This is a genomic window from Streptomyces sp. NPDC093221, from assembly GCF_044753885.1.
Lineage (GTDB): Bacteria > Actinomycetota > Actinomycetes > Streptomycetales > Streptomycetaceae > Actinacidiphila.
Map to the genome: position 1 here is coordinate 454,865 of NZ_JBIVOA010000001.1, position 57,671 is coordinate 512,535.

At 67.6% G+C, this 57,671-nt stretch carries 38 protein-coding genes, 4 pseudogenes and 1 CRISPR repeat array (2 of these 43 running past the window's edge); of the genes and pseudogenes, 19 read left to right on the top strand and 23 right to left on the bottom strand.

All coding sequences use genetic code 11. The features are described 5' to 3' along the window. On the top strand, window positions 1-1,580 hold the 3' portion of the coding sequence (locus ACIQCJ_RS02050; protein ID WP_402710411.1) for a protein kinase. The gene continues 118 nt to the left of window position 1, outside the view; only the last 1,580 of its 1,698 coding nucleotides appear in the window; the start codon falls outside the window, past its left edge; its stop codon occupies window positions 1,578-1,580. 45 nt (window positions 1,581-1,625) lie between these two features. Here ACIQCJ_RS02050 and ACIQCJ_RS02055 read toward each other — a convergent pair whose 3' ends face one another. Both ACIQCJ_RS02055 and ACIQCJ_RS02060 read right to left on the bottom strand, forming a co-directional pair. Next, complete coding sequence (locus tag ACIQCJ_RS02055; protein ID WP_402710412.1) at window positions 1,626-4,226, bottom strand: hypothetical protein; 2,601 nt, start codon at window positions 4,224-4,226, stop codon at window positions 1,626-1,628. A gap of 530 nt (window positions 4,227-4,756) precedes the next feature. After that, on the bottom strand, window positions 4,757-5,059 hold the full coding sequence (locus tag ACIQCJ_RS02060; RefSeq protein WP_355335899.1) for a trypco2 family protein: 303 nt from the start codon (window positions 5,057-5,059) through the stop codon (window positions 4,757-4,759). Between the two features lie 447 nt (window positions 5,060-5,506). On the opposite strand from ACIQCJ_RS02060, the gene ACIQCJ_RS02065 reads away from it, so the two are divergent. Both ACIQCJ_RS02065 and ACIQCJ_RS02070 read left to right on the top strand, forming a co-directional pair. Beyond that, on the top strand, window positions 5,507-6,154 hold the full coding sequence (locus ACIQCJ_RS02065; protein ID WP_355335901.1) for a response regulator transcription factor: 648 nt from the start codon (window positions 5,507-5,509) through the stop codon (window positions 6,152-6,154). A 149-nt stretch (window positions 6,155-6,303) separates the two neighbouring features. After that, window positions 6,304-6,510 (top strand): hypothetical protein, encoded by a 207-nt coding sequence (locus ACIQCJ_RS02070; protein ID WP_402710413.1) that lies wholly within the window; start codon window positions 6,304-6,306, stop codon window positions 6,508-6,510. Window positions 6,511-6,756: 246 nt separating this feature from the next. Here ACIQCJ_RS02070 and ACIQCJ_RS02075 read toward each other — a convergent pair whose 3' ends face one another. Continuing rightward, the gene (locus tag ACIQCJ_RS02075) at window positions 6,757-7,338 is read right to left on the bottom strand and encodes a hypothetical protein (RefSeq protein ID WP_402710414.1); all 582 of its coding nucleotides are present in this window, start codon (window positions 7,336-7,338) and stop codon (window positions 6,757-6,759) included. Between the two features lie 919 nt (window positions 7,339-8,257). Continuing rightward, window positions 8,258-8,767 (bottom strand): HAD domain-containing protein, encoded by a 510-nt coding sequence (locus ACIQCJ_RS02080; RefSeq protein WP_402710415.1) that lies wholly within the window; start codon window positions 8,765-8,767, stop codon window positions 8,258-8,260. 224 nt (window positions 8,768-8,991) lie between these two features. Beyond that, window positions 8,992-9,144: direct repeats of the CRISPR family, unit length 28 nt; unit sequence CTGCTCCCCGCGCCCGCGGGGATGGACC. Between the two features lie 40 nt (window positions 9,145-9,184). Here ACIQCJ_RS02080 and ACIQCJ_RS02085 point away from each other — a divergent pair. Continuing rightward, window positions 9,185-9,401, top strand: a pseudogene (locus ACIQCJ_RS02085) (site-specific integrase); the annotation flags it as partial. Window positions 9,402-9,692: 291 nt separating this feature from the next. On the opposite strand, the gene ACIQCJ_RS02090 reads toward ACIQCJ_RS02085, so the two are convergent. Further along, the gene (locus tag ACIQCJ_RS02090; protein ID WP_402710416.1) at window positions 9,693-10,532 is read right to left on the bottom strand and encodes a DUF6907 domain-containing protein; all 840 of its coding nucleotides are present in this window, start codon (window positions 10,530-10,532) and stop codon (window positions 9,693-9,695) included. 552 nt (window positions 10,533-11,084) lie between these two features. Between ACIQCJ_RS02090 and ACIQCJ_RS02095 the strand changes: the two genes are divergently transcribed. The 5 genes from ACIQCJ_RS02095 (at window position 11,085) to ACIQCJ_RS02115 (ending at window position 21,303) form a co-directional block, all read left to right on the top strand. Next, the gene (locus ACIQCJ_RS02095) at window positions 11,085-12,353 is read left to right on the top strand and encodes a helix-turn-helix domain-containing protein (RefSeq protein ID WP_402710417.1); all 1,269 of its coding nucleotides are present in this window, start codon (window positions 11,085-11,087) and stop codon (window positions 12,351-12,353) included. Between the two features lie 60 nt (window positions 12,354-12,413). After that, window positions 12,414-13,658 (top strand): hypothetical protein, encoded by a 1,245-nt coding sequence (locus ACIQCJ_RS02100; protein WP_402710418.1) that lies wholly within the window; start codon window positions 12,414-12,416, stop codon window positions 13,656-13,658. Further along, a complete protein-coding gene (locus tag ACIQCJ_RS02105; protein WP_402710419.1) occupies window positions 13,655-16,984 on the top strand; it encodes a hypothetical protein in 3,330 nt (1,109 codons plus the stop codon). The genes ACIQCJ_RS02100 and ACIQCJ_RS02105 overlap by 4 nt, the downstream gene beginning before the upstream one ends. A 23-nt stretch (window positions 16,985-17,007) precedes the next feature. Beyond that, window positions 17,008-19,860 carry an RNaseH domain-containing protein gene (locus ACIQCJ_RS02110; protein WP_402710420.1) on the top strand — a complete coding sequence of 951 codons (2,853 nt, stop codon included), beginning with the start codon at window positions 17,008-17,010 and terminating at the stop codon, window positions 19,858-19,860. 216 nt (window positions 19,861-20,076) lie between these two features. Next, window positions 20,077-21,303 carry a hypothetical protein gene (locus ACIQCJ_RS02115; RefSeq protein ID WP_402710421.1) on the top strand — a complete coding sequence of 409 codons (1,227 nt, stop codon included), beginning with the start codon at window positions 20,077-20,079 and terminating at the stop codon, window positions 21,301-21,303. Here the strand turns inward: ACIQCJ_RS02115 and ACIQCJ_RS02120 are convergent. The 7 genes from ACIQCJ_RS02120 to ACIQCJ_RS02150 all read right to left on the bottom strand — a co-directional run bounded on the left by ACIQCJ_RS02120 (window position 21,296) and on the right by ACIQCJ_RS02150 (window position 30,393). Then, window positions 21,296-22,408, bottom strand: coding sequence for a hypothetical protein (locus ACIQCJ_RS02120; protein ID WP_402710422.1), 1,113 nt, complete (start codon window positions 22,406-22,408; stop codon window positions 21,296-21,298). The two genes, ACIQCJ_RS02115 and ACIQCJ_RS02120, sit on opposite strands and share 8 nt — an antisense overlap. An 88-nt stretch (window positions 22,409-22,496) precedes the next feature. Continuing rightward, window positions 22,497-24,575 carry a methyltransferase, FxLD system gene (fxlM, locus tag ACIQCJ_RS02125; protein WP_402710423.1) on the bottom strand — a complete coding sequence of 693 codons (2,079 nt, stop codon included), beginning with the start codon at window positions 24,573-24,575 and terminating at the stop codon, window positions 22,497-22,499. A gap of 26 nt (window positions 24,576-24,601) precedes the next feature. Next, window positions 24,602-25,876, bottom strand: a complete 1,275-nt coding sequence (locus tag ACIQCJ_RS02130) for a lanthionine synthetase C family protein (protein ID WP_402710424.1) — start codon at window positions 25,874-25,876, stop codon at window positions 24,602-24,604. After that, window positions 25,873-28,833 carry a lantibiotic dehydratase gene (locus ACIQCJ_RS02135; RefSeq protein ID WP_402710425.1) on the bottom strand — a complete coding sequence of 987 codons (2,961 nt, stop codon included), beginning with the start codon at window positions 28,831-28,833 and terminating at the stop codon, window positions 25,873-25,875. Before ACIQCJ_RS02135 ends, ACIQCJ_RS02130 begins: the two co-directional genes overlap by 4 nt. Window positions 28,834-29,022: 189 nt before the next feature. Then, window positions 29,023-29,202 (bottom strand): FxLD family lanthipeptide, encoded by a 180-nt coding sequence (locus tag ACIQCJ_RS02140; protein ID WP_391159250.1) that lies wholly within the window; start codon window positions 29,200-29,202, stop codon window positions 29,023-29,025. A 180-nt stretch (window positions 29,203-29,382) separates the two neighbouring features. Beyond that, window positions 29,383-29,784, bottom strand: a complete 402-nt coding sequence (locus ACIQCJ_RS02145) for a hypothetical protein (RefSeq protein ID WP_391159252.1) — start codon at window positions 29,782-29,784, stop codon at window positions 29,383-29,385. 108 nt (window positions 29,785-29,892) lie between these two features. Further along, complete coding sequence (locus ACIQCJ_RS02150) at window positions 29,893-30,393, bottom strand: ATP-binding protein (protein WP_401305319.1); 501 nt, start codon at window positions 30,391-30,393, stop codon at window positions 29,893-29,895. Between the two features lie 194 nt (window positions 30,394-30,587). Here ACIQCJ_RS02150 and ACIQCJ_RS02155 point away from each other — a divergent pair, with 194 nt between their 5' ends. Continuing rightward, on the top strand, window positions 30,588-31,760 hold the full coding sequence (locus ACIQCJ_RS02155) for a helix-turn-helix domain-containing protein (protein ID WP_391159257.1): 1,173 nt from the start codon (window positions 30,588-30,590) through the stop codon (window positions 31,758-31,760). A gap of 94 nt (window positions 31,761-31,854) precedes the next feature. Here ACIQCJ_RS02155 and ACIQCJ_RS02160 read toward each other — a convergent pair. The 4 genes and pseudogenes from ACIQCJ_RS02160 to ACIQCJ_RS02175 form a co-directional block, all read right to left on the bottom strand. Then, window positions 31,855-33,586: pseudogene (locus tag ACIQCJ_RS02160) on the bottom strand (relaxase/mobilization nuclease domain-containing protein). Beyond that, window positions 33,583-34,119 carry a MobC family plasmid mobilization relaxosome protein gene (locus tag ACIQCJ_RS02165; protein ID WP_402710426.1) on the bottom strand — a complete coding sequence of 179 codons (537 nt, stop codon included), beginning with the start codon at window positions 34,117-34,119 and terminating at the stop codon, window positions 33,583-33,585. Before ACIQCJ_RS02165 ends, ACIQCJ_RS02160 begins: the two are co-directional and overlap by 4 nt. 359 nt (window positions 34,120-34,478) lie before the next feature. After that, a complete protein-coding gene (locus ACIQCJ_RS02170; RefSeq protein WP_402710427.1) occupies window positions 34,479-35,186 on the bottom strand; it encodes a DUF2637 domain-containing protein in 708 nt (235 codons plus the stop codon). 253 nt (window positions 35,187-35,439) lie between these two features. Continuing rightward, window positions 35,440-36,959: pseudogene (locus ACIQCJ_RS02175) on the bottom strand (DnaB-like helicase N-terminal domain-containing protein). Between the two features lie 289 nt (window positions 36,960-37,248). On the opposite strand from ACIQCJ_RS02175, the gene ACIQCJ_RS02180 reads away from it, so the two are divergent. From ACIQCJ_RS02180 to ACIQCJ_RS02190, 3 genes are all read left to right on the top strand, one after another. Then, window positions 37,249-37,788: a helix-turn-helix transcriptional regulator gene (locus ACIQCJ_RS02180; protein ID WP_402710428.1), complete on the top strand. Its 540-nt coding sequence runs from the start codon at window positions 37,249-37,251 to the stop codon at window positions 37,786-37,788. A 156-nt stretch (window positions 37,789-37,944) separates the two neighbouring features. Further along, complete coding sequence (locus ACIQCJ_RS02185) at window positions 37,945-38,247, top strand: helix-turn-helix domain-containing protein (RefSeq protein WP_402710429.1); 303 nt, start codon at window positions 37,945-37,947, stop codon at window positions 38,245-38,247. An 11-nt stretch (window positions 38,248-38,258) separates the two neighbouring features. Continuing rightward, window positions 38,259-39,482, top strand: coding sequence for a tyrosine-type recombinase/integrase (locus ACIQCJ_RS02190; protein WP_402710430.1), 1,224 nt, complete (start codon window positions 38,259-38,261; stop codon window positions 39,480-39,482). A gap of 457 nt (window positions 39,483-39,939) precedes the next feature. Here the strand turns inward: ACIQCJ_RS02190 and ACIQCJ_RS02195 are convergent, their stop codons facing one another. Then, complete coding sequence (locus tag ACIQCJ_RS02195) at window positions 39,940-40,818, bottom strand: hypothetical protein (RefSeq protein WP_402710431.1); 879 nt, start codon at window positions 40,816-40,818, stop codon at window positions 39,940-39,942. Between the two features lie 360 nt (window positions 40,819-41,178). Then, the gene (locus tag ACIQCJ_RS02200) at window positions 41,179-41,604 is read right to left on the bottom strand and encodes a hypothetical protein (RefSeq protein WP_402710432.1); all 426 of its coding nucleotides are present in this window, start codon (window positions 41,602-41,604) and stop codon (window positions 41,179-41,181) included. Between the two features lie 361 nt (window positions 41,605-41,965). Between ACIQCJ_RS02200 and ACIQCJ_RS02205 the strand changes: the two genes are divergently transcribed. Together ACIQCJ_RS02205 and ACIQCJ_RS02210 are read left to right on the top strand one after the other, a co-directional pair. Continuing rightward, window positions 41,966-42,853: a hypothetical protein gene (locus ACIQCJ_RS02205; RefSeq protein WP_402710433.1), complete on the top strand. Its 888-nt coding sequence runs from the start codon at window positions 41,966-41,968 to the stop codon at window positions 42,851-42,853. Beyond that, window positions 42,850-43,068 carry a dTMP kinase gene (locus ACIQCJ_RS02210; protein WP_402710434.1) on the top strand — a complete coding sequence of 73 codons (219 nt, stop codon included), beginning with the start codon at window positions 42,850-42,852 and terminating at the stop codon, window positions 43,066-43,068. Before ACIQCJ_RS02205 ends, ACIQCJ_RS02210 begins: the two co-directional genes overlap by 4 nt. Before the next feature lie 978 nt (window positions 43,069-44,046). Here ACIQCJ_RS02210 and ACIQCJ_RS02215 read toward each other — a convergent pair. Next, entirely contained in the window at window positions 44,047-45,057 is a 1,011-nt protein-coding gene (locus tag ACIQCJ_RS02215) for a hypothetical protein (RefSeq protein WP_366414672.1), read from the bottom strand. Window positions 45,058-46,649: 1,592 nt separating this feature from the next. On the opposite strand from ACIQCJ_RS02215, the gene ACIQCJ_RS02220 reads away from it, so the two are divergent. Continuing rightward, window positions 46,650-47,492 carry a hypothetical protein gene (locus ACIQCJ_RS02220; RefSeq protein WP_402710435.1) on the top strand — a complete coding sequence of 281 codons (843 nt, stop codon included), beginning with the start codon at window positions 46,650-46,652 and terminating at the stop codon, window positions 47,490-47,492. Between the two features lie 289 nt (window positions 47,493-47,781). Here ACIQCJ_RS02220 and ACIQCJ_RS02225 read toward each other — a convergent pair. Beyond that, window positions 47,782-48,311: pseudogene (locus tag ACIQCJ_RS02225) on the bottom strand (hypothetical protein). Between the two features lie 374 nt (window positions 48,312-48,685). Between ACIQCJ_RS02225 and ACIQCJ_RS02230 the strand changes: the two are divergent. The 3 genes from ACIQCJ_RS02230 (at window position 48,686) to ACIQCJ_RS02240 (ending at window position 53,535) form a co-directional block, all read left to right on the top strand. Then, window positions 48,686-49,711, top strand: a complete 1,026-nt coding sequence (locus ACIQCJ_RS02230; protein ID WP_402710436.1) for a DNA adenine methylase — start codon at window positions 48,686-48,688, stop codon at window positions 49,709-49,711. A gap of 118 nt (window positions 49,712-49,829) precedes the next feature. Next, window positions 49,830-52,094, top strand: a complete 2,265-nt coding sequence (locus ACIQCJ_RS02235; RefSeq protein ID WP_402710437.1) for an ATP-binding protein — start codon at window positions 49,830-49,832, stop codon at window positions 52,092-52,094. Between the two features lies 1 nt (window position 52,095). Then, window positions 52,096-53,535, top strand: a complete 1,440-nt coding sequence (locus tag ACIQCJ_RS02240) for a hypothetical protein (protein WP_402710438.1) — start codon at window positions 52,096-52,098, stop codon at window positions 53,533-53,535. Window positions 53,536-53,803: 268 nt separating this feature from the next. On the opposite strand, the gene ACIQCJ_RS02245 is transcribed toward ACIQCJ_RS02240, so the two are convergent. The 3 genes in view from ACIQCJ_RS02245 to ACIQCJ_RS02255 are tightly spaced (each overlapping or abutting the next) and all read right to left on the bottom strand, a layout consistent with a single transcriptional unit that may run on beyond the window. Next, entirely contained in the window at window positions 53,804-54,757 is a 954-nt protein-coding gene (locus ACIQCJ_RS02245; protein WP_402710439.1) for a thiopeptide-type bacteriocin biosynthesis protein, read from the bottom strand. Then, window positions 54,739-55,971 carry a lanthionine synthetase C family protein gene (locus ACIQCJ_RS02250; protein ID WP_402710440.1) on the bottom strand — a complete coding sequence of 411 codons (1,233 nt, stop codon included), beginning with the start codon at window positions 55,969-55,971 and terminating at the stop codon, window positions 54,739-54,741. The genes ACIQCJ_RS02245 and ACIQCJ_RS02250 overlap by 19 nt, the downstream gene beginning before the upstream one ends. Further along, on the bottom strand, window positions 55,968-57,671 hold the 3' portion of the coding sequence (locus ACIQCJ_RS02255) for a lantibiotic dehydratase (protein WP_402710441.1). It continues 1,335 nt past the right edge of the window; 1,704 of the gene's 3,039 nt are visible here — the last part of the coding sequence; its start codon lies off the right edge, out of view — the gene reads right to left on this strand; it ends in the stop codon at window positions 55,968-55,970. Before ACIQCJ_RS02255 ends, ACIQCJ_RS02250 begins: the two co-directional genes overlap by 4 nt.

A 57,671-nucleotide genomic window follows, 5' to 3' on the forward strand; every position in this document is an offset into this window, starting at 1 on the left:
TCAAACTTCTTCACTCAGGCCTAATGAACAGTCCCCGGTTCTCCGAGCGTTTCCGGGACGAGGCGCGCATTCTGGCGAGCCTGAAGCATCACGGCGTCGTGACCGTCCACGACTTCGGCGAGAGCGACGACCCGCGTGCCGCCTTCCTCGTGATGGACCTGCTCGACGGGCGTCCCCTGAGCGAACTCACGGACTTGGCCGAGCCGCTGGGCGTCGTCCGCACGCTGACGATCGTCGTGCAGGTCCTCGACGCCCTTCGGGCAGTGCACGAGCGCGGGATCACGCACCGGGACCTGAAGCCGGCGAACCTGATGCTCGGTGACGGTGACAAGGTGATTGTCACCGACTTCGGCGTGGCCCGGGCGGTGGGAGCGGCCCGGCTGACCTCCCACGGCATGGTCATGGGCACCCCTCAGTACAGCGCCCCGGAACAGGCCGGGCCGGGCGAGGTCACGGCGTCAGCCGACTTGTACGCGGTCGGGGTCATCGCGTACGAGTGTCTGTGCGGTCAGCCGCCCTTCTACGCGGAGGACCCGGAGTCCTACGTCGCCCTGCACGCCTCGGCCCCGGTACCGGACATGCCCGAGGGGATCCCGGACGCCGTGCGGAAGCTGGTGCTGCGCGCGCTGTCCAAGGCTCCGGAGGACCGGTTCGCCGACGCGGCGGAGATGGCGGACGCCGTTCAGGCCGCTCTGGTCGGCCTCGGCGCCGATGGCGTATCGCGGTGGCGAAAGGGGGATGGCACTGCGGACCGGGCCTCCCGCACCGCGCCCGGTCGCCTCGCCGCCGTACTGCGGAACAGGGCCCAGGCCGGCCGGGGCGGCACGTCGGTGCCCAAACAGCGCCCCTGGCCCACCCCGTCGGTGTCCTTGGGCGCGGAGCCGGGTCGCCGCCGCGTGCGCGCGATTGTGCTCACGGCGGCCGCGGTGGTGCTCTGCGTCGGCGTGGCGGCAGTCCTGACGACGCCCCAGCACCACCGAGCGCGTCCGAGTGCGTCCGGCCCGCCCTCGCTCCCCGCTTCTGCGAACTCGGCCCCCACGGCCGGGGGCCCGCTGTCCACCGCGCCCCATCCGTCCCGTTCGCCGCGCCCGACGCACCACGGCGCGGCGGGCGGCCCCGCCGTCGGACCCGGTACGGAGGCCACGGGCGGCCCTCCCACGGGGGGCCCTGCCACGACCGACCCTGCCACGACCGACCCCACCACGCCGTCGACGGTGCCCACCCGGGCCCCGACCACTCCGGCGGGCGGCCCGTATTCCATCACCGCTTCTGTCACCTGCGACTCGGGAAAGCCGGTGGACGACGGCCTCTACGTGCAGGCGGACACGGGGAGGGGGGAGGCCACCAAGGTCGTCTCGGGCGGTGTGACGACGTGGCGGCGCACGCTTCCCAAGAGCGAGTACTACACGATGCACATCGGCTGCGGCACCGACGCGAACCGTGAATGGGAACCCCTGATGTCGGACGGGACGCGAGGTCTGCACACCGAATGGGTGACCGGCACCTACCACGCCTTCGCCTGTCACGACGTCCAAGGGGCCGCGGGATACGGCAAGTGCGAGGAGCGTCCCGGGGCGTAGCCCGGCATGGGGGCATCTCCAGCGAGGCCGGGACGCCGACGGGCGTCACGGCGCCGGTGCGGACCGACGGGCCGGGGCTGCGGTGCGAGGCGGACGGCGTGCGGAGCAGGTCCAGCGGCAGGTGACGCGCGGACGCTCGCACACGGGGCTCGTCCACCGACGCAGGGCGCTCCCGAACCGGTGCTCCGTCTCTCGGTCGTCGGGGGTGAGCGCCGAGAGGTGCTCGCCGATCCGGTCGGCCCCCTTCGGCCATCGCCCCCTGACGTTCTTTTGGAGCCGGAGGAGGGACTGGAGGATCTCGATCCGGTCATCGGTGTTGCGGAAGGCGAGCATCCCGTGGATTCCCGCCGCGCGGTCGAGGTCCCGCAGAGCGGGGCCGTACCGGTCAAGGTGGGTCAGCGTCCCGCATCGGGCCACCAGGATGTCGGCGAAGCTGGTGCGGTAGGTGTCGGGGAACCGTGCGGCGAGGTCCTCGCGGAGCCGGACGGCTCTGTCGAACGCCTCCAGAGCCTCCTCGGATCTCGACAGTGCGGTCAGGCACCGCCCCTGAATACTGAGCATCTTCGCCAGGCTGGCCCGGGTGTCGGGGAGGACGTCGCGGAACTGCTCCTGGATGCCGATTGCGCTGCCGATCGAGGCAAGGGCCTCCGGGTGCCGTTTGAGCCCGTGGAGGTACGCTGCCCGGTTGCGGAGGGCGGACGCCAACTCTGCCTGCCCGTCAGGGCTAGAGTCGGCCAGCTTCCTGTGGATCGCGATAGCGTGATCGATGACACGGAGTGCTTTCCCCCGTCGGCGCACGCAGTTCAACAGCGTCGCGCGGGTCCTGAGCACCGAGGCGTACAGGGACCTCTCCTCATCTGTGGCCCTGGCCCGCGTCAGTCGTTCGAGCCTTTTCTCGGCCCGGTCGGCGTACGCGAGACCGTCACAATACCGACCCGCGTCGAACAGCCTGAACGCGACCTCGCTCTCAGCCCGTGCCAGGTCCGCGAGACGTGTGCGGCGCTGAAGCGAACGGATCGAGCCGTGGCGACTGTACGACCGGCGGCGGTCGGACACCTGGCGGAGCGCCGCGGACAGGGCCAGTTCGGCGAGCATTTGCGTGCTCTGGGGAATTGCCTCAAGAAGAGCCGTCACGGCCCGGGCGTCGGTGAAGGATTCCATCCGCACCTCCCGGAGGGCCTCGGACAGGACGCGGCTCGTCCGGGAACGGAGCGCCACCTGGACAGCCGGTCGGGCGAGCCACTCCGCGTGCTCGGCGATCAGCTCCCGGACAGGGCCTTCGAGGAGCGGAGTCTCGTCGGCCAGCGGGCCGAGGATTCCCAGGGCGCGCCTTGCCTGCCGGTCGCTGACGGCGGGAAGGACTTGGGACAGCAGGGCGCGCCCGTCGAGCTCCTCGGTGAGCGCCTTTTTCAACCAGTGTTCCGCGAGGCTGTCCGGTTGCAGGCTGCCCCAGTACTCCTGCCCTCCGGAGGACGGGTACAGGTCGCTGATCGTGGCGGCGAGGCGGCGGCGATCGGCTGTGGCGGCGGGGCTCGGTCCGGTGTCCTCCAAGGCGGCAAGGGTGCGTTCGGCCTCGTCCCTGTCTGCGGCCCCCACCAGGAGGGCGGCGGTCAGCGCGGTCACGGGCGGCTCGTGACCGAGACCCCGGGACTCGGCCATAGACGCCCAGTAACGAGTCTCGTGGGCCAGGATGACGTCCATGGGCGCTTTCCCGCCAGTGGTTCTCCCGTCGACCGACGCTGCTTCAAGCACGGCGGCCAGCGCGGCGTTGTGGAGCGTCAGCGGATGCCCGTCACGCAGCACATCCGGGGAGGGGGCGTCGAGCGGCAGGGGATCGAGGTCGGTGTGTGCGTAGCCCTCGACGCTCCGCAGTGCCGCCGCGAAGCACTTCACGGCCTCGGCGTAGGTCTCGGCACGGTCTGCTTCCGCGAGCGGGCCCAGTTCGAGGGGCGGGTGCGAGAGGACCTGGTATTTGTCCTCTTGCTGAAGTTTCTGCCACCATTCCCCGTCGCTGCGAGCCAGCATGAGGACACGGACCTGGCTCAGCGGTGTGTCGAGGGCGAGGGTGTTGATCAGCGCCCGCATCGCGGTGACGTTCTTCTCGGCGTAGTCCACGACCAGCAATACCTTGGAGGTGGTGCGGGCGACTGCCTCCGCGACGTCACGCGACCCTGCCTCACCGGGTGCGGCGCAGGCGGCCGCGTGCTCCGGGGTGCGGAGACGGCCGACGGTCCAGCCCTCGCTCAGAAGTTCCGCCGCCAGCTCGCGGGCCAGCCGGGTTTTCCCCTGGCCGCCTTTCCCGATCACCAGGCGTCCCGAGAGGGCTTCGTCGGCCGCGCACCACTCCCTCAGCTCGACGAGTTCCGCGCGCGACCGGAAAGGCACCGTCTCGTATTCCGGTCGGAGCAGGCAGGCCGGGGTCCTCGGGCGGATGTCGAGGTGCCAGGGGGCGAGGTATCCCTGGAGCTCGGCGGATTCCAGCATGAGGGGGCGCCCGGTCGCCTCCTCCACGAGCGCGCGGAATTCCGCACTGCGGGCCATGACGTACACCGGCAGCACACTCAGCCGTCTGCTTCCGAAGTTCTTCCGATCCTCGATGACGATGCCGCACACCAGGCGGCCGCAGGTCACCGCGGCCCCTGACATGCCGGCCCATCCCGAGCCGCCGGACGGGTCCCGGTCCGGGGCGATGACCAAACCCAACTGATATCGTTCCGCGCGTTGCCCGGCGAGGGGGCCGATGGACCCCTCGACCTGATCGGAATCACCGCCGCTGTCGGGATGACGGCGCACACTCGCAGGCAGCCCAACCGCGCTGACACGTACGGGTGAACTCCCGCTCAGCACACCCCACCTCAGCTCGGCGGTGACATCGGGCGGCCGCCAAGCGCTGTCGGCGGATTCCACGACCCGCAGCACAGCGGCGTCAAGGTCGCCGTCCCCCAGCCAGGCGACGGCGGCGCGGACGAGGCCGGGGCGGTTCAGGAAACGCACCGCGACGGTTTCCAGATGCCGCTCCTCGTCCAGCAGTACGTGCCGGGCAGTGAGGATCAGGTTTCCCCCGATCCACGTCCCGGTCCCGATCCGCACCTCGCCGCGCGGCAGGGGCTCCGCGAAGACCTCCACCACGCGACTTGTTCCACTGCTTTTCATGGCGTCCCTTCCGTCGGCTCGGCCTAGAACTCCGGGATCGCGGGGAGGGTGCCGTTCACCAGGATGTCGTGGCCGCGATCGTCCAGCGGGGAGAGCGTCAGCTTCAGGCGGTGCGTCACGGTCGAGGTCCGGTCCACCTTCCCGCTGAGCACGTAGACCTTGGCCCCGGCCCCGCCCGACCGGACCACGGACACGTCGAATTCGAGTTCCACCGGCCCGACCCTGAACCGCAGGTCCTGCCCCGCGCCCTCAGCCATCGCCGCCTGGAGTTCGGCGCGCACCCCGAGCACCGCCGCCGCGAGGCCCACGCTCGCGTCAGTGTCCACGAATGTGCTCCCAGGCAGGGAAGCCATGTCCATGGAGCGGTGCGGCCACACCGCGGGGGAGGGCCGGAGCCGCATCGAACTTCGAGATGTTCGAGTCGTTGCAGGCGCACAGTGACGCGACTCCCAGCAGGAAGATCGCGCAGCCCAGAGCGCCCCTGCGCCTGGTGTTCCCCGGTCCGCGGCTTTTCTTCTTGTTCATGTCCTCGGCAGCTCTCTCTTCGGCGAGGGGGCCCGATCAGTGCGTGTCCCCCCGTGGTTTCCTGCGGTGCCGGCCGCGCCGGAACCGGCCACTTCGAGCAGCCCCCGACGTGGCAGTGTTGCGTTCCCAGCTCACCACGACATGACCGCGGGGCACCTCCCGCGTTGAGCTGACGATGAGCTTCGGCGTGGTGTTGACTGACCGTCATGAAGGTGTTGCTCACAGGTCCCGTCCGTCGGCACAGGGAGATGGTGATCCTCCTGCAGCCAATGGGGTTCGCCCTTCTCACGGTGCCGCGGATCGACCAGCTGGCGCTGGCGGGCCACTGGCCGGACGTCGTTCTGCTGGAGTGCGACACGATCAACAATCCGGTTCTGGGAAAGTGCGGACGGCTGCGTGCCGCCTGCGGCGCCCCGATCGTCGCCATCACCCGGCACGCCGACACGGATGCCTGGAAAGCCGGGCGCGAGGCGGGGATCGACGAATTCCTCGTGGAGCCGTTCAGCCTGGATGAACTGGTCGCACGGCTGCGCATCGCGGGACACCCGGCCCCGGCCGTCACGACGGGAAACAGCAGCTCCCACATCGCCTACGGACCGCTCCGGATCTCCCAGGAGTCCAGGAGGGTGACCGTGCGCGGGACCGAAGTGGAACTGCGGCCGACAGAATACGAGTTGCTCGTGACGTTGGCCCGTCGGGCCGGCCAGGCGCTGAGCCGGGACCATCTCGTCAACTGCCTGTCACGCAACGGTGCGAAGGACCCGGAACGGGCGCTCGAAGTGCATATCCACGAACTGCGGTCGAAACTGGCCGTCCCCGGCCTCATCGCGACGGTGCGCAACGTCGGATACCGCCTCATCACTCAGGAGAGTTACCGGCGCCTGGAGGGGAACTGAACACGGTCGGTGTCCCACAGGGAGTGGCCGCAGAGCCACGGCCGCCGAGATCGCCGGACTGGTGGCGATCATCCAGCACCACCCGGTGACCAGCGCGACCCGCTCGGCCACTCGCGTCCGCCGGGGACCACCAAGGCGCGCTTCGTTCTGTGGCCGACGCCCGCCTGATCGCGGAGCGCATCGACGGGAGTCAGGCCGCCGACACGTGGTTCGGCCACCCGCTCCAGAAACACCACGTCCACTTCTCGCAGGCGTTCACCCTCATGGGGCGTAGGCGCGAGGCCTACGCCGAACTGGAGGCGGCGCTGGATCTCACCGCATCGCCGCCCGTGATGACACGGGCGATGCTGGGATAGGGACGCCGCCACTTCTCTGAAGTTGGTTCTGTGCGGCTCGCGTCCACGCAATCACTGCAGGTCAGTCAGACTGCTCCCCGCGCGAGCGGGGATGAACCAAAGCCCGCGCCGCGCAGGAAGCTGCGACCGCCCTGCTCCCCGCGCGAGCGGGGATGGACCCCGCGCGAAGTCGAAGAGCCAGCCCATGGTCGGCTGCTCCCCGCGCTCACGGGGATGACCGGTCAGTAGCTGTGTCTGCCCTCCAGTTCACTCGCCCCGGAGCCGGATGGCCATGACGGTTCCATCGGCGCGGACGGACACCGCGTTCCACTGCTTCGATGTGCTGTGGTCCGGCCACTGCCCGCGCAAGTCGTGTACCTCGCGTTGGTATTCGTTGACGCGCCCATGGTGGAGGTGCAGGTACAGGCTCCTCCGGAGGCCGGAGAACGCCTCTACTCGGGTGCCGTTGAGGCGATAGATGTGATCGGTGCCGACGAAGTCGATGCCGTGGATGGTGTGCTCTGCGTCGCGCAGCCTGGCCGTGTTGGCGTAGGCGTCGTGCTGGAAGTGGCGTTTGCCTTGTTCCTTGGTCAGATACTGGACAGTGGGCTTGCCGCCTCCAGTGAAGGCCATGAGGACGGCTGCTTCCGTCCGTGCCAGCACGGAGCTGAACCAGGCGAAGGAGTCGGGCATTATCTGGAATCCGGGGACGGTCGTCTCTCCATGACCCGCGGGCCGCACGGTGTCGGCCGCGCGGTTCTCCTGTTCCAGGTAGAGGTCGAGATCGGGCGCCGATGGCTTCCCGGGCGGGCGGAGAGCGGTGGCGCCCGGCGCCTCCAAAACGTGCATGGCGAGGCTTTCCTTTGTGGGGATCTCGGTGCCGATGAGCAGGTACGGGACTGTGCCGTACGGTCCGATGTGCACGGACTCCACGTGGGGCGCTGGCCGTGCTGAGCTGCTTGTGCACCTGACGAACGCTGCTGTGTGTGCCCTTGGAGGCGAGCAGGAGGACGTGGGACGGCTGCCCCGGTTGCCAGGCTTCGACGAAGAAGTGGGGCCGTCGCTGTAGCGCCTCCGGGCGGCCGTCGGTACCGGAACTGCGCAGAGTCCAGCCGGCCTTGAGGGCGACATCCGCCGGGATCACAGAGACCGAGTGGTCGGGGTACCGGGACCTGACGACGTTCTCGGCCAGCAGCGAAGCGAAGCCGGTGCCGATTTCCCCGGATTGCGTGGCCTTGTAGAAGCGCAGGAGATCGCGTCCCTCGGACGATAGCTGCAGGTAACGGCCCCGGTTGGCTTCCATGGCCTGGCTGTAGCGGAGGCTGCCCCAGTGCTCGGCGAGACCTCGCCCCGCGCCCTGGCGGCCCGCGGCGGCACCGAGGCTGATGGCGTGGATGACCTGCCACGGCGTGAGTGCCAACGATTGCGGAGCTGTCCGAACGGCTAGGTAGTCGGTGCGGCGGCGCAGCGGACCCCGCCCGTCCTCCAACCGTTTCTTGTCCTCCTCCGCTGCTGCCTTGCTGACCTGGTCGGCGAGTTCGGCGGATGAGCGGACCTGGACATGGGAGGTGGTGCTCAGCTCTTCGAGGATCTCGGCGATGGCTTTGGACTCGTCCCCGTTCACCGACAGCCCTTCCGTTGATGTCATATGACGTGAGCCGGAGGACGGTAGGACGAGGCGGGGGAGCGCAAGCAAGTGAGCATAGGTCGGCGCAGGTTGGTATTTGGCCAGACCGTGGCTCTGTCAGTGACCGCCGGGCGGGGACCGCTAACTGCCGTGCAACCACATCGCAACAGCGGCGAGGTCCGGGTCGGTGAGGCCGTGGCGGTGGTCGACACGGTGGAGAAGGGTTCGTGCGGGGTGGTGCGCCTGCGCCCACGTGCGGTCGGCGTCGGAGATCTCGTCGTCGAGCCAGGCGAAGGGGCGCTCGGCAGCCCAGTCGAGAAGAGTGCGCGTTTTCCAGTGCAGCCCGGACGGATTGCGTTCCTCTGAGGGTTCCGGCCAGGTGACCACGGGGAGTTGCGCCAGCCCCAGGAGCGGCGCGAGGCACTCGTTGGCCTCGGCTTCCCACGTGGTCGCCCACACCAGATTGCAGGGCAGCGCCAGCAACTTGCGCCCGAGAGCCGGATCGACCCTGGCAAGCAGCGGATTCGCACCGGCTTCCTGCGGCACGTACGTCGGATATCCGTCCGGGTACTCCTCCCGTGTCGCCCCGAAGGGAATGAGAGGTCCGTCGACATCGAGAAAGAGGAGGGGCCGGGGCGGGGGAGCGATCACACCCGCACCGTACGGGCAGACAGGTTGTCCCGGAAGCGGATCGCCGACTGTGCCACGTGGTGTGCGCGCCGTTGGCGTGATGCGCCCGCCAGGTGCCTCGCTTGCCGTCCGTATTCTGTTTGCTGGACGACGAGGTGTCGGCCCATGGAATGTTCTTTTTGCGGCTTTCTTTGAAGTTGGTTCTGCACGGCCGACATCCACGGAACGACCGCAGGTCAAGCAGACTGCTCCCCGCGCCCGCGGGGATGGACCCAGGCCGCGCATTCCCGGCAGGATCCGGCGGCGCTGCTCCCCGCGCCCGCGGGGATGGACCCTACACCGCGCTCGTTGCCGAACCCGCGGGATCCTGCTCCCCGCGCCCGCGGGGATGGACCATATCAACGGGGGCCGACACTCTGACCCTGGCCAGGGTGAGGGTCAACTTACGTGTTCATCAAACCGCTGGGCGGTCCGCTGAGTCCGAACACGGATTACCACGACGGGAAACGGCCCTTGGTGGGAGCCGGGCACGTCGGCGAGCATGCGGGCGCGGTACCTGCATGTGCCGGACGCCATGCTCAAGGACGTGGCGCGCAAGATCGCCGGTGCCATCTGGGGCCACCCGGGAACGCCCGCTGTGGGCAAAAACCAGGACACCGATGGCCCCCACCGCGAACGGTGGGGGCCATCGGCATATTGCCCGGTGAGAGCAATGGCGGAGGATACGAGATTCGAACTCGTGAGGGGTTGCCCCCAACACGCTTTCCAACTGTTCACCCCGGTGTATGGGGTGGGTCGCGGGCATCCTGACCTGCGGCGTAGCAGTCGAGGAGCGAGTGCCTGAACGAGCCCGGACACGGGTGAATGAGACCAGAACTGAGACCAGACGACAGAGTCCGGGCAGAAGTGCTCACCGCACGGTGCCGGTAAAAGGCCAGGCATCACTTCATGCGGCGAGCTGCTTGGTCAGGGTTGACGGCACTGACTCGCCAGTGCCCGGCTCAAAGGTCTCCCCTGTACAGGACTGGTGGCTGCCGCCGTCGCCGTACGGCATGGTGCAGGGCAGCTTCCCGTTGTACCTGGGGTCTCCTTCACCGCATGCATAGAGGTAGGGCTCGGCGCCCTCCTCACAGATCGCTGCATGAGCCGCGGCCGAGACGGCGCGGGCCATGGCCGGCACGTCCTGCGTGTGCTGGAGGGCCACCCGCACCGATATCTTTACCATCTCGCTGCACGTTTCGACGGAGAGAATGGGAGCAGGAGGCGGGGCGGACTCCGTCTTGGTGACCTCGGCCTCGCGCCGTGCAGCAAGACGGTCTTCCAGTTCTGCGTCTGCCTTGGCCCTGGCCACTGGGTCACAGGGGCGGTCGCCTCTGCATGCCTCAGCGAGCAGGGCACGGGCAGAGCGAAGCTGCGGCAGGAACGCCTCGACGTTCGCGATGAGCCGGTCGGTTTGCTCCTCGTCCAGCTCGTACGAGTCGCCGCCGGTCCAGATCCACAGCTCGGTGTGGATGCCGTAGACATCGGGCATGGCGTTGGAGGTGGTCACGTGGGCGGCGAGGAACGGCTCCGTGTCGCCGTCGTGGCGGGCGTCTTCTAAGGGAGGGATGATCGCCGGCGCAGCCTGGTGCCACTCGGCGGTGGCGCCGGGCTCGCTGTGGTCCGTGGCGCACCACGGCGTGCAGCCGTAGGTCGTCATCCACTCCGGGCCGCGCTCAGCGGCCGTAAGGACGGTGGTGTGCTGGTCGGCGGCCGGTATAGAGGACGCTTGCGCATAGATGCTCATAGCCATACCTGATTCAGTTCTTACGGTGGACGTTTTGTCGTGGTGGTGGACAGATGCCACCTGTCGCACTTGGGGGAGACCGCGGTCTCCTCGGGAGCGGCCCCACGCACCGAACCAACGAGGCATCCATCAATTAGTCACATGATCGACAGGCCGAGGGTGAAGCGCTGGCGGAGCTGGGCGCGACCCACGATGCACTCGTTGCCCAGCTTCAGAAGACCAGGGGGAGGGACCCGAAATCTTGGCGGGGCGGTCGCTGAGGTCATCTTGCAGCTCAGAGGTGGCACGGTGCTATGGGCGGTCACGGTAGGCCGGGCCGGTTGCTGTACTTCGCTGCTCGACTCTGGGTCGGCTGCCACAGTCGCGGCTGGCCCGAGGCGCAGAGCGATGAACTGCGGGCGGCGCCTGCGGTTGCTTGGGAAGGCGGCCGACGCCGGTAGCTGTCGTCTGCCGATTGCGCAGGTAGCGCGATACACATTTTCGGAGCAGCTCGTGGACGTCATCCTTGTGGTTGGAGCGGCACTATTGCAATGAAGTCTTCATGCGACTTCCATGGAAGGCATGCCCTCGCCGTTGCGTACGATCGATCCGGCACGTCTGGTGGCTCGACGCGTCGAGCTGGGACTCTCCCGCGCCGCTCTAGCCGCCCTAGCTGGCGTTTCGGCTCGGATGATCTTCTTTTACGAGGAGGGTCGCCACGCCCCCACCGCACCGCGCTTGGAGCAGTTGGCGACCGCGCTCGGATGCAAAGTGGAGGTGCTCACAGGTGCCCGGCGCGGGGAGGAGACGCTGGTCGATCTCAGGTACGCCGCAGGGCTCACCTTGGAACGCGTCGCCGAACTACTCAAGACCACGCCAGCGGGGAGGGAGCTGAGCGTGTCCGCGCCGAAGGTCTCCGCGCTGGAGAGCGGGGGAAAGGTCACTGGGCGGCACTGGCAGGACCCCGAGGTGACGGGGCGCCTACTCGGCCCTCTGGCCAAGGCGTACGGCGTTCCGGTGCGCATGGTCCTTGACGCATGGTTGCGTACCAGGCCGAGCGAGCCCGCTCCCGTGCTGTCGATCAAGCGGAAGCCGGAACCTTCGAAGACGGCCATGGTGACGTGGGAGTCATTGAACGAGCGTCAGCAAATTTACCTGGGGGAGGTGATGCGAGATGACCGGATGACCGCTACCGAGATGTGGATGCGCCGGGTTCAGCGGCTGCCCGTACCGAGGGCTGCTGAGTGGCGCAGACTGCCCTTGGCGCTCAGGGCTGCTCCGTCCGATGTCGGGTACACCCGGTTGCAGGAGCGGCTGCGCCAGCGTGGCGTGCATGACCCCGGCGTGGGTTCGACGGTGCATGCGCTGGGGCGTCGAGGGTTGTTGGTGGTCAGTGAGGATTCGGTTGATCTTCCGGCTGTCGGGGAGGTTCGACGGGTACTGGTGGAGATCACCAGGCGTGGCCGTGCTGCCGCCCGGGCGGGCCTAGGCGAACCGCGTGAGCCGGATCCCGCGCCGCATCTGCTTTCGGAGTGGCTATGGGGAGTCGTCGCCCGCGTCGCGTCCGCAGAGCCCGAGGGGCTGGAGGACGACCAGCTAGCGGGCCGTTCCTTGTTCTTCATCGGTGTGGGCTACCGGGGCAGGTCCGGAGCACAGCCGAGTCGTGGCTTCGTGGACTCCGTCCCGGTCATGGCACCGGGAGGAACGCACGTCTCGGAGTACCGCTGGCGGCTGACCCAGCTCGGCCGACGCCATGTATCGGAGTACCTGCACGTCTACCGAGATCTCTATCCGGGTGTCAGCACCACAGGACTCGAAGCACTCGCGGGTGACGCGCGATAGTTCACGCCTTTTCTCCGTGGGCGGCCCGATTGTCAGAGGCGTCGCTTACCCTCCTTGGCTGTGACGAGTTCAACGGAGAACGGCACGCGCGAGCTCGGCGATGTCCGGGTTCGCTACCTAGTAACCCGGGCCGCCCTGCGCGCGGCAAAGGCTGTGACCGAGCCCGGACTTGAGCCGCAGCAGCGACTGGCCACCCTGATGGAGTGCCACGGCATACTGCATGCGGCGCGCGGGCCGGGGATTCCTCTGCCGTTCGGGGAGTTCCGCCGCGCGCTCGGAGAGAATCTGGCTGCCCTGCTGCCGGACGGTGTGGATCCGCTGGACTTGGACGGGATGCTGGTCGTCGACCGGGATGGACAGGTGACTGAGGACGCCTTCGATCTCGACCTTGAGCAGCAGATGCTGCTGCACACGCTGCGGAAGCTCGACGCAACCGCGGGAGTGGTGAGCGACAGGGAGCTTCAAGCGGAGATCGACCAGGAGACTGCGTTCACGTTGCTGCACAAGCAGGGTGACCAGGCCGTCTACGAAGCCGGACGGTCGGACCTGATCCGGTCTCCTGCCGGTGCCGTGGACGACCTCTGCGAGCTACGTCTGCCCCCGTTGGTCGCGGACTTCTACCGGGAGATTCCCTACAACTCACAGTTCCAGGGCTGGTGGTTCCCGTGCCCAGTATGCCGGTGGCCGATGCGGATTGTCCTTCGGAAGAACAGCGGCGCTCTGGTAGGAGCAGTCCGTTGCTGGCACGCTCCGCACGCGGACATGGGAGCCTCTTACCTGTTCCGGCCGACCACGAATCCCATTGCCCCCGAGTTGCTGCCTGAACCGTCGCCGGCTCGGCCGAGCGGCCGTGAGGCGGTCCTGTATCCGGACCTCGGGGACATCCCGCTGGCTGTGCCCGTCGCTGGGCACAAGGCCGTCAGTCGGGGGATCTGGCGTTACACGACTATTCCCGGACTTCCTGAACTCTCGCTGTACGACCGGCTGGTCGATCGCGGCCTCAAGGTGAAGCTGTGGCCAGGGCTCGATGCTTACGACCTGCTGGTCGAGGCCGGGCCAAAGCGGGGCAAGAAGGTGCCGTTCAAGGTTGACGTGAAGGACTACACCTCGGCGGCGACGCTGGCCAAGCTGATCCATGCCCAGGACGGCGACCGCGGTGGTGCCGAGTGGCTGGTGGTGCCCGACTACCGTGCCCGCCAGGTCCCGCTGCTGTCGGGGGTGTGCGAAAAGTACAGCATGCGGGTGGCTGCGGCCTCCGAGTTCGGCGAGATGATCTGCGAGAAGGCTGGGGTGAGCTGGACATGAGTGATGTGCCGATCGCAGAGACCGCCGTCTACACGGCGCTGGCCCTCGCGGCCCACTACTTCCCCAGGGTTATCGACGGGGACTCCCGAACTGCGGCCCCGTTCGCCGAGGCGGCATCCCTTGTCTCGGGGAAGTACCGGGCTTGGGACCGCTGGAAGGAACTGCCTCACGATGAGAAGCAGCGCATCGCCATGGTCTGCTCGATCGCTCCCGGCGAACTCGCCGACGTCCGCACCTTCTCGGTAGCGGCGCGCACCCTGCTGTCGCCGCTGACGGCGGACGGGGACGGCAGTGCACCGGTGATGGGCCCCTTCGATCTCGTGGGCACCGACCCCTTCACAGCGGATTCCGCGTTCCCCAGGCTCGGCGGCGATCCACTGGGCTACGTCGACCGCATGACCAGCCGGTTCCGGCGCCCCAGCGCCCGCCCAAAGCCTCCGGAGTTCGCCGGACCGGGAACATGGCTCACCCCGGAGATCTTCGTCAAGAACGTGGGCCAGGTCCACGGACGGCTGCAGATCCCCACCTACCCCCAGTTCACCGAAGCTCTCGGCCACGACAGCCTCCCCAGCGTCTCGACCGTGCCGTACCAAGCCGACCTGCGCATCCCCACGCCGGAACTGCTGCGCCTGGCACGAGAGATCGACCTGCGCTTCCCGGAGAACAAACGCTACCTGCACAGCACGCTCGGGCAGCTCTTTAAGGTCCTGAAGACCTCGGACACGGTGTCCCCGGAAGATGCCCTGTCGCTGGCTGCCGGCGGCATGGAGATATTCAATGCACCCACCGGCACTGGCAAGAGCGTCCTGGTTCGCGTCATGGCTGCCTGGTTCGCTGCCAACGACCTGCGCATCGCCATCGTCCTGCCGGACATCAAGGCATGCCTGGCCATGACCTGGAACGTGCGCGAAGACCTGGCCCACCTGCACCGGTCCGGGATCATCGAGCAAGAGCCCACGTGCGCACACCTGATGTCGTCCTCCGGGATGCACGACCGGGCACTCAAGCTCGCCTCGCTGATCAACGAGTCTGTGGACGCGCCGGGCGACTGGGGCGAACGAGCCGAACGCGACATCGATCCCCTGGCATACGGATGTGCCCAGAGGACGTTTCTCGAATCCACCGGCGACTACCCGCCCGGACGCGAACCGTGCCTGTCCCTGCACCGTCAGGGCGTCGGATCGGCAGCCTGCCCCTGGATCCCCACCTGCGGGAAGTACACCCCCGTCTACGAGGCGGCCACCGCCAACGTCGTCATCATGAACCACTACGTCTTCATGCAAGGCCACCTGAAGATCGGCGTCAACCTGGACGGCCGCCCCGTTCGCAGCATGACCGCAGCCGAGTTCGCCTTGCGGACCTGCCACGCGGTGGCGATCGACGAGGTCGACCAGTTCCAGTCCCGAGCTGTCGACCAGTGCGCCAGTGAGATCGTCCTGCACTCACGCCGGCACTGGTCGGCGGCACCCCAGGAAATGGACACCGACGCCAAGCGGCTGCGCATCGACGACGAGCACAGCCTGCTGCCTGCCGTCAGCCATGTCCGGCTCATGGCCGAATTCCTGCTGCTGAGCATCTGCAAGAACGCCCTCAGCCTGCACGCCACCGAGGACGACCGGGCCCAAGCCCGCATCCCGGACCAGACCAGCACCCGCTGGCACCTGGCCCGCGGACGGGACCGTACCCTCCTGCGGCTGCTGTGGCCGGAAACCGTGGCTATGGAAGGGACGGACATCCCCGTTGAGTACTTCCAGCGGCTCAACGCGCTCATGCCCGCCCGCTACCAGCGCCTCGACCCGCTCAGCGGGCAACCGAGCCTACTCGAACCCGACTGGCACGAGATCAGGAGCGAACTCAGCGCACTGGTGGCGCCCCGTGGCGAACACCTACTGGATGCGGTCAAGCTCGAACTCCACCGCCTCCTCGCGGACGCCGTCAAAGACACTCACCAGCGGACACAGGCGATCAACCTGCTGGTCACCAGGACCGCCATGATCGAGCTGGACGAAGCGCTCTCGGCCCTCCAGGAGAAGGCCCGCGACTACCGCTCCTCCGGCCTGCGCTCGGCCCAGCGCATCTCGAAGGATCTGCAGTCCGGCGCTGTCGCCTCCGTCCTGCCGCTGGGCATGCTGGGCCGAGCGATCACCGGCTACCGTGTCACCGGACTCGACGACAAGGAGAAGAACGCCGCCCTGGTTGCCCAGACCATTGCCGGCGACCCGCACACCTTTACCGCCGAACTGGGCGGCATTGTCTCGCTCATCCTGGCCGGCGTCGAGCGGCCGGTGCTGGGCCTGTCGGCCACCGCATACTTCCCCCAGGCAGTGCGTGAGCACCTGCACGCCCCGGTGCGCTGGTGGATGACCGACGCCCAGGCCAAGTCCATTCGGGCCCGGAAGCACCGCATCGACTACGGCGAAGGGCACCCTCTCTTCGGCGACCCCATCAAGGTCTCCGGCACCCACCCCAGCCGCAAGAAGGACGCACTTATCGAGCTGGGCAGCAACCTGTACGACCAATACATCCACCGCGAGCTCGACCGCACCGCTGCCAAGGACCCGGACCGAGCGCACGTCCTGGTCGTCGCCAACTCCTACGAGCAATGCGCCTGGCTCGCCCGGGGAATCGCCCGGGCCGGGCGCTATGACGGAGGGCTCTGCTTGGCAGTCAGAGCCGAGGACCTGCACAGCCCCAACCCCGAGCTACCCCGGGAGAACGTGGCTGTACGGCTGACCGCCGAGGAGTTCGAGGACTTCCCTCAACACGGGAAGATCCTGGTCGTACCGTTGTCGCTGATCGCCCGCGGGCTCAACATCGTCAAGGGCACCCGCTCGGCAGTCCGCTCCGTCTATCTGTGTGTGCGCCCTCTCGCCCTTCTCAACGACCCCGCCGAGATGTACGGCAGCATCAACGCCGCCGGACTGCGAGCCCTGCCGACAGGCGGCAGCCCGCTCCTCTCGCAGACCCTGACCGAGGGCAGGGACGCCGCCTGGGACCGTCTCGCGCTTCTACTACGTACCGCTCCCCAATTCACGGCAATGCACAAATCCCTCCAAGAGGAGGTCGTCGCTGGCATGATTGTCGACCTCATCCAGCTTGCCGGCCGCGCCCGCCGCGGCGGCACCGAAGCCGTTCTGCACATGGTCGACTACGCCTTCCACGAGGACACATGGAGCGCCGACCTGGAAACCGTCCTCAAGCGCATCCACTCCCAATGGACGCCGCAGGTGCGGCAGCGCATGAACGACCTGTACGGGGAGGCGCTCAACGCCTTCCTCTCCTACGCCGGCATCGAATCCCACGACACTGGCCACCCGGGCAACTGAGCGAGCAGAGACGGAAGAGTCACGTGACCCAGCAGGACCGTGAACCCGGCAAGTACCTGAACACCCTCGCCTTCCGCTGCACCCCAGGACTGGTCAGCGACGCCGGAGTCCACGTGCGCCACTTCGACGAGGCGACCTGGAAGCTCTGGGACGACTTCGACAGGCTCTGCAAGAAAAAGTTCAGGAACGACTCGGCCCAAGCCCCCTACTCCATCGCCACCACCGTCCTCAACATGACCAGTGGCGGCTACGTCTACTTCGAACCCGACCGCCGCGCTCCGTTCCTCGCCTCCCTCCACCCCCTCGACGACAAGCTGCTCCGCCGTGTGTTCACCCTCGCCTACCACCTCGCCCTGGGCCTGGACGTCAGCACCATCGACCTCACCGCTCCTCCCGAACTCGCCAAGCGGTTCGCTGACACCCCCGAACACAAGTACTTGCTAGCCGACTACCTCCAGGCCACGAAGGACGCCCAGCCCACGGCCCCCAACTGGCTCTATCGCACAGTTGCCTGGCAGCTCTCCCAGCAGCTCGCCACCGAGCCCTGGGCCATCTCCGACAGCCGGACCGTCAAACTGCGGCCCGACACCACCGGCGGCCTGGTCGCCTTCGACGACCCCTGGACGAACGAGCAGGGCGGTCGCTACGCCCTCTCCCGGACGGCTCTCAAGTTGAAGACGCTGCCCAACGTCGCCAACCCCGTGCTGCTGCTGACATCCCGGGTAACCCGGATCTCGTCCTCCCTGGTCTTCTCCAACACCGCCCTCGCCGAGCAGCCCGGCGAGGACCACCCGCTCCTTGAGGTCACCCTCAACGGCCGCGGAGGCGCCCGCACCATCAACCGCTTGGCTCTGCAAGCCCTCGGCCGCCTGGAGATGGACTACTCCGTCCTGCGCGCCATCGACAAGCGGTCGCAGGCGGAGCAGAAGCTGCTCGCCGAGGCGGCAAAGGCAAAAGCCGAGGGAAAGGAGCCGCCCCGCTTCCCCAGCGAGCACCCCGGCCAGGTCTGGCCCATCCTGCCGAAGAACTTCTCCTTCCCCATCGGCACCGGTCCCGGCATGCAGCATCTGCGGCTCCTGCACCAGCACTTCACCAAGGTCTTCGACACCGATGCAGTGCCACTGGAGGCCCGTGAGGTGCGGATGAGCCTGCCGCACCGGCCGACGGACCCGGAGAACATCTCCAAGACGGAGTACCTCCGCCGCAAGGCCGAGCGCGAGGCACATCCGGAGCCCAAGACACTGGGTCCGATCCGCAAGCGCGGCACCCTCTTCCCCGCCCCGGAGTCCATCTTCGCCTCAGTCGAGGCCGCCGGCTTCAAGAAACTGCGCATCATCTGCCTCTGGTACCAGGACGATGCCCGGCTGCGGATGCTCGACACCTTCTGCAAGAGCTTCGACCTCGACCCCGAAGGGCTCGACCCGGAGAACGGCCAGGAACTCCAGCTGCACGGCGACCAGATCGTCGCAGAGTTCCGCCACGCGCCCGACTTCCTCAAGCCCGGCCCCTCTCGCGGGCGCAGGGACGCACTGGCGGCCATCGGCGCACCGATGCGCTCGCAGAACGGGGTGCTTGTCGCGGCATGGTGCGAGACCGAGATTCCCACGTCGGCCGTGGCTGAGGAGTATGCGGGCATCGACTTGGACGATCTCGACGCCAAGCCCCAGACCAGGAACATCCTCGGAGACCTCGGCGTCCCCACCCAGTACCTCCGCGGCCAGGACGAGAAGGGTGTCGTCTTCAAGCCCAAGGCCAAGGACCACCCCGCCGAGATGGCCCTTCTCGACCTCTACCGGTCACTCGGCATCGTCGACGGCCGCATTGCAGACGCCCTACGGCCCGAGAAGGCGGGGTACCCGGTCGACCGCATCGCACACGTCGGCATCCACGTAAGGCAGCAGAACCGGCGCAAGGGGGAGTTCGGCCAGCCCAAGGTCGTCATCACCGCGTCCGCCCTCGTGCCTCCGCAAGCCACCGGTGGCACCTGGACCATGCTCGGGTGGAGCTCTACACGCCCCGAATGGCAGCCCTACCACTTCGCCCAGCCGGCCTTCCACGCCAGCGCCTACCCGGAGGGAACGGGAGATAAGAAGACCTACCGGCAGCGCTGGGACGACGCGGCCGAGACAGTGGAACGCGCCCTCGCCGACCTCGCCGACGAACTCGACGGCACCCCGTACGTGGTCACCGTGGACGAGCAGGCCTCCCGCCGTATGTGGGACGGGCTGCAGAACATGCGACAGGGAGGTTCGCCCGGTGACGGCACCAGCCGGTACTGGCTCCCTGGCACCACGCTGAGCCGCGATGACAGGCCGCAGGCCGTCATCCGCATCAACATCGACAGCGAAGAAGTGCCGCAGCCTGTGAGCACCACCCGTCTTGTCAAGGCCAAGGACAGCGAGCCGGTGGAGCAGGACACCGCGACCACGCTCTACCAGGTCACCACGGACTTCGGCACGCCTGCATGGATCCTCTGCAACGTCCCACGAGCCTTCGACGGGGACGGGGCGGGCCGACTGGGTTCGAAGTACACACGTTGGGATGCCAAGGCCTCCGTCTTCTCCGAGAAGAAGGAGGAACGCCGCAAGGGGGAGATGCCACAGAACTGGTACTCCATGACGGCCAGCGAAATCTACCCGCTCGCCTGCGCTGCCGGAGTTTCCGAGGAAGCCCTCGCCATCACCACAGCGAAGCTCTGCCACCAGAGCCAGTTCTGGGACGGCCGCTCCCGCTTCCCCGTCCCCCTGCACGCCGCGAAGCAGATGGACCTCGACCACCCGCAGTACCGACGCACTGCCGCACCTGAGGAGAAGCCGAGCCCGGAACTCGGTATCGAGGACGCTACCGCCGAGGGAACCGAGGAGCAGGAGCAATAGGGCCTGGAAGGGCCGGCTTCGCCGAGTTCCGCGATACCGCCCCACATACGGAACCGCGACTTGCTTGTCCCGGCTGGCCGTGAACCCACTTGGATCAGTTGTGGGCGCACACAGGCGTATGCGTGCACAGAACTGCCGCTGACCATCTGAGTCGGAGCAATGCGGCGTCCACGCAATTGACTGGACTACCCGAGCGCGATGGTCGACGATGGTGCGATGAGTACTGAAACGGAACCGGTCTTTATCCTGATCACGATGGATCGGAAGGCCGATTTCATTGTCTTCACGCGGTCGGACGGCAAGGAAGCCAGGTTCCCCTTGTCGTCGTCACCATTCGAGGCCAGCAGCGTGCTGTCGAAGATCCATCTGGCGCCGTTTTTGGGCGCGCTTCTGGTCGAGACCCAATATGGTGATGAGGTTCTCTTCGAACTACCCATCGGTGATGCCCTTGATCAACTCGCGGGGCGCCTCGTGGTTTATCTGGACCAAAATCAGTGGAGTGCTCTCAGCAATGCCCGTCACAGGGCCCATGAGGTCAGTAAAGAATTGCGCGAAGCGGCCGATCGGCTTGATACGTGGCTCAGGGAAGGGCGTCTCGTCCTGCCAGCATCCTCCGCCCATTACTACGAGACAACCAAGCGCTTTGATGCTCGCAAGCGGTATGAACTGGGGCTGACGATACTGCAGTGCAGCCGCGGCTGGCAGATGCGCGACCCCCCCCAGGTTCGCCGAAACGAAATTCAGGCCGGTCTCCGCCTCCGGCTGTCCAAGCCGGACAGCGTGCAGGCCGAGGCAGTCTTCACCCTTGACCCGAATGCACTCCATTCATCAATACGAGGCAAGCAGGGCTACTCGGCATCCAAAGATCTCCCCCCGGAACAGGTGCGGGCCGTCGAGACTCTGACTTCGGCGGTAGCTTACATCGATACCATGCTCGATGCAGAGCGGCTCGAAACGGGGCCGGACACGGGTTGGGCTGCGGCGAATCAGCGATTCAGCGACTGGCTAGATGGAGAGGGGCGCGATTCTCAACAGAAGCGCAAGGTAATCGATATTCTTATGTTGTCGGACCTGCGCCGTGAGCTCGCCGAGGAGTCGTACTCGGCAGGTTTGCCGCTTGAACAGTTGCCGCAATGGTTCATGAAGGATGTTATCCGAGACATCAACGGCTACCCGATGCTGGGGATTTTCCGTGAGACGCTGCACCAGAGGCACTTGAACAAGGGCACAACGTGGCGGCCCAACGACCTTACAGATATGATCTATCTATCGTGTGCCGCCGGGTATGCCGACATTGTCGTCTGTGAAAAGCATATGCGAGAGCCCTTGACGCGCGGTGTGCGACGCGTAGGACGCTCTGCGAGAGTCTTCCGGCACCTCACCGAAGCTGTTGATGCGATCGACACCTTCCTGGCAAGCGCTCCGGCGGCACGCTTCAGATGACTGGGCCTGGCTGCTCGAAGATTGCTTGTGAGAGCACCTCTCCGACGGTGTCCACCGCGGCCGAAAGATCGATGAGCCCGCCCGGGAGGGCACCGGATCCGAGAGCGCAGGATCCGATCAGTTCACGGCATTCCTGGATCTGCCGGGGCGTCGCCAGCATAGTGGCGAGGGGATGCGTGATGAACTCGCGGGCTGCGTAGCCGTCACGGGCATCCGCAGTTCGGCGGGCAATGTCTTCGACGAGCCTGCGCGCTGCGGAATGGCCGGTGGACGCGACCGCATCGAGGGCGGTGAGGCCGAGGCGGATGTCGAAGACGGTGAGCCCAGGCTCGACTTCCTGGGCCAGGTACATGTTCTCGAGGTCGGACAAGTGGTTGTCGAGGTCTTGCTCCGCGTCGCGGCGGTAGAGGGCGGTCAGGCAGGCTGTGACGAGCTGCTCCCACGGTTCGCCAGGTGCCGTACTGGTGAGCAGTTCGGCGGCACGGTCGGTGTCGCCTTCGGTGAGTGAGGCGACGACGGCGACCTGGCGGCCGTCGAGCATGCGGGTGCCGATGCCGTGGTGGTGCTCGATGTGGGCGAGGGCTTCCTGCCAGCGGCCGGTGGTGGTCAAGGTGCGGGTGCCGTCGGCGAGGAGGACGCGCCATAGCCACGCGTGGACTTCGCGTCGGTCTTCGTCGGTGCGGGTGAGATCGGCCGGGACGGTGATGCCCTCGAATGTGGCCGGGCTGCCGGTGCCCACGGCTTCGTAGAGGTCGAGGAGGCGTTGGCGGGCTTCATCGGGGTGGCCGGCGCGGATCTGTAGGCGGGCGAGGTTGATCAGGGGTTCCAGGCCGCGTATGGCGCTCATGGCGGGCAGCGGGCCTGCGGTCAGGTACGCCTTGGCGTGGCGGTGGCACATCGACCGGGCGAGGTCGGGGAGGCCGACGTCGGAGGCGAGAAGGGCGGCCTGGTTGAAGACGGTGGAGGCCAAGCCCTGGTCGCTCTGCTCAGCGGCCCGGCTGGCCAGATCCGCCAGTGCCCGCACGCGGTCGGGCAGCGGCAGGCAAGCGGGGCGGAAGCGGGCGACGAGGGGGAAGCGTTTGGCTATCGGGCCGTGCGGGTCCATGAGTCCGCCTGCAGGTGAAGGGGGTGGGGAGGGGCCGGGGGAGCCCGTCGGCTGCACCTGCGGGCTCCCCCCAAAACGTGAGACGGCGTTACCGCCAGTCGACGACGATGCGGTTCAGCGGGGTGTCGATGACGAACAGGCCCGGCCGCTGCTCGATCGCGGGTGCGTCGAGACGCTGGATCTCGAAGGTGGCCTCGCGGCCCCGGAAGTCGCGGTCCCAGGTGCGGAGCGCGTCGGCGACCTTCGCGGCCAACTCGTCGCTGCCGGGGCCGTGGCCGATGACGCCGAACTCCCAGAGCTTGCCGCCCTCGGAGTTCGTCTGCTTCGACAGGCGGCGGGCGAGGTAGGTGACGGCACCCTTGTCGACGGCCGCGGTGGAGGACGGGTAGGGGTCCTCGGTGAGCAGCGTGCCCTTCGCGTCGGCCGGGAACAGCATCCGGACCAGACCGGAGGGCAGGGAGCAGGAGACGAACAGCTCCATCCACTCCGGCGACTCCATGGCCCGGACGGTCATGCCGGTCCACTCCTCGGTGCGCGGCTGGTCCAGCACTCCGGCGAGGGCTTCGGCGTCGACGGGCTGGCCGGCGGGGGCCTGGAGCCGTACGGTGCCGTCCGTGCTGAGGGGGATAACGCGACGGTTGTCGTCGGCGATGCCGCGGCGCAGGGGCATGAAGGTGTTCATCTTGCTGCTGACGCTGTTCCAGCGGCCGTCGTGCTGCTCGTAGGCCATGGAGCGCGACACGCTGCCCTTGAGGCGCTGGGGAACGACGAGTCGTCCGCCCGGTGCGAGCTGGTCGAGCCAGGCGTGCGGGACGCCGTGCGCGCCTACCGTGGCGATGATCCGATCGTACGGAGCGCCTTCGGCGTGGCCGAGTGCGCCATCGCGGGTCAGCGCCTCGACGTTGCTGAACCCGGCGGTGGTCAGGTGGGCGCGGGCGCCCTCCACGAGGTCGTCGTCGACGTCGATGGTCGTGACGTGGCCGGTCTCGCCGACGAGGTGGGCGAGGAGGGCAGCGTTGTAGCCGGTGCCGGCGCCGAGTTCGAGGATGCGTTCCCCGGGGCGGGCGTCGAGCTGGTCCAGCATGAGGGCGACGACTCCGGGCTGGGAGGCGCAGGAGATCGACGTGCCGTCGGTGTCGTACTTGATGTTGACCGGGCTGTTGGCGTAGGCGTCTTCGAGGGCCGCGTCGGGCACGAACAGGTGGCGAGGCACGGTACGCAGGGCGGTGTCGACGGCTGGCGTGCGGGCGTTGCCGGATGCGCGGATCTGGTCGACCAGGGCATTGCGGAGTCGTACGGCCTCGGCCCCGTCAGTGGCGATCATGTCGGTGGTCACCGCCCCGACGCTAGTGGTTTCGGGCGTGCCCTCGACGGACGACGCGGTGGTGTCACTCGATCCCATGACTGCCTCTCGTGCGGTGGTGAACAGGGCGCTTTGGTCGTCCGGGAGGAGACCTGCGCGGTTGGCGTGGAAGATCACGTGGTGGGCGATGACGGCGCGCAGACCGCGCGAGAGCCCTCCCCCAACGGCGAGGATGGCCAGCGTCGTTCCGGCCCGCTCGAAGGCGGTCACCCACTCGGCGTGCCCGTCGAGCGGGCGGTCCGGGCGGCACAGGCTGCCCGCGTCGACGGTCATCAGGGTGCGCATCGCCGGTATCAGGGCGGCGGCCCGTTCCGGGGGGAAGTCGGTGGCCGGTCGCAGTACGGCGGCCTTGGTCCACACGTCGCCCTGCTCGAACCAGTCGAGATTGGCGGCGCGCATCAGGGCGCTGAGCAAGAGGACGGCGGTCTCGCGACGGCCCAGCCGCCCGGGGCCGGGCTGGTAGGTGAGCAGGTGTCGGCTGTCCTCGTGGAAAAGGTCGTGGGCGGCGCCCATGGCGAGGGCTCCGCCGAAGGCGATGGACTCCGGCTCGTAGATGCCGGGCGGACAGGACTTCACCACGCCCTCGTCAGCGAGTTCACTCAGGACCGACTCGACCAGCAGCGACGGCTGCGCGGCCCGGTAACGTAGCGGCCAGGGCTGTTTGTTCATGAACCACCAGCCGTCGAGCTGCCCGGCTTCCTCGGCTGCGAAGAGGGCGGGGCCGAGGCGTTCGGTGATGGCGTGCTTGCCGCTCTCGCGGTCGGTGAAGACGACGTTGTGCTGGTGCCAGGGGTACGGGTCCATGGCCGGGGGTCCTTCGATCGGCGGGGTCAGGCCAGGAGCAGGCAGGAGTCCCAGGTGGATGCGGGCGGGCTGGTGGTGGCGGGAGAGAGGAGTGCCAGGGCTATACCGGCGGCGCCGTCGAGGAACCCGGGACCGGCTTTCTCGTCCTGCATCAGTGCCTTGGCCACGGTGGCGGGTTCGGTGCCCGGCGGACACACCGTGCTCAGGAGCGCCGGGATCGCGGCGCGGAGCTGTGCGACGGTCGAAGGGTGGGCGTCGGCGGCGGTACGGGCCGCGACGTGCGCGAGTCCGGCGAAACCGTGGCACAGGCCGTTGTCCGTGGTGGCATTGAGCTGCGCGGAGTCGGTGACGGCGGCCACGAGTGCTGCCTCCGCCTCGACTTGGCGGTGTACGTCTCCGAGGGTGAGGGCGGCGAGCTGCTGGGCACGGGCGAGGCCGGCGGTGCCGTAGCACCATGAGGGGCGGCGCGGTGCGAAGGGGACGGAACGCCCCTTGCGGAGTTCGGCACGGGTGACCCAGAACGGCCAGGCGACGCCGGGACCGCCCTCTTCCTGCCACCGATCGAGCCACGCCAGGATCGTCCGGATCGCTTCGAGGTGGCCGACGACAGTGTTGCCGCGCCGGGCGGCGAGAGCCAGCAGCGCGAGGACTCCGCTGATGCCGTGCGCCATGCCGTTGTTGGCGTGTCCGCCGGGGAACCGTTTGTCCGGGCGGCCGGAGGGACCGGAGGTCGTCCACCAGCCGGGCAGAATCTCGCCGTCGTGGGCGACCGGCTCGGTGAGGCGGACGCAATAGTGGAGGAGCTTGTTCAGGGTGGGGTCGTGCGGGTCGCGGTGAAGAAGGAAGGCGCCGTAGCCGGCGAGTCCTCGGATCACGTCGAACTCGGCCAGCTCAGGCAAGCCGCTGGCGTCGATGCGTCGATGCGCGGTGTCGAGGCGCCGACGGACATCGCGGTCGATCTGCGCGTCGAGGCCGGCGAGGGCGCGCTGATAAGGGCCGCCCTGGTGCTCGGCTGCGCAGGCCACGGCGTGGGCGAGGGCCGGGGCGCCGTAGAAGGGGTGGCTGTCGGGTCCGCTGGTGAACGGCTGCTGGGTGGCGGCGGCGAGCCAGGCGTGGGCGCGCTGCCACGGGCCCAGACCGGCCGCGGCGCGTTCGATGTGCAGCAGCGCGATCCCCAGGGGTCCGTACGCGAGCTGCTGCCGGTCGGTGGTCATGGTGCGCGGACTCATCGGGGCGGTGTCGGGGTCGGCCAGGAGGTCGGCGACGGTGTCCGCCACTTTCAGCGCGTGGGGATCGGTCACCGTGCCCTCCGGGAGCACCAGGCGAGGGCGGCGGCGCGGGTGAGGTAGAGGCAGATCTCCTCCTCCGGGAAGTCGACCGCGACGTGCCGTACGAAGTGGACGTGCAGGAGTGAGGAGAGGACGTCGTCCAGGCGGATGCCTTGGGTGTCCGGCCCTGGGAGGTGGGAGCGGTAGGCGGCAAGCGCCGTGTCCCGGTCGGCCCACGCTTCCACGGTGGCCTGCCCACCGGTAACGTCGTGCAGCGCCGCCCAACCGTTGGACGGGTCGGCCAGCCGTACGGTCTCGGCGAATTGTGGGCGCGGCACCGGGGCGGGCCCGGTGGAGGGGATGTGGGTGATCAGCCACCGCATCGCGGCCTCGGTGCTGCCGAGGAACGCGGTGGCGATGCCGATGCTGTGCGCGGCCACCAGTGCGCGTTGCGGCGGACGTTGGCGCTGGGCGAGTTGGGTGACGACGGCCCGCGAGTCGGTACGGAACACCTCCTCGGCGGCGTCCCAGGCTGAGCCCGATCCCCAGCGGCCCATCTCGCGGTAGGAGGCGGGGAAGCGCAGGTCCGACAGCAGTCCGGCTGTGCGCAGCTCGTTGGCCCAGGTGCCGACGGTGCGGACGGTCTCGGCGAAGGCGTCGGGATCGGGCAGCGCGATGCGCAGCCGCAGGTGGTGGGCGGGGTCGCGAAAGCGGATGAACCACCAAGCCGGGCCGCCGAGCCGGTCCAGCAGGTCGGGGACGTACTGGGCGAGGAGAACGTCCTGGCGGCGCAGGTCTCCGTAAAGGGTGGCGAGCAGAAGCGAGGAGAGACCGGGCGTCTGGATCTGTTCCGGAGAGAAGGCCCGGTCCGGGCTGGGGATCGGCAGAGTGGGCCAGGCCGGGGGTCGGGTCGCCTTGAGCGGTACGACGACCTCGTGCGCGCGGCCGTCGCACCAGCCGTACGCGTCGGCGTCCGGCCCTTCCACGAGGACCGCCGACGGGGCGCGGTTCAGATGCCGGCGCAGCAGGGTTCGGTGCGCGGCGTGATCGAGGTGGAGGAGGAGGCGTCGATCGCCTTCGGCCAGGTGGACCCGCAGCGGCATCCGCCGCCGGATCCGCCAGTCCTCAAGGGCCGTGTCCCACTGGCCTTGCGGGCAGTCGTGGCTGGGCAGTTCGGCGGCTTCGAGCCGCCACCGTGCCGGGGCGAGCACCGTACGGCCGTAGCGTAGCCGCGGCAGGAACGGCATCGCGTTCGCGGCGCCCCAGTCGAACAGGGTGACCTGCGCGCACTGGGCGCGGGACAGCTCGGTGAGGAAGCGGACCAGCGGCGGCGTGTGTTCCTTCAGGTTCAGCGCGTGCATGCCTACGGCCTCGATCCGCTGCCCGCGTGCGGGCGCGGCCAGATACATGCGGCGGCCGTCGCAGGCCACTGCCAGGTCGGCCGGGCCGAGCACGTCGGCGGTCGGGCCACGGTGCTCCTGGACGCTGATCACGGTGGGCAGGACCTGCGGAGCGCGCGTGACGTGTGCGCTGGCGGGGTGCAGCGGTGGGAAGGACAACTGGGCCACGACGGTGCCGGCGTCGGCGGTCGGGAGGTCGGCCAGCTCCGCCGCCAGCCGCTCGCGGTCCTCGGGCGCCAGCACGCTGAGGAATCGGCCTGTGGTGACGCCGACGCCGCGGGACACGCTCGCCACTTCCAGCCGGAACCGGCCGCGTCGCAGTTCCTCGGCACCGGCAGCGTGCACCCGAACGCCGACCTCCAGGTGCGGCGGCACCCTGGGGTGCTCCGGCCCCAGTTCCATCGCGGCGATCAGCTCGTCGGTGAGGACCACTTCGTCCCGGCCGTCGAGGGCGGCGGCCTGCGCCAGCCGCACCAGAGTGTCGTCCCGCGCGGAGAGGCGGGAGCGGCGCCCGGCTGTCTGGGCGCCTGGATATCCGTCGGGGAAGCCGGTGCCGCTGTCGGCGACGACGTCGGTGAGCGGCACCATCGTGCCGATGCCGTACTTCTCGTAGAAGCGGCGCTGGTACGCCTTCCATGCCGTGGTCCCGTACGGCAGGGCACTGACCCGGGCCAGAACGCCGGCGGCGCGCTCGACCTCGCGGGCGACCTGTTCCGGCAGCTCGACCGTCGCGTCCAAGCGCATGTCGAGGACAAGGGGGTGGCGGTTGAGGTCCGGAACCACGGACCGCATCCGCGCGGCGGCGCGGGCCCGGCCGCCGGGCGAGTCACAGCTACGCAGGTCGTCCCGCACGGTACGTAGTTCGCGGACCGTACCGGTGACCGGAGCGACCGCGTCGGCGTTCACGGCATCGAGCTGGCTCAGCAAGTAGTTCAGGGCGTCGGTCTCGGTGCTCGGCGCGTGCAGGCTGGTGATCAGCACGTGGTTGTGGATCAGTCCCTGCACGAGCCGCTGCGCCCGGCCCGGACCTGCCGCAGGGAAGTCCGCGGCCAGCTTGTCGGAGAGGACACCTGCGCAGATGGGTTCGCGGGCTGCTGCGTCCAGGATCACCCGCACCGGTTCGGTCAGCACGATGGATGCCTCGACCGCACGTCGCCGGTCGCTGCGGACGTCGGACTCGTACGGGACAACCAGCTGTCCACCGCGTACCTGCACGGTGTTGTTGAGTAGCACCGGAAGTCGCTCCAGCAGCTCGGGACATGACTCCAGCCGTTCGATGACGGCCGTCAGCCACTCCGCGCTCGCCCGCGCGATGACCGTATGGTCCGAACCCCACGTCGCCCCTGCTCCTGTCCCGATGGCGGCGGCGGTGACGCCGGCGAACAGACCGAAGGGAGTTGCCCGCTGCTCGGCACGCAGTACATAGCGGGCCACCGAGGCGGCGGCGCGCCGCACGTCACGGTCGGCCGGGGCTTCGCAGGAGCACAGGGCCCGCACCTGGGAGGCGAGGGCCGGACTCGCGTGCTCCAGCGCCTCGGCAACGTGCCTCTCGGACCAGACCTCTCGCAACCACGCCAGCCGGAGAGCCATGCCGCGGGGAGAAGGGTCATCGAGGCTAGGGACTGGAGGGACAGGGACTCTCGGCCGAGCGACCGCGCGGACGAGCGCGGTGCTCCCGGCACGGAAGGTGGTGCTCGGAGCCATCACGACCTCCTGGTCCAGACGGGCGGCCGGTGCCTTCGCACACGAAGACACCGGCCGGATACCGAGTGCCTGGGATCAGGCCACGTTGGTGGTGCAGGCGCCGCAGGTCGAGCCGCAGCCGTCGTCCGTCAGGCTGATCAGACCTGCGACATCGCCGACCTCGACCAGGGTGACGTCCAGTTCGAAGCCGTCCGATGTCGTCGTGCTTGCGGCCACCGGCTGCGCCTTCGTGGTGTGCGTGATGTTGGGGCTCATGCCAATTCCCTTTCGTTTTTTTGGGGGGTGCGGATGGTGCTGCTGACAAGTGCCTACGTGCGGAGCGCATGGAGACAACCACGCCGCGGAGGTGGTTACCGGCCACCGGCCCGAGGCGCTGGCTTGGGTGCGGCGTCGGACGCAGGCGTGGCACCGGCCTGTTACGAGGTGTGACTCGTCTCACCGACCGGAGCGCAACGGGGGTTCCAGGGGGTCGTCAATCTGCCAGGTGTGACCACCGGGGTGACCTTCGTACTCGCCACAGCCGCCGTGGGCGGGGTGGGAGGCGGGGCAGTCGGGGAGGACGAGCAGCGTGTCGGGGGTGCTGTCATGGAGCCAGCGGCTCCACGCGGCCGTTTTCTCGGCGACATCGTGGACCAAGGCGTAATGGTGGCCGCCAGTGTGGTGTTCGAGGGTGCAGCGCAGGTCGCGGATGTCGGCGGGTATGCCGTGGCGATCGCCGGCCCAGGCGAGGGCGGTGCGGGCGAGGGGGTCGGGCAGGACCGTCATCGCGGAGCAGAGGGGCGGTCGGCTGGGCACCGGGTCGCGGTCCGTCGGGGAATTGGAGGTGGCGGTGGTCACGGCGTATTCCTAGGAGGTGGGTGTGGATCACTGTGCGGATCGGATCGGCCGAGGCGGCCGGAGGCGGTCTGGCCGAGCGACGGCGCGGCTCGGCGTGCTGAGATGTACTCACGCGGTCACCGCGTGGTTGCCGGTGGTGGTCAGAGCGGGTTCCGGCGGAACGCCGGCCGTGACGGGGAGTTGGGCCCAGACGGCCTTCCCCGGACGGTGTGCGGCCGGCTGGTAGCCCCATGCGCCATCGCTGAGGCCGTTCACCAGTTGCAGGCCCCGGCCGTTCTCGGACTCGGCGGAGGGCGGGCGCAGGAGAGGCGGGCGCGGGCTTTCGTCGTACATGGCTATGCACAGGCGGTCGGCTGCGATCCACAGGGTCAACTCGCACCGGGGAACGTGCGGTTGTCCGCAGTCGGGGGCGAACGGCTTTGCCTCGGCGCCTGCGTGGCGTACGGCGTTGGAAGCCAGTTCGGCGACAACGGTGAGGGCGTCGTACGCGAGGTCTTCGGGCAGGCCCCAGTCGCGTAAGACGGCGTCGGCGTGCCCCTTGGCGTAACGGACGGCCGACCGTTCGCATGCCAGGTCCAGCACGCTGTGTAAGCGGGAGCTGGAGGTCATGACCACACCCTTCACCGATGTCTCCGGGCAGCCACGGCGTCTGTGGGACGACCGGGGCAACGCTGCTGTCTGTAATCAGTCAACGACAGAAACGATCGGCGAAAGTGCACAAGAAGTGCACAAGCCCGGGGTGGGGGTATGGATGGGCTGAGAGCATGGCTGGGAAGGAAGACGATCAGAGGGACACTGGCGACATGGGATCAGTCATCGCAGTTCCTGGGCCCGGTGCCAACGTCTCCCGGCTCCGCAAGGAACGGGGCTGGGGGCAGGCGCGGTTGGCCGCGGCGGCGGGGGTGTCGACCTCCCAGCTCGGCAAGATCGAGCGGGGTGAGCGCACGCTGACGCAGGGCGTCGCGGCCGCCCTCGCGCGTGCCATGAACCTCTCTCTCGAAGAGGTGCTCGGCACCACGGCCGTCCCGCTGGACGCCGCGGCTTCGGTGAAGGCCCTCAACAGCGCGGTGCGCAGATTCGACCTCCCCCACGAGCCCGAGATGAGCGGCGAGGAGGTCAGGGCGGCCCTGGACGCGATGGGCCGTACCCGTAGCAGCGCCGACCTCGACAAGGTGCTGACCGACCTGCCGGCGCTGGTCTGCGGGGCGCAGAACCACGCGCACGCGGTGGGTACGCCGGAAGCCTGGGCATGGGTGGTGGAGGCGTACTCCTCCGTCTACTGGTTGGCCGCCAGGCACCGCTGGATGACGCTGGCCGATCTCGCCGTCACCAAGCAGAAGCTGGCCGCACAGCAGTCCGACCCGGTGACCGCCGCCCTGGCCGCCCGGGACGAGGCCGGGATCTACCTCAACCACGGCGAGTTCGAGGACGGCCTCGCGGTCGTGGACCGCGCCATTGTCGAGGCGGAGGGAAACGCGACGGGACGGGGACGTACGTACGCCCTGGGCATCCTCCACCTGCGCGGCCTGACGCTGGCCGGGCGCCTTCAGGACAAGCGGACCGCCGACCAGCACATCGGCCGCGCGTGGTCTGTCGCGGACGACTTCAGCGAGGACGTCGAGCGCTGTGGCATCCAGTTCGGGCCCGAGAACACCGCGGTCCACGTGATCGCAACCAGCGGGGACCTGCGCCGGCACGGCGACGCCATCAGCACGATGGAGGACCTCATGCGCGACGGGGTCTCCCTCCCGGCCACCCGGACCAGCCCCCTCCACATGAACACCGCCCGCTCCCGCCTCGCCCTCGGCGACCGGGACGGCGCGCTGGAGGACCTGGAGATGGCATGGGTCCTCGCCCCCCAGATGGCGAAGGTCCATCCCACCTCGCAGGAAGTCCTCCGCGTCCTCACCTCGGCCCACAAACGCAGCAACCCCCGCCTGGTGAAGCTGGCGAAGAGGGCGCACATCCAGTTCTGACGGTCTACGGCAGGTGCTTCCCGGTCAGCCCCCCGCGCGGCTTGGCGAGGTGTTGGAGGGCTGACGCGGGCGCAATACGCGTCAGCGGAATGCGTCACCGTCCACGGCGCCACCCAGGAGCCTCGGACTGCGGATTGGGAGCCGCGGGCGGAAGCGTGTCCGCCTGAACGGCACGGGACGTTCCGATCACAGGGGACCGCAGGCGGGCGGCCTCAGCGCGGCGGTTCGGGGCGGGGTTGCGGTTGGTGTGCTGGATGCGGCCGAGGAGGACGCGGGCTGGCTGGGAGGCGGTATGGAGTTCGCGTTGCTCGGCGGCTTCTTTGAGGAGCTGGAGCGGCTTGTGGCCGCCGGCTTCGGCGTCGGCGAGGACGGTGGCGAGGGCGGGCCAGTCGGGGTCGGCGAGGATGCGGGTGGCGTGGTCGGGGATGGCGGCGCGCACGTCGTTGGCGAGGGTGGCGCGGGTGTCGGGGTTGGGCTGGCGTTGGGCGAGGGCGGTGAGCTGGGGTGCGGCTGCCTGGTCGTGGGCGGCTTGGAGGTGCTGGACGGTCCGGTGGGCGGCGGCGGCCTGCTGGGCGTGGCTTCGGGCGGTGTGCCAGCGTTCGGCGAGGATGGCGGACCAGATGAGGGCTGAGAGCAGGACGGCGAGGGGGCTGCCGTCCTTGCCCATGCCCGCGTTGACGAGGTCGCGTGCAGCTGCTCGCAGTGTGGTGGCGGTGTGGTGTTCGGCGCGGATCTGGGAGCGCTGGGCGTGGGCGAAGGCTCGTGCTGCCGTGCGGAGTTCGGCACGGAGTTCCGCGGGGGCGGCCTGGGCGGTGGCTTCGATCAACTCACCCAAGGCGGCGATCTGAGCCTGGCCACGAGCGTCGGCCCCCTCCCCGGTAACGCTGATCTCGTAGCTGAAGGTGTCCAGGGCTTCGGTGGCGTGCTGCCAGGGGGTGCCGGGCCGGTTGCGGCGGGCGGTGGGGTACTCCTCGGGGGTGCCGGCTTCCAGGCGTGCTTTCAGCTTGGGCAGGGGTGAGGTCGGGGGCGATCTTCCCGCCGGGGTGGTAGATCTGCTCGCCTTCCTTGTTGAGGTCGCCGGGGCGGCCGACGGAGTAGCCGAGGAGGTCGCCGGAGGGACCGCGGCGCGGTTTGACCATGACGTCGCAGGCTTCGAGGTAGGCGAGGAGTCCTTCGGCGGTGGTGGCGTGGGGGATGGCAGCACGGATGCGGTCCTGGAGCCATGCGCGGCTGGTCTGTTCCCACCCGAGGCGCGCGGCCTTGTGCATCTCGGCCTGGCTTGGGGCGCGGGTGGCCGTGCGGTCGCCCTTGTTCAGGCGGCGCAGGCCGTAGTCCCTCTCGATCTCGCGGCATGCGGTACCGACGCGGATGCCGCTGTCGTGGAGTTTGGGGCGTCGGCCGTCTTCGCGGACGGTGGTGGCGAGGATGTGGATGTGGTCGTCGGCGTGACGGACGGCGATCCAGCGGCAGGCCAGGTCGTCACCCTCCGGGGCGATCCCGGCTGCGGCGACGATGCGCTGGGCGATCTCGCCCCACTCCGCGTCGGACAGGTAGCGGTCCTCGGGGGCTGCGCGGACGGGGCAGTGCCAGACGTGGTCGGTGACCGGCTTGCCGAACTCGCTGTTGCGCAGGGCGACGGGTGCGTCGAGATGGCGAGCCAGGGCGGTCAGGGTGGCGTTCTCGTCACGGCCGGGGTCGGGCATGCCGAGCATGGCGAAGCCGGCCACGATGTGCGGGTCGAGGTGTTCGTCGTGGCGGCCGGGGCCGTAGAGGTAGGCGAGCAGGCCGCGGGTGTTGGCACCCGCGGGCTTGATGGCGGCGATCACGGGCGTCCCACCTCCGCCTCGTCGGCCGGCTGGCGGAGGGCTTCGGCGATGGTGACGAGCAGGCGCTGCAGTTCGGCAAGGTGCTCGCGTATCTCGGGTGGGGTGTAGTCGCTGTTCAGGGCACGGGCGATTTGATTGACGTTGTTGCCTATGCGGCTGAGGGCGCGCAGGACCTGAGCGCGGAAGACGTGCGTGCGGCACCGGTCCTCGCTCAGCGGCAGGTTCGCGGTGAACCGGCCGGTGAGGAAGGCGAGGACGATATCGGCGGCGAAGCCGGATTCGCCCTTGTAGCCGTGCTCCGCGGCGGCCTCCTGGAGGAGCGCGTGCTCGTCGGGGGTGAAGCGGAGGGGGCCGACGCGGGCGGTGCGTTTGTCGCCGGTGAAGCGGCGGATCGTGGGCTGCACGCCTTGCGCGGCGGGTTCGGCGGACGCTGGGGCGAGGACGGCTTGCTGGGTGGCGTGGAGCGTGTCCGGGTCGGATGCGGCCCCGACCTCCCGGCCCTGCGCGCCCTCGCGCTGGGCCATCTCCGCCACCCCTGGGGCGGAGATCCCCCGAGACCGGCCGCGAGTCGGACTCGGGTTACTACTGGCTCCGCCAGGGGCCATCTTTCCGAAGGCACGCCGCCACAGGCCGTTCACGTTACGGGACTTCGTCTCCGCTGTGGGCAGGCCGGGTGCGGTCTCTGCGGGGTTCGGGGTAGGTGTCATGGCTGGTGCTCCGGAAGGTGGGTGCGGGTGGTCGTATCCCCCGGCTGCGGCGGTGCGGTCGGCTGCGGTCGAGGGCTGCGACGGGCCGGTTCGCGTCAGTGCCGCGCGGAAGTGTGAGCGGTGGGTGGACCGGGGTGGTCGGAACTGTTCCGACCACCCCGGCTCTGTTCCGGTCGCCAGGGCGGTCAGTCATCGTCCTGGTCCGTGCCGAGTTCCGCCCGCAGGACGCCCATCGCCTGCGTCAGCCGCTGGCCGCCGACCTTGAGGCCCTTGTCGCGTATGGCCTGGTGGACGACGGCTCGGGAGGCGCGTCCGTGCTCGGCGATCGCCACCCGGCCGATCTCGACGAGTTCGTCGACCGTGGCGTCCGCCGGGCGGCCACCGCGCGGCGAGGGCTCTTGATCTGCGGATGGCGGCTCTGTGGGCGGTGGTTCCGTCGCCTGTGCGGTTACGGGCGTTGTGGCAGTGGTGGGCTCGGCGACGAGTTGGTGGATCTGCCGCATCAGGACGCCGAAGGCTAGGAGCGCGGCAGTCGGGGGGACGGCGGCGACCACGTAGTCGAGGACGGGGGCTGCGGAAGTGCTTCCCGTTCCGCTGACGCCGGCCACGTTGAGCGCGATGGATCCGACCGACCCGGTCGCCGTCAGGGCGATCGCCCACCAGTCGGGGACCTTGCGCAGGCCCGCGCGGAGCATCAGCAGCTCGCCCGCGACGATGAAGGCGTCCAGGGTCGCGGGCCAGGTCCACTGGCGCGCTGGGTAGTTCCTCAGCCCGTGCTGTCCGGCGACTTCGGCGAGGTGGGCGTACGAGAGCCAGAAGCCGCCGGCGGTGAGGACGATGATGACGGCCCCGGCGGCGACGAGCGCGTACCGCTCGGCAGTGTGCTTGGTCATGCGGGTTTCTCCATGGTGGTGACGTGGGGGCGATCACGGGGCTCCGGCGAGGGGGCGTACACGCGAACCCCCTTCTAAAGGGGGGTCCGCGCGTGTACGCCTGGCGGCGTGTTCGCCGTGTACGGTCGCGTGATCGTCTGACCTGCGGTTTCGTGGCAGGCGTGGACGGTTGTGAACGCTTTTCGCAGGCCGGTCCTAACAGGGCCGCGTGTACGCTCCCGTGTACGGTCGGGGCAGCCCGGCGAGGGAGCGGTCAGCCGACGGCGATGTGCAGGTTGGAGACCTGATAGCGGGCCTGCTGGCCGCCTCCGGTGCCGCCTGCCGCGCCTTCGGTCTTCCTGGCGAGGCCGCTCTTGACGAGGCGTTCCAGGTGCCGCCTGGCCTTCTCCACGGCCGACCGGTCCGGGTTGGCCTGGCCGCTGACGACGACGGCGAGGTCGCGGGTGCTGAGTCCGCCGGGGTGGGCGCGCAGGATGGCGACCGGATCGAAGGTGGGCTCGATCGTGGTGGTGCCGCGCTCGTGGTCGTGGATGACCTGGAGCGGGCCGATCTCGCCGGTCGGGGTCTTGAGGTGGTGGACGGTGACGGCGGGGTCGCCCGCCTCCCCGGCGATGAACAGCACGCTGCCCGCGCCGGAGGTGATCCACGTGGAGCCGTAGACCCGGTCCAGGGTGGGGCGTTGGCCGCGCGGGGCATCGGCGGTGGCCTTGCGCTGGTGGTGGAGCTCCATGATCTCGACGCCGTTGCGCAGGGCGCGCATGCGGGCGTTGTGGAAGGCGACCGCGAGGGCGTCGTCGACCAGTGTGCTGACCGCGTCCTTGAGGCTGTCGATCACGATGGTGTCGGCCTGGTGGGCGGCGGCGAGGTCGGCCAGGAGGTCGGGCTCCTTGTCGAGGGTGGCGGGCAGCGGGCCCTGCCAGACGGCGAGCCGGTCGCGCAGAACCGGCTCGTGCTCGGGCGCGATACGGCGGGCCATGGCGTGGGCGATCTGCTTGGGCCGGTCCATGGCCAGGTACAGCACCCGCTCGCTGGGGGAGACGGGCATGCTCAGGACGGTGTCCTGGAGGCCGAGGCGGGCGAGGATCACCTGATGGGCCAGTGTGGTCTTCCCGACGCCGGGCGGGCCGACGATCATCAGGCTCTCGCCGGAGGACCAGGCGGTCTGCTCGCGGGTCCCCCACAGCGGGTCGGTGTCGGCGCCTGTCTCCGTGACGAACCGCCACCCGTCGACCAGGTACCGGGACAGTCGGCCGCCCCCGGAGGCGAGGGCGCGGTCGCGTTCGGCGCGAAGTCCGGCCTCGGCGGCGCTGCGTATAGCGTCGGGATCGGCACCGGGCTCGGTGGCCCGCTGGACCGTGCGGATGCCGTTCTCCCGCAGGCGGCGCAGGTCGGCCTTGCGGCGGACGATCTCGGCGTAGTGCTCGGCGTTCGCGACCGTCGGCGGAGCGCTGGCCAGTACGTGCAGATACGAGGTACCGCCGACGCGGTTCAGGTCGCCCCGGCCGAGGAGGAGGTCGCCCAGCACGATCGGGTCGGTGGGTGCACCTCGGCGCGAAGGGCGAGGATCGCCCGGTAGATCGTCTCGTGCGCGGGCCGGTAGAAGTCCTCCGGCGCCAGCAGCGCGCGCACCTCGTCCACGGCCTGGTGCCGGAACATGCACGCGCCGAGAACCGCCTGCTCGGCGACCAGATCGTTGGGCGGCTCGTCCACGGCCGGGGCCGCTGTCGGCGGACGCGATGGCGCATCCGGCCCCGGGGCCGTACGCTGGTTCACGGAAACTCCTCACCTGGCAGGCAGCGGGACGGCAATCCCAGCCAGCCGGTCTTGATCGTTCGTGGGTACGGGCGGTTGTTGAGGTTTCTGCTTCAGCCCCTCGGCGTTCGTAGCGCCGGGGGGCTTCTTCGTTCTCTCCTTCGTGTTCGCCCCTGTCCCCAGGAGTCACACGAGCATATCAGAAGCATTGCCGTATGACTAGCTTGCATTTCGCTCCCGAATGGGCTTTACTACTTGAGGCCCCGCCCGTGCCGTCGCCTGACGGCCCGAACCGAAGGAGGAGGACGCGATGACCGAGGAGGGAGCATTTCGAGCCGCAGGACCCGAACGCCCTCTGCCGGAGGACCACGTCGCGCAGCGCGTCAAGATGGAGCGCGAGGTCCGGGGGTGGAGCACCGTCACGCTCGCTGAGCGCATGACCGAGGCCGGCCACCCGATCAACCAGTCCGCCGTCTGGCGCATCGAAAGCGGCAAGCCGCGCCGCCGCGTCAACCTCGACGAGGCCCTCGGCTTCTGCAAGGTCTTCGACATCACCCTCGACGACCTCACCGCCGCGCCCGGCCACATCGCCAACCCCCAGATCCGCAGACTCGTCGGGGAGTACGTCGAGCAGTGGAAGCAGTGGCGCGCCTTGGGCAAGACCATGGACGCCGTCCAGGCCGAGCTCCGCGCGTACACCAAGGCCCACCCCGACCAGGACGACATGGTCAAGGCTCTGCTTACCCACGAGATGGCCGTCGCCTCCCACGGCGAGTTCCGCCACCACCGTGGCGCTCCCCCCAAGCTGCAGAGCTGGCTCCACGCCCCCGACCAGGACACGGCCTCGTAGTCCCACGACCCTGCTTCCGCCGGTGCTACGAACGCCGGCGGATCAGCCATGTCCCACCGCTGCCGTACAGCAGCACAACCGCCCGTACCCACGAACGATCAAGACCGGCGAGGCCGGGGTTGCCGCCCCAACGCCTCGCCAAGAGAGGTTTCCGCCTTGCACTCCAACGACCTCCCGGTCGCCCAGATCGCCCGCCTCCTCGGCGTACCCGAGGACGATCTGCGAACGCTTATCGCGGCCCGCGACGGCTCCCACGGCGACCCCACCCTCGTCGCCCTCACCGTCGCCGAAGCCGCCCGCCGCATCGGCATCAGCCGCACCAAGATGTACGAGTACGTCTCCTCCGGCCAGATCCCATCCGTGAAGATCGGCAGCCTCCGCCGCATACCCGCCGAGGCGCTGGGATCATTCCTCGCCCGGCAGGCCGGCGACGCCTTCGACTTCACCACCGCGGCCTGAGGGGGACGGACATGGCCAACACCCGCCAGCCCAACGGCGCCTCGTCCATCTACCTCGGCAACGACGGCCGGTGGCACGGCCGCGTGACCGTCGGCATCAAGGACGACGGCACCCCCGACCGCCGCCACGTCTCCCGCAAGACCCGCACGGAGGTCACCAAGCTCGTCCGTGAACTGGAGAGGCAGCGCGACGGCGGCACCGTCCGCAAGCCCGGCCAGGCGTGGACGGTCAAGATGTGGCTCACCCACTGGATCGAGAACATCGCCCCGATCAGCGTCACCGAGAACACCATCGCCGGCTACGAGGTCGCCGTACGCGTCCACCTCATACCCGGACTGGGCGCCCACCGGCTCATCAAGCTGGAACCGGAGCACCTGGAGCGCTTCTACAAGAAGATGCAGGACGGCGGCAGCAAGCCCGCCACCGCCCACCAGGCCCACCGGACGCTGCGGGTGGCGCTGGGCGAGGCCGTCCGCCGAGGGCACCTGACGGTGAACGTCGCCAAGATCGCCAAGGCGCCGCGCCTCGAAGAGGAGGAGATCGAGCCGTACTCGGTCGAGGAGGTGCAGCGCATCCTGCTGGCCGCAGGCAATCGGCGGAACACCGCCCGATGGGTCATCGCCCTGGCCCTCGGCCTCCGCCAGGGCGAGGTGCTCGGCCTCCAATGGTCGGACGTCGACCTCGACGGCGGCGTAATCCGCGTCCGAAGGGGCCGGCTACGGCCGAAGTACGCCCACGGCTGCGGCGGGCAGTGCGGCCGGAAGCCCGGATACTGCCGCCAGCGCACGCAGATCCGCCGCGAGACCAAGGACACCAAGTCCCGTGCGGGCAAGCGGTCGATCGGCCTCCCCGACGAGCTGACCAAGCTCCTCCGCCAACACCGTGACGTCCAGGCACGGGAGCGCGCCGCCGCCCGCCAGCTCTGGACGGAGAAGGGCTACGTCTTCACCTCACCGACCGGCGAGCCGCTCATCCCCAACACCGACTACCACCACTGGAAGGAACTCCTCCAGGAAGCCGGCGTCCGCGACGCCCGCCTCCACGACGCCCGCCACACCGCCTCCACGGTCCTCCTGCTCCTTGGCGTCCCCGAGCGGATCGTCATGTCGATCATGGGCTGGTCCTCAGCCTCCATGGCCAAGCGCTACCAGCACGTGACGGACCCGCTGCTCCAGGACACAGCGCAGAAGATGCAGGGGGTGCTCTGGGGCTCAAGCGGAGGCCACATTCAGTAGCAAGCAGCGTCGACTAGCCAGACTCCTGTGGGTCTGCGGACTGGCCCCGCTCGCTTGCGGCTTCCACTGGTGGATCGTCCCCTCGATCGTGCGCCTTACACGCCTGGCCGTCGTGTACGGACGCCCGCTACGAGCAGATGCAGTTCAGCGCATGGGACAAAGGCGGCTCAGCCAGCGGACGCCAGAGCCTGCCAACCGACTCGGGGGGGAGGCTCTGGCGTCCGCAGGTCAGGCCAGCTGAGGCGTTGTCATCCCAGCTGTCGCCGCGGCGCATGTAGTAGTCCATGGCGCGGAGGCGGCGTGCCCAGCCGCTCTGATGGGGTATGGCGACCGCGATGCGGCCGCAAGGCACTCAGCTCGGGAACCTCGATCCTGTGCCGAACCGCCCAGCGCTGGACCAAACCCCATCCGTGCGGCATCTGGCGTCTCCTGCGGCTCGATGCCGTCGCCCGTCGTGTCAGTCCAGGAGAGAGAAATCGAGGCCGACGATGATGTCGTCCAAGGTAATGCTGGGGTGATCGGCGACGTAGGTACAAAGACCCTGCCAGAACTCATGATCGAATACCGGGTGGTCGTGGCCGCTGTCGTAGGCGATGATCCGCTCGCGCACCTCTCCGGGGTCGAGTTCGTTCCTTGGGGTCGGGTTGATGTAGGCGAGGCTCAGTCGTTGCAGCTCGTCCACCAGGTCGCGCACCTTCTGCTTGCTGATACCGCCGCGATTGGCAGCCTCAGCCACACCGAGCTGCGAGTCGTGCTCCACTACCAGGCACAGTAGTTGGCGCGCGGCCAGGGTCACCCTGCCCAACTGGTCGGCGATCTTGTTGATCGCGGGGACGTCATCGAGACGCTCTTCCTCGGTCAGGAAGTCCGTGCCATAGAAGCCCAGCAGCGTCGAACAGTGCGTGACGACGTTGGCATGGGTGTGGTCGACAAACTCCTGCTCATTGCGACCGAAATCGTCCAGTGCCCGCTCATAGCGGCTTTCGTGACGCCGCTTAACCCCTTCGAGGAAAGTGCGACTGTACCGGTGACGGGTCTCGGTGTCGTCGATGAGCTGGTGGTGCTTCGCGCACAGCAGCAGCAGGTTCTCAAAGGCCCGGCGCTCGTTATTAGTCATGGTCTTGTCGGCACGGGGGCCACCCTCCTCGGCGGCTCGGATGTGCGCGATCTCGCCGAACCAGCCGCCATCGGCGGGGACCAGCACTTGCCGACACTTCGCCCAGGCACACTCGTTGCCGCTGAGCATGAACAGCTTGCGCTGTACAGACGGTTTGACGTCCAGTCGCTCGATCGGCGTCGCCGGGTCGTCGTGGTCGACGGCCTTTCGCCGAGTCACCGTGTCCTCCTTAGCCGTGTGGTTAGGCGAAATAGTGTGAACATCCGTTCTGTCGGCTCAAACGAATAGAGGCTACCCGGAGTGATGCACGTCATATTCTCAAGTGAGGCTGCCGGTCCCAGGAGGTGGCATATGACGGGCTTTCCCTGCACCACCGCCTAACTGGCCTCCCCTGCCACGACGTTCCCGTGATTCAGGCCGAAGAACCGGAGATTGGCGGCGTTGCTGCGGCTCCTGCCGGCGCAAGGTGCGGTGCTGGTTCATCGAGCGTGACTGACGTCGCTCTCACCGGTGGCAGGACTCCAAGACCGTCGACGGGAGTAGGCCGTGAACCTAGTCTCCGCGAAGGTGACGTCGTTCTCAGGCCGCCACTTCGCCGGGGTCGTCATCCTCCGGGGAGCCGCCCGAGAAAGACCACCCATGGACCCAAGTTTGGCCAGGAGGAAGGTCATCCCCCGTCTCCTCCTTGTACGTCGTCTTCTTTTCCTCGCTGGCGTTCTGACCCTCGGGGAGCTTCCGCAGGTGGGGATCAACGTCATAGCTACTGGTGGATCGACGTTTGTCCGTGGTTTCAGGGTCGGATACCGGCTCCTGATCCCCCGCCTCCTCGGCGTCCCGCCCCTCGGCGAGACCGGCGACCACGACGGCCAGGACCACACTACCCATGGCGCCACCTACGGCGAGGATCTTCCCCCTGTGCTTCTTGATCAGGTTCCTCGCGTTCTCAGCGAAGGAAGTGGGCTCACTGTCCTCGGGGGTGGGCCTGCCAGGCGTGGAGTCATTCACGTACACACGTTTACTGGACGCATCCCTCACCTGTCAGGTAATCACCTGACATCGTCCGATCAAGTTCAGTACCCAGTTGCTGCCGGAGGTGCCCCCGCTGGCCTGGTGCACCCCCGTGCGGCCGCTCAGGCCTCACCGTGCGTGGGTGAATCACGGTCCTTAACCTGCCGCCTCGGAGCCCGCCCCGCGGGAAGGTGAAGTGGTCGGCCTCGCGCGCCCTGGCGTACCGTCACCGCCGACGGCCCGTGCAGATCGGAAAGCTGAGTCGTTCCGGCGCCTACTAGTGTCCTCTCATATTGCTCACAAGGTGTTCTCTCACCTTGATCTCGCATCATGGCACTCACATTGGACCCGCTGGAGCGTGCGCACAGTCCGGAGCTGGATCGTTTGGATCCTGCCGGTTGATACGGCAGGGTTCGGCGGTATGAGAACGCCACCGAAGAAGAGTGCGGATGAGCAGCCGCCGGAGGTCACCGGCCGGGAGACCCGGACGGCGATGCTGGAGCGCGCTGTCCGCAAGCACGTGCCCGTGCGGAAGGACTTCGTCCAGGCCCCGTCGGGCGGCGTGAGCCGGCACGGGCCGCTGAAGGAGTTCGTCACCAAGGGCGACCTGCGCGGGCTGCGCGGCTTCCTGATCGTCGTCGCCTGCTGCAGCGCGCCGAACGAGAAGAACGGCGTCTACGACACCACTCACGACAGCGCGGTCTGGGCCCGGTTGCTCGATACAAACGTGGCCGCTACGGACCAGGCGGCCCGCACGGCGGCGTGGCGGACACTCCAGCGCCTGCAGGACCGTGGTCTGATCCGGTGCACTCGCACGCGGGGCAGCACCATGATCACCGTCGCTCTGCTGCGCGAGGACGGTTCCGGCCTGGAGTACACCCGCCCCGACGGCAAGATCGCGGCCGACCGGTTCATCAACATTCCCAACGCGTTCTGGACCAAGGGCTACGACGAAGTGATCGACGTCCCGGGCCTGGCCATGTTCCTCACCGTCGCGCGGGAGAAGCAGTGGTCCAGTTTCACCGCCGACAAGGCCCCCGAGTGGTACGGCTGGTCGCCGGACACGCATCTGCGGGGGCTGCAGAAACTGCTCGGCCTCGGCCTCGTCGAACGCCGGGCGACGTACCGCAAGACCCCGCTGTCGCCCACCGGCACGACACTGATCTACCAATACCGTCTCGTCGCGGGGATGCGCCCGCGACGCGCGAAGGCCACCATGCCGGCAGCCGTGAAGAGCGGCACATGATGCTGCCCCTGCCCACCCGCCCGCTGGGCGCACTGCAACGTGTCCTGCTTGTCGCGCTACTCACACCGGTCGTTCTCATCGCCGCCACCGCCTCGATCCCTGCGCTGATCGTGCTGCCGTTCCTCCCCGGAGGCACTGACCGCGCGGTTCTCCTCCTCACCACGTTCACGAGCTACGCCACCGCGTTGCTGACCAATAGCCGCCCCGACCCGTGACCTCGCCCCGCTTCCTGCGGGCCGGTGCGGTCGCTCGGGTGGCGCTGCGTACAGCCCACAAGACCACGACCCTGGTGGTCGGCAGGTCCCAAACACTGCCCTCCCGCACGCAGCAGCGCCGGCTCTCGGCACCGATCTCGCTACGGCAAAAGCACTAGCCCAGCTAAGGGCGTCTGGCACGTTCCAAGGTCGCTGGGTGTAGATCTAGTCGTACATCGCGACGGCGACTATCTGTCCGTACCGTGCCTGGCCGCATCGCATCGAGGCATGGCGACGTTCTACGCCCACGTCAAGCACGGCTGGACCCCAGGCGGATTGGACCGTCGACGATTTCATGCTGATCAGCACACGCGACAACAGCGTCGTCGCCGCTCTGGAGGAGACCGTCACTGAGCACACGGCCGCATGTGCGGGACGCCAACTGAGACCAGAACTGAGACCACGCACGTCGATGGCCCCCGCTGCGAGCAGCGGGGGCCATCGACGTCGTGCCCGGTGAGGCACTGGCGGAGGATACGAGATTCGAACTCGTGAGGGGTTGCCCCCAACACGCTTTCCAACTGTTCGTCCGGGGGTTCAGGTAGGTCCGTCTGCGTTCTGACCTGCGACGGATTAGCTCGGCAGCTGACGCTCGGACCGTGCTGAACGAGGGTGAACGCAACTGGAACTGCAACTGCCGAACGGCGTACTGCTCCCTGGTCAGAGTGGGATCTGGGCGCCGGCAACGGCACTGGGGAATGCCTGAACGATGGAATGGCACAGGACGGTGGCATCGTCGATGGCGCGGCGGGTCGTAATGTCGGAGACGGTGAGGCGCTGGCCGATGCGCGCTGCGGAAGTTGGGACCCTTGGCCGCCCTCGCCGGCCAACCGTCGGCATGGAACCTGCTCATGAGCAGATTGACGGATAACCGAGTCGCCGATCGCGATAAGAACCCCGGTCGTTGCAGAGTCGAGGTTCGTAAACTGTCCCTTGGTATCAGCCCACGAAAAATTCGGAAGGGACCGTCACATCGTTCGTAAGGATGGTCAAAACACCAGCTCCCGTGAACGAACCGGAGAGTTCGTAACGCGTGGACTGCGTGGTACTGAGATACTGGTCCCGTGGCTCGGCGTCGATCTTGCCGTCGAAGTCGCAACCGTAGCCCTCTACGAAAACCCCGTTATCGAGGCCGTTCGTGCACTCTGCCGCCTGGTAGTAGTTCGTCTTTCGATACATTTCGTGACGCCACACGTCACGGCCGTACGTCTTGAGTAGAAGCGTGTCCAGGTGGATCGAGCAAGGGTCTGGGAAGAGGCCGGCACCGTTGGCTCGGGAGCCACTACTGTCGCGGTATACGAACAGCAGCTTACGAATGAGCGCACCCATTCGCGGCAGGCGTAAGGTGTTGACGCCACTGCCGAGATTGATGATGCTCTTGGACCAATACGATGTGGTGCCGATCGCCGGAGGGTTCTGCACGATAGTCGTCTGCAGGGGCTGGCCCCACGCCTCCACGTGTGCGCGAATCCGCACAGTCGGGAGGATGCTCGGGGCGGTGTCGTAGAGTGTTGAGCCGGAAGCCAGGGTTATGCGCAGCTTCCACGGGGAGGCGGAATTCATATTTGGTAGTGCGCCCAGGGCGTCATGGGATGAGAGTTCCACGGGAATGCGCACACAGAATCGAAAGTTTCCGCTGGCAGATGCCACCGCCGAATACATAGGTGACGCCTTCGGGTCTGAATTTTCACCGGTTGCCCCACCCCACTTGTTAATGAGGTAGAGGTCGTAGCCATCCAAAGGTCCGACCACCGGGGTGCCATTGACATCGAGGAGCGCGATCTCCGAGATGACATTCCACGGTGAGTCCTCGGAAGTTGTGACGTCGGTACCCGTACCGCTGGTCGCCTGCACGTCCAGGATGATGTTGCGAAGGTAGCCGTAGGGGGGCACGTCCCATGAGCCCATAGCTACTGAGCTTGTGCACAGCACCTGCGTCACATCGAACATGGGCTGGATGTGTTCGTGACTGGCCCGGGTGAATGAGACCGGCGAGCTGGGCTGTAGCGCCTTCTGGACAGTGCTTCTCGATTCCCTGTTCATGCACTTCCCTTCACGAGCATGCTGTGGTTGCGGGGCTCCTTCAGCCGTTGCGCTGAACGCCCTTGGTTGGTCCTCCATGGCGCTCACGGCTCATAGGCCCAGTCTGACCTGTCTGTCGGTACTGCTCTACGGGAACGGGGGTGGTGCCCCGCGTGCGGTGGGTTGAGCTCGGTGGGGAACGCGAGCGACCAGAGCTTCGGGGCGGCGCGGGGCTGGCGGAGCTGTGGCCGCTCGGCTCGTGGCGGCTTCTTGGTCCAGCCAGTTCATCCAGATGGCCTTGCCCGTTTTGAGGGGCACCTCCGAGCGGCGCCCGAAGTCCTCGGTTGGCTTGTGTCGGCCGGACACCATATGGCTCACAGATGATGGGTCGAAGCTCAACTTGCGGACGAGCCCTCGCTTGGAAAGGTGTGCATCCCGCGCCAGTAGGAGACCTGCGCTGCGAACGACTCGGCGGACTGATCAACGGTCGGGCTGTCGTCACGCTCGTCCATCAAAGCCCCGCTCTGGCTGCTGGATTAGATGAATGAACTGTGAGTGATCGCAAGTCATCATCTTGTCACGGTCTTGGTCGTCGGCTTCCTTCTTTTCCAGCTTGGGTCGATGCCCGGGTGGAGAGAGAGGAGGGCTCAGGCGATGCGCCTGCTGCACTTTCTCGATGTCTCCAGCTCCAGTCGGCTGGCAGCCGCTCACGGCTACACCTTCGCCGAGAACCCGCGCAGTTCATAGGGACTACCGGCCGTCGACCGGGTACCGGGTTCGCCTCAACCGGGCGTTGGCACCCTGGCGCGGGCAGGGTCTGTCGCCAGTGGTCCGAACACCGGGCGATGGGCCTGCCGGTGGTCGGGCCTCGCGGCTCCATGACGCCAGGCGCACGGCCCGCACGGCGCCACTCATATTCAGCGTCCCTGAGCGGGTCGTGATGCAGATCATGGGACTGGTCGTCCACCGCCATGGCTGCCCGCTACCAGCACGTGACCGCCGGCATCCTCCGCGACGTGGCCGAGCGGGTCAGTGGTCTCATCTGGGAGGTGGCCAAGGATGGAGGAGGATCGACCTCCGAGAGCCCCGCGGGCTTGGTTGAGACTGTGGACGCAGAAGACCCGAGCCGACGAAGCGGCTCGGGCCTTCTAGCAGCGGAGGATACGAGATTCGAACTCGTGAGGGGTTGCCCCCAACACGCTTTCCAACTGTTCGTCCGGCGGTTCAGGCAGGTTCGCTGGAGTCCTGAGCTGCGACGTAGCGTGGCCGGTCGGCCTGGTTGAACCCCCGCGAACGGAGTCGAAGGCAACCCGAACTGCAACCCTCCCGTGTCCCGGCCACCCTCTCTCGTCATCGGCCTTGCGGCGGATCCAACGGTGCCGCGCCCGCTCCGCTTGGCTCCGGTTCAGAGGCACATTTGGAGATCCGGTGGACGGCCAGAGGCCGAACAGACAGAGTCGAGGTTGTGGCTGCCGGGGCGGGCGACGGGCGCGGAGCATCCCGCAAACTGAAGGTGGGGCGTGGACAGCAACGAGTACGACGAGTACGAGGCTATCGTCAGAGTTCCGAAGGGTGCCCGTCTCGCGCGGTCGAGGAAGACCGAAGGCGCTCACCGCGGCATTACTGACCCTGGCACCGATCAGATGGGCAACGCCGAGCTTTTCCTGAAGGAGCAGAACGGGCCGAATCCGGTGGCAGCGCACCCACAGGATTGGCCCGACTTTGACCACTACGAGTCGGAAGTGCGAGCGCAGGAGCGCCGAGAGAACGCGGAGTTCGTCGCCGAGGTGCTCGTCCAGGTCAGCCTCAGATTGGCGGAGAAGGCTGCTCCGCATTTGAGGAAGTGGTGGTTTGAACACGCGCTCCCGGCAGTGAAGATGAAGTGGAACGACCGGGCGACCCTGTCTGTAAAGGCGAAGTGGAGCAGCGTCACACGAGGTCGCCAGAGTGACCGTCGGCCCGAGGTCGAAGGGGGCCTGCAGGAGGCCGTCGTTGTTCCAGACGACCAGCGGAGGACCATGAGCAGCGCGGAGGCGCAGAAGCGGTTCAAGGCGGCTGTGGTCACGAGGCTCCTCAGCGATGGGCAGCTTCGGCTGGTGTGCGACGCCCGGGTCGTGGATGAGGAAGAGGACGGTCCGGTGGAGCTGGGGGCGACGAGTGATCTCACGCCTCAGCTCATTGGGGAACGCATCGCGTTGGTGCTTGAGGCGAACTCTTCGCTGTTGGGCCAGGACACCCTGGTCGAACTTGGGAGGCTCGTCGCGGAAGTTCGCGCCAATGTCGATGACCTTGTCCGTCCTGCAGTGGAAGGCGCGAGGCCACACGACGACGGAAACGGACGAGGGCGACCGTGGCTTACGTGAGCGTTGGCCAATCGGCGGGCGATGCCCGCCGATTTCCCGCCCTGGGAACGTGTCATGCGTTCTTCCGCCGTTGGTGCGACGACGCACTGGTCCAGGAGTTCCACGACCGGCTCCGCGCTCAGGTCCGCACCCGTGAGGGCTGCGACAACCGGCGTGGGTTCGTGTTGCTGCCCAAGCGGTGGATCGTGGAGCGCACGAACGTGGCTGATGTGTATCCGACGCGTGGCCCGCGACTAGGAACGCGGCACCACCAGCGCCGAGGCGATGGTCTGCTGGTCGATGATCCTGCTCATGACCCGGGGCCTTGGCCGGCCGCACCCGCGGAGAGCGTGAACCGGCCCGAGCCGGGGCTCGGCCAGCCATCGCCGCGCGAGCAGGCGCTTCGCTTTCGAGCGCAAACCCTCCACTCGCGCCGGCGCCACGTCCATCCCGAATGCCGCGGACATCTCCTGGCAGGTGGAAGGCCCTTAGCGTAGCCGTGACCGGTCCGCGAGCACCTGCACGATCGGCTGGTAGTCCACCGACAGCATCGACCAGGCAAGGCCCTCACGCCACCGGCACCTGCCACCTCGGCTTGACCCCATTCCGGCTGGCGACGGCATTTCCGTGTCCAACGGGTCCGAGGTGGCCTCCGTATCAGCAGTGCCGGTCCGAGAGCCAGGACCGCATCGACCCGCCTGCGGGCGACCGCCCACTCCTGCCATTCCTCCTCGTCCGCGACCAGTTCGGCCTGGATACCGTCGGCCTCCTCCCTAGTCCGTCCACGCGACGGCGAGAAGCCAACTCGTCCTGTTCCAGCAGTCCGACAACTGACGGCATCCATGCCTCCACAGCGAGCGACATCCGACACGCCACTACTCCCACCGAATCACCGACCCTATGCCTGACCAGCTAAAACGCCGCCATCAAGTTCGGAGCTACAACAGCCACCAACGGAACGGCGTTGGATCTAGAAGGCCCGCGAGGTACGGTCTGGCCTCGGCGATGCGGTTCCATCCCCGCCCCGTGTGGGGCGTGCAGCGACTTGGTGAAAGAAGCGCCGGATCGCCTGATCCCATCCCAGCGTGTGCGAGGAACCTGTCGCCTCACCAGTAGGCGTTGATCAAAAACCACGGATTGGGTTCAGCCCAGGCGAGTTGGACCACTACAGTAACCGCAGTACATGCGTTGGCAACAGGATCAGAGGAGGCCGCGTGGCGCTGGCCACTGACCCTAGAGTCCAGGTCCCCGAGGACGGCGTTCAGCTCTCTATGAACCTAGGACACCTGCCCGAACCTAGTGCAGCGCCCCGTCGCAAAATAGGCAGGAATCCGGATCTGCTGAGCCCGCTCCGGTACCCCGGCGGTAAAAGGCAGCTTGTCCCGTTTTTCGTTGACCTATTGAAGTTGAACGGCATGTCTCCTCTGGGGATTTTTGTGGAGCCCTTCGCTGGAGGGGGAGCAGTCTCATTGCACCTTCTTGCGTCCGGGCTTGTCGAGCGCGTAGTTCTCGCCGATCTTGATCCACTCGTTTATTCCTTCTGGCATCAAGCCTGTTTCAACACCGAGAAGCTCGTTGACGACATCGCCGCTGCCGACGTCACCCTCGAAGAGTGGCACAGACTTCGAGCAGATCCAGGAAAGACGGTGCGAGAGAAGGCGTACGCCTGTCTCTTCCTAAATCGCACCAGTTACTCGGGGATCTTGAATGGAACGGCTGGACCCATCGGCGGGCAGAAGCAACAGAGCAAGTACAAGATCGATTGCAGATTTTCGAAGGATGAGATAATTCTCCGGCTTCGGCAAATCGGCGAGTTGGCATCTACGGGACGCATCGCCGCAGTCCGACAGACCGACGTACGTACTACTGTGGGCTGGGTCGAAAAGAACTTCTCTGAAAATGAACGTCTCTATTACTTCGACCCGCCGTTCTGGGAGAAGGGTGGACGGCTCTACCGAAAGTCCTTTGGGCGCCCCCAGCACGAACGGCTGGCCAACCTGCTCACGGGTCTGCAAACTCCATGGGTCCTGTCGTATGACTACCACGAAGAGATCGTCGATCTGTATCGCGCCTCTGCTCAAGCAGGGGACCAGTGTCAGACCGATCTTGTGCCGGCAGGAGCGCCCCGCCTCCACACGACCGACCTACTGTACTGCAATCGACACGAACGACGCGGGGTCACTGAACTGATCATTACGAACCTTCCTGAAGTCCCTCAGGAGCACGTCAGCGGCACCTGAGTGGTCGTTCTGGCATCCTTCGTCCGAAACAACACCCCATGTGTCAGTGGCCTTTGACAGGATGAGAGATGGCACCACCACTACTGGTTGATGCCTACGCGTGCTGTGAAGGAGAGCCATGTCGGCGGTCATGCTCGGCGCTGGGGCCGGAGCCGAAGAATCCGTGCTCATCGAACTCCTCCGGGAGTCGGTCAAGATCGGCGGGATCTTCAACTTCGGCTACAAGGAAGCGAGCGTCCTAACCAACGACGCCTGGCTTCATGGTGCCCACGGTGTTCCCCAGCACTGCCTCCTCCTTGCCTACCCGCGTGGCTTGGACTCGGCGAAGGAGACCGCCGGCATCGCAGCAGCAGACCGGGAGGTCATTCTGCTGCGCGTCGTGTGCGAGACATCCCTGCCGAATCAGTCCGACCTCACGCGTCTGCGGGCAGAGGACACCGACCGGACAATCACGAACCACTACCGTGGGGACGGTCAAGAAACCGCCCCTGCCGACGTCCTCACGCGCAGCCTTATGCAGCAAGCAGCCTTCCGCTGCCGCATCCTGGGGACTTTCGTGGAGGACGAGAAGGGCGACCTCGTCTTCGGCAAAGATGTGGATGCCGTCTACGCATCCGCCGGCTACGTCGTCACAAAGCCCCACGGCTCCAGCCTGCAGCAGGTGGTCGATCACGTTGAGTTGCCCATGGGAGAACGGGAGGACGAGCAACAGGGGGACGACGCCCCGAACGCTGATCTTCCTGATATCGACGCCACGATGGTCATCGGGAAACTGCGCTACGCGTCCGCTCGCCGCCGGGAGTGGATCGCGCGGGCAGAACGAAGGACGACCGAGGTAAACGTCCGCGTCCGCCCCAAGGATTTCGTTGCGCACAAGACGGCCGTCTTCGGGATGACCCGTGCCGGTAAATCCAACACGATGAAGGTCTTGGCCGCGGCCGTCCACCTGTACGCCTACAAAGCTGGGGTCACCGTCGGCCAGCTTATCTTTGACCCCGCCGGAGAGTATGCCTACGCGAACCGCCAGGACGGGACAGCCCTGTCGCAACTGGGCGACAACGTCCGCATCTACCGCCTTGGTGCTACTGACCGTGACAGGAGCCGCAACATCCGCCCTCTGTCGCTGAACTTTTTCGACGAGGGACAGATCGACGGCTGCTGGAGCCTGATCGAGTCCTTTTTGAAGGGCGATAACAGGAAGTACATCCAGAACTTCCTGTCTTGTGACCCCACCCGGTCCGTGAACGATGCCGAGAGCCGCGGTGACGAGAACCGACTTCGGGCCGTGAAGGCCATGTACTATGCCATCCTTCTTCACGCGGGGCTGGACGCACCAAACGGCTGGACGTGCGAACTGCCGACCAATGAGAAGTTGCGCACCCTCCTCGAACTGACCGGCTCAGACGTGATACGAGTAAATGCGGCACAACTCAAGAGGGCCAGCCTGACAATCGCCAAGGCGGCTGCCGCAGCGCGCACCAAGGCCGCAGTCGAGCCCGTCAAGATGTGGGTCTCCGACAGCTCTATCGATGGCCACGGGGACCCGAGTATCGATGGCATGGTAGGCATGCTTGCTACAAATGGCCGAGCCAACGGTTACAAGGAGCTCCGAGGCATCCGGCCCTACCACGGTGCCGACTCCCGCGCAGACTTTGCGCACGCCATCTACGGAGACCTCGCTCGCGGACGTCTCGTCATCGTCGATCTGTCCCGCGGCTCCGAGCAGGTCCTGCAGACATGTGCAGAGCGCGTGATCAACGAGATGCTCGCGCGCGCCTCTCACCGGTTCCGAGAAGGGCAGCCTCCCCGTCCGATGCAGGTCTTCCTAGAAGAGGCCCATCGTCTGCTCGACCGTGACAAGTTTAACAAGGCTGCCAGCAACAACGATCCCTACGTACGGTTGGCAAAGGAAGCAGCCAAGTACAAGATCGGGATGATCTACGCAACGCAGGAGGTTTCCAGCGTCGACGAGATGATCCTCTCCAACACGGCCAACTGGGTCTGCGCTTATATGAACAACGCCAGCGAGATGAAGAAGCTCGCGAACTATTACGACTTCGGCGACTTCGCGGACCAAATCCTCACTGCCGATGATCGGGGTTTCGTGCGGTTGCGCACCGACTCGTCGCCGTACACCCTCCCGATTCAGGTAACCAAGTTCGACTTGGCGATGGTGAACGGCGTCCGTAATGAGTGCGGCCTTCCCGACACTGAGGCAAGCCGCGACTTCGCCCCTGAGGTCGGAACCGAGGTGGACACATACGAAGACTGCCCGGATCCAGATGACGTGTTTGCTCCCCAGTCTCAGGCACGTACGACACGGCGCACCGTTCCGGCGCGACCGTCTTCCGCCACTTCGCTCTTCGAACCGATGGGAGACTGAGATGCCCTACAGCACACGTTTGCCAGGCGGTGCGATCCGCTATGAGACTGCGTCGAGCATGGGCCACGGTCCCACCGTCGAGAACGAGCGCATCAAAGAGAGGCTGGCGCACTACAGTCAGCCGGACGCCAACCTCGACTTCGACCGCATCAGTAACCTGGTGGGCACCGCCGAAGGACTCGATCAGCCTGCGGCGCCGGAGATCCGGTACGTCGTCGCCGTCGACGGCTCAGGTCACGAGTACGCAGAGGCGTACGACCAGTACCCGTCAACGCGAGTCTTGTACCTGCAGATCGCTGGCGTCTTCATCGATCTGCAGCACATGCTGAAGCACTCAGGGCCTTTCGTCAGCCCTAGTCGTATCGCCGAATCCATGGAGGCTTCGGTGGTCTCAGGTTTCCTTCCGGGGTCTTACCTGGAACACGACGAATTCAAGGACCCTACACAAGCCTTTCGCGCCGAGCTGTACGACCTGTTCTCCACTACGCAGGTGCAGAACCGCAGCCTCCTTGACGTTCTGGGAGATGTGCAGCGCTTCGGGCTACCAAGGGATGCAGAAGCGGCAAAGCAGGGGGAGATGACCCTGCCCAAGTGTCCCAACACCCAGTGCTCGTTGAATGATCCTAAAGAGGCGCGGCTAGCCGGACTGGCCGTCCCCCTGAAGTCTCCGGGGCAATGCCCTTCCTGCAGTCAAATCCTGTGGTCCACCGACACCTTCCGCGTCTACGAGGAGTTTCATCCAGACACTACGAACGGCGAGGTCCTGGGCCGAGCACGCGACATCATCGAGCACCTCGTCTTGATTGGAGTCGCCCTCAGCTTTGAGCAGCTCTGGCCTAAATTGCTGCCTCAGACAGCCTTCCTGTACGACGGCGACCTAGCTGTCTTCGGTAACAGTGCTCGGATGTTCCGCGGCATCCTGGGATGCTGGCAAGCTCTGTGGGCACGGTGCCGAGATCGCGGTCAAAAGCCCCCTGTCGTACTCGGAATCGCCAAGAGCGGATACCCCGTCGAGCATTTCAAAGGAATCCAGCGGGCTTCCGCTGTCGCTGAGTGTCCCCTTCCCGTTCCGCCGCGCTCATTCATGCGATTGGACGACAGTTACATGGAAGACGTCCTTCGGGTTCAGAGCCTCACAGAGACCTACTATGGTAGGAAGTTCTTTTACCATGCCGCAGATGGTCAATTACTGGTCATCACAGTTCCCCCGTCGGCGGGCCTGGCCTACGCCACAGACAAGTCCACCGGATTCGACGACCCGGCCCGATTTCCCACGCTGAAGAGAACACTCGAAGTGTTGGACCAGATGGGAAGTCGCCTCTATGACGATGCAGTTATCCCGGTATCTCTGGCGCACAACTGGGCCGCATACCCCCTGTCCAATGCCGACCGTGTCCTGCGCGTCCTCACGGAACAAACAATAACGAAGCGAGGTTCTTGATCCGTAGCCGACATGAGATCTGAAATTTCTGGGACGCGTCAGAATTTCTGCTTACCGGTAGTTCGCCAATCCGCCCCACCGTCTGTTTTGGCGAACTACGGGTAGTCTTCAAGGATTTCCCCCCGCACTGATTGTGCCCAAACGGCTTGCTGGCGTGTGGTGAAGCCCATGCGGTTCCACTGGAAGATGACATGGCGGGCCAGGATGTTGCGCGTTTCGAGGCTGAGTCGCCCTCCGCGTCTCGCTTGGCCGAACTTGTCACTCTGCCTTATCGCGCCAGGATGGCGGCTCGGGCTGCCCACGCGAGCGTGCTCTGCGCCCCTAGGGAGAGGCCGAGACGGTTCCAATGGAAGATCACGTGGTAGCTGAGGACTTGGCGCAATCCGCGGTCTAGCGTGCCGAGTTGCACTGCTTCTGCAAGTGAGCAGCCTGCTTGGTGGAAGGCTGCCACCCACTCGGTGATGGGCGCCAAGGGGGCGCTCGGGTTCAGTAGGGAGTTGGTGTCGGCTAGGAGTAGGGATCGGATCTCGGTTGCTCGCGCGTTCAGGGTTTCGCGGGGGATGTCCGTGATGTTGGAGCGGTGGTCGGTGGTGATGACGTGGTGCCAGACGTCGCCCTGTTCGTACCATTCGAGGCCGGCGGCGCGCATGAGGGTTGTGCACAGGAGGATGGATAGCTCGCGGGGGCCGAGAGGCAGGCCCTGGCGGAAGGGCAGTTGCTGGATTTCGCGGCTGTCGGCGATGAAGAGGGTGTGTGCGGCGGTCATGCTGGCAGGACCGCCGAAGGCGGCTGTTTCGGGTTCGTAGATGCCCGGCCACCAGCGGTGGAGGTGGCCTTCGGCGACGAGGCGGTTGAGGCCGTCGTCTATGGGGGTCGTGGTCTTGAGGCGTAGGCGCCAGCAAGGGTGTTTGCGGGTGTACCACCAGCCGTCGAGCGTGCCGTTGGTCTCCGCGGCGTGCAGCAGCGGGAGGACGTGGGTGGTGAAGGTGCGGTCGGCGTTCTGCCAGTCGGCGAAGTGGAGGTAGACGTGCCACCACTCGCGTTGTACGGCGTACTGGGCGAGGGCTTCGCGGCCCGCTTGTTGGAAGACCTGGAGGGCGTCGGAGAGGTTCGCCGGGTCCATGCGGGCCTCGGCGGCGGCTTCGGTGAGCGGACGCCCGGCGAGCACGGCCAACACGGCGCGTTCAGCGGGGCCGGGCTGGGTCAGTTGATCAGGAGGCATGCGTCCCATCCGGTGCTCGGGGGTTCCTGGGTGGCGAGGGTGGAAAGTGCAAGCGCTGTGCCTGCGGCGCCGTTCAGCAGACCGGGTGCCGCTGTGGGGCCGAGCCGCGTGTGGTCGAGGAGTGCGCGGCCGAGCGTGGGGGGCAGCTCGGTCAGGCGCGGGTCGAGGGCGTCGGCGGCGGCGCGGCTGGCGGTTTGGTAGATGCCGGCCCAGCCGTGGCAGAGGCCGGCGTCGGTGACGTTGGCGAGCTGGGCGGAATCGCTCAGGGCCCGGTGGAGGGCGTCTTCGTAGAAGGTCTGGAGGCTGGTGTCGCGCAGCGCGATTCCGGCGAGTTGTCCGGCCCGCGCGATGCCGGTGGTTCCGTAGCACCAGCTCGGTCGGGCGTCGCGAGGTCGGTGCGGGTGGCGGCGTTCGAGGTTGCGGCGGGAGAGGTGTTCTGGCCACCACGGGCCGGTGGCGGTGTCCTGGCGCCAGGTGTCGAAGTGGTCGCAGATGGTCCGGATGGCGTCGCGGTGGCCGGGGACTTCGGCCCCACGCCGTAGTGCCTGGGCGAGCAGGAGGAGCGGGCCGGTGATGCCGTGAGCGGCGCCCAAGTTGCCGTGTCCGCCGGGGAAGCGTGGGGAGTGGCCGCGGTGGGGGTCGTGGCGGACCCACCAGCCGGGCAGGCCGCGATCTCTCGGAGCGAGCGGGCGGGTCAGCGCGACGAGGTAGCGCAGGACGCGTTCGAGGGCTCCGCTTTCGGGATTGGTGCGCAGCAGGTAGGCGCCGATGCCGGTCAGGCCGTAGAAGGTGTCGTACTCGGCGAAGGCCGCCAGGTCACCGCGGCGGATACGGGCGAAGGCGGCGTCGGTACGGCGGTGGGCGAGTGCGAGGACGTGCTGGTGCACGGCGCGCCGGGCTTGGGCGTAGAGGTGATCGTACTCGGCGGGCGGCGTGCTGAGCAGGAAGCCGATGGCCGGTGCGCCGAGGTAGAGGCCGGTGGTGTCGGCGGCACTGACCTGGCCGGACACCGCGGCGGTGATCCAGCGGTGGGCTGCTGACCAGGGCTGGGCGTGTCCGCTGGCCATCTCGATGTGGAGCAGGGCAGTTCCGGCGGCCCCGTCGGCGAGGGACTGTACGGCCCGGGGCTCGTCCGGGTGCGGTGGCGCGGGCTCGGCCAAGTCGCGGGCGACCTGAAGCGCCATCTCGGAGGCGCTAGTTGTCGTCGCCGTCATCGGACTGCCTTCTGCTGGCGCAGGGCGGCGGTACGAGCAAGGCGGAGTGTGAGGGCTTCGGCCGTGGGGTCCACGCCCAGCGCCCGGACGTGGTGCTGGTGAAGCAGCGAGCGGGCGGCCCGGAGCGGGTCGGCGTCGGCCAGGCAGAGTTGGTACGCGTCCAGGGCGACGGCGCGGGCCTGCCACGCTCGGGTGACCGCGTTGCCTCCGGGTAGCATGCCCAGCGCATCCCGGCCGCCTGGCGAGGTGAGGTCAACTACTTGGTCGCGCAGGCGACGGTCCAGGCGACCTGTGGCCTGCGGTAGTCGGTCGACAATCCAGCCCGTGCCCTGGGCCTCGGAGAGCGCGAGGTGCTGCACGAGGTCGAGTGCGCTGGCGGCGGCGAGGGCCTGCGGGGTGACCGTGTCGGTATGGCTGGCGAAGTGGATCTGCGCGAGGGCGGCGGCGGAGTCTGCGGCGAACACGCGGTGTGCGGCGCCAATCGCGTCGCCGTGCCCGAACCGGCCGGTCTGCGGCCGGTAGTCCGCCAGGGTGAGACCGGCGACGAGGCCGCTTCGTTGGAGGGCGTCCGCCCAGTCGTGCACGGCTTCGGCCGCCGTGGCGTAGGTGCCGGAGGCGAGGTGGAGGACGACGTCGAGGTACTGGTCGGCGTCCGGGCGGGACATCTCGCGGTGCCGGGTGAACCACCACAGCGGCTCGCCGACCGCAGTGAGCAGGGCGGGAAGGTGCTCGGTCAGGATCTCGTCGTAGCGGCCGGGATGAGCGTGCAACCGGACGTACAACACGCTGCCCGCACCGGGAAGGGACGTACGGGGCGGCCCGGAGAAGACGGCCGGTGACAAGCCGCCTTCCTCGACGTACGGAGTCGGCTCGGTGTTCCGGAAGGAGACCCAGACCTCGTGGGCGCGGCCGATCCAGCCGTACGCGCTTGCTCCGCGCGCCTCGCGCAACTCCAACCGCCCGTTCTGATCGAGCTGGGATCGCAGCAGGCGGCGGTGCACCGGGTGGGTCAGGTCCAGCGGAAGGCGCTGGTCGTGCTCGATCATGCTGACGGCGTCCGGGACGTGGAGCCGTCCCCGCCATGCGTCGAACGCCCGGTCCCAGGCGTGCTGTTCTGCGGTACGGGCGGGGAGTTCTTCGGCCGTGAGCAGCCACCGGGCGGGGACGAGGATCGTACGGCGGTACCGCACGCGGGGCAGATACGGCAGGCGGGCGGCGGCGCCGAAGTCGAACGGCTTGTAGGCGGCGTATCGAGCACCGGCGACTTCGGCGAGGAACCGGGCCAACGCCGGGGTCTGGGTGCCTGCTTCGAGTGCGTGCAGGACGCGCACGTCCAGACGGCGGCCGGTGGAGCGTTGGACGAGGTGGAAGTGGCGGGCGTCGGCGGTGACGGCGATGTCGTCGAGGCCGATCGTCTCGCTGTCGGTGGACGGGTTCTCGCCCACGGCGATGATGTGGGACAGGAGCCGGGGCGTACGGGTCACGTTCTCGTTGCGCCGTTTGCGGGGCGGGAAGCTGAGTTGCGCGGTGAGCGCGTCGGGGTCGGTGCAGTAGCCGGTGGCTAGGGCCCTCTGGTCGTCGGGGTCCATGAGGTGGGCGAACCGTCCGGCCATGCTGCTACCCGGCCGTGGGGTGGCGGTGAGCGCGATCTCGAAGGAGCCGCGTGCGAGGTCCGTGGCGGAGGGCGTGTGGATCTCGAA

What these genes read in the sequence shown, in the direction of transcription:
- ACIQCJ_RS02055 (WP_402710412.1), bottom strand. Translation starts at nt 4,226, where the DNA reads ATGTCAGGGGCCGCGGTGACCTGCGGCCGCCTGGTGTGCGGCATCGTC.
- ACIQCJ_RS02065 (WP_355335901.1), top strand. Translation starts at nt 5,507, where the DNA reads ATGGTGATCCTCCTGCAGCCAATGGGGTTCGCCCTTCTCACGGTGCCG.
- ACIQCJ_RS02075 (WP_402710414.1), bottom strand. Translation starts at nt 7,338, where the DNA reads ATGCACGTTTTGGAGGCGCCGGGCGCCACCGCTCTCCGCCCGCCCGGG.
- ACIQCJ_RS02090 (WP_402710416.1), bottom strand. Translation starts at nt 10,532, where the DNA reads ATGAGCATCTATGCGCAAGCGTCCTCTATACCGGCCGCCGACCAGCAC.
- ACIQCJ_RS02095 (WP_402710417.1), top strand. Translation starts at nt 11,085, where the DNA reads ATGGAAGGCATGCCCTCGCCGTTGCGTACGATCGATCCGGCACGTCTG.
- ACIQCJ_RS02105 (WP_402710419.1), top strand. Translation starts at nt 13,655, where the DNA reads ATGAGTGATGTGCCGATCGCAGAGACCGCCGTCTACACGGCGCTGGCC.
- ACIQCJ_RS02115 (WP_402710421.1), top strand. Translation starts at nt 20,077, where the DNA reads ATGAGTACTGAAACGGAACCGGTCTTTATCCTGATCACGATGGATCGG.
- ACIQCJ_RS02120 (WP_402710422.1), bottom strand. Translation starts at nt 22,408, where the DNA reads ATGGACCCGCACGGCCCGATAGCCAAACGCTTCCCCCTCGTCGCCCGC.
- fxlM (WP_402710423.1), bottom strand. Translation starts at nt 24,575, where the DNA reads ATGGACCCGTACCCCTGGCACCAGCACAACGTCGTCTTCACCGACCGC.
- ACIQCJ_RS02135 (WP_402710425.1), bottom strand. Translation starts at nt 28,833, where the DNA reads ATGGCTCTCCGGCTGGCGTGGTTGCGAGAGGTCTGGTCCGAGAGGCAC.
- ACIQCJ_RS02140 (WP_391159250.1), bottom strand. Translation starts at nt 29,202, where the DNA reads ATGAGCCCCAACATCACGCACACCACGAAGGCGCAGCCGGTGGCCGCA.
- ACIQCJ_RS02150 (WP_401305319.1), bottom strand. Translation starts at nt 30,393, where the DNA reads ATGACCTCCAGCTCCCGCTTACACAGCGTGCTGGACCTGGCATGCGAA.
- ACIQCJ_RS02155 (WP_391159257.1), top strand. Translation starts at nt 30,588, where the DNA reads ATGGGATCAGTCATCGCAGTTCCTGGGCCCGGTGCCAACGTCTCCCGG.
- ACIQCJ_RS02170 (WP_402710427.1), bottom strand. Translation starts at nt 35,186, where the DNA reads ATGACCAAGCACACTGCCGAGCGGTACGCGCTCGTCGCCGCCGGGGCC.
- ACIQCJ_RS02180 (WP_402710428.1), top strand. Translation starts at nt 37,249, where the DNA reads ATGACCGAGGAGGGAGCATTTCGAGCCGCAGGACCCGAACGCCCTCTG.
- ACIQCJ_RS02190 (WP_402710430.1), top strand. Translation starts at nt 38,259, where the DNA reads ATGGCCAACACCCGCCAGCCCAACGGCGCCTCGTCCATCTACCTCGGC.
- ACIQCJ_RS02210 (WP_402710434.1), top strand. Translation starts at nt 42,850, where the DNA reads ATGATGCTGCCCCTGCCCACCCGCCCGCTGGGCGCACTGCAACGTGTC.
- ACIQCJ_RS02215 (WP_366414672.1), bottom strand. Translation starts at nt 45,057, where the DNA reads ATGTTCGATGTGACGCAGGTGCTGTGCACAAGCTCAGTAGCTATGGGC.
- ACIQCJ_RS02235 (WP_402710437.1), top strand. Translation starts at nt 49,830, where the DNA reads ATGTCGGCGGTCATGCTCGGCGCTGGGGCCGGAGCCGAAGAATCCGTG.
- ACIQCJ_RS02240 (WP_402710438.1), top strand. Translation starts at nt 52,096, where the DNA reads ATGCCCTACAGCACACGTTTGCCAGGCGGTGCGATCCGCTATGAGACT.
- ACIQCJ_RS02245 (WP_402710439.1), bottom strand. Translation starts at nt 54,757, where the DNA reads ATGCCTCCTGATCAACTGACCCAGCCCGGCCCCGCTGAACGCGCCGTG.
- ACIQCJ_RS02250 (WP_402710440.1), bottom strand. Translation starts at nt 55,971, where the DNA reads ATGACGGCGACGACAACTAGCGCCTCCGAGATGGCGCTTCAGGTCGCC.